This is a genomic window from Flavobacterium sp. 1 (assembly GCF_002797935.1).
Classification (GTDB): Bacteria; Bacteroidota; Bacteroidia; order Flavobacteriales; family Flavobacteriaceae; genus Flavobacterium.
Map to the genome: position 1 here is coordinate 807,400 of NZ_PGER01000001.1, position 57,671 is coordinate 865,070.

The window sequence follows — 57,671 nt, forward strand, 5'->3', positions numbered from 1 at the left end:
CACTTTTAATTTCAATCAGGATAATTTTATTTTTAGGGCTGTATCTTTTATTTACAATTTCAGAAATTCCAAGTGCGTCCAGCATTTTTTGAGGCACTTCAGTTTCTTCTGTATCGTAAACAGGAAACTGCATTTTGATTTTATTGGCTGCTTTTTCAATAAACAGTTCAATATTGTCACAATTGATAAAGGTTATATTGTCAAAAGTAGTTGTATCGAAAATGATTTTTGACGAAGCCAATGTAGCATGACCGCATAATGGAATTTCAATCTTTGGCGTAAAAAACCGGATGCTATACCTATTGTCCGTGATGTGTTTTACAAATGCAGTTTCAGAAAAACCAATTTCTGCTGCAATTTTCTGCATTGTGTCAATGTCTAAATTATTGTCAGGAAAACAAACCGCGGCAGGGTTTCCTTTAAATTTTTCGTTTGTAAAAGAGTCTACAAAATACGTTTTCATTTTTTATTTCTTTGAGTTTATGATTGGTTTATCCACCAAGCATTTGTTTTCGAGCAATTAGAATCGAATAATCCGCCTATTTGAGGTAAACAATAGTTACGATTTTTGGCTTTAGCTTCTTGAATAAAGCGTTCAGCTGGTTCAGTCCAAGAATGTTGAGCCAAGGCAAAACCAGCCCAATGCACAGGCATCATGTTTTTTACATTAGCATCAATGGAAGCTTGTAAGCTTTCTTCAGGATACATGTGGATTTGGTGCCAGTTTTCATTGTATTGGCCACACTCCATAAAGGCAAAATTAAATGGACCTAATCGTCTGCCAATTTCTTTGAAATGTTCACCATAACCGCTGTCACCACTAAACCAAATATTTTCTTTAGTAGTTTTTAATGCCCAGCCACCCCAAAGTGATTTGGCTCTATCGGTCAATCCTCTGCCCGAAAAATGTCGGGTGGGAGTGAAGGTGATTTGGATTCCGTCAAATGGAATTTCGTCCCACCAATCGAATTCGGTGATTGTGTTTTCGGGAATTCCCCAAGAAACCAAATGTCTTTTTACTCCCAGTGCTACATAAAATTGTTTGGTTTTGCTTTTGAGTTTCTGAATACTGTCATAATCCAAATGATCGTAATGATCGTGGGAAAGTAAGACCAAATCTATTTCTGGAAATTCATCTATGAGGTCTAAGGTGTTTTGGCTAAATCTTTGAACAGCAAAAGGGGCAATAGGTGCCGCATTGGAACCAAACATAGGGTCGGTCAGAATTGTTTTATTGTCTAACCGCATCAATATCGCCGAATGTCCATACCAAATGCTTCGCATCGATGGATAAGGTTCAAGAAATTGTTCTTTATTGAATGGAATAATGGATATGGGTTTTTGAGGTTCTCGAGCTTCTTTTTTACAAAATTGTTTGTATAACAGTTTTGGTAAGGTTTGAATGCTGATATTCATTTTGGTCACTTCTAAATTTTCGAAGATTTTCCCATTCCAATACTTTGATTTTGAATACTTTTCAATGTCGGATTTTTTCGCTTTTGCGCCAAATTGTTTTCTCATCTTATCTAAATTGACTCATTATTTTTTATTAAATATTTTTCGCTTTTTTTATTGCTGTCCGATAGGCCGATTTGTAATGCGCGTCCACAAAGGTGAATAATAATAATACATAAAGCGAAAAAGAAATTAATCTTTTGCGGACGCGTATTATAAATCCGCGTTATCGGGGTTAGAATCTTAAAAGTTGAACTACCTGCGTTGCAAATGGAGTAATTGCGTTATTGATTAAAATTGGCACTTGTTGTAAACGAGACCACGCCTATGCTTGGAGTCGCACTCGTAAAGGCGGTTGAGTAATTGCACAAAGTCTTATTTTGAATACCACCATTACTTTGAAACGCTTAAAACAAAGAGGCTATCAATCCTTGACAGATGTTTATATCGAACTTAATCCATCTCTTTGCAAACCGCTCTCGTTCCTAAAACGAGATGACCTGTGCGCTCGGTGGTGTGAGAGGCGCACTCCGTTCCGTTGGGAGCGGAGCCCTCTACTCGATTAGGCAACGTTATTTCTTTTTCAATGTGATATATCGTTTGTCAATTTCTATTAAAAGTGCACTAATGAATACTTCAATACTTTGCAGTAAATTTCCAATATACACTCCTTCATCAATTTCTATTTTAAAGTTTTTACCAAGTTTATGTAGAGTCAATCCTTGTACAGCATCTATTTTCTCTTTCGTTATTCCATCGTTGTGAGCAATTATATTTCTAATTTTTTTTTGTTCATTAATTGGTTTGAACAGCGATTCCGTTTTTTCAGTTTGGATTTCAAAAACTTTACTTAAATAGTTCCAATATTTATTTAAGTCGCCTTCATAATTGTTTAAATGCTTAATTTTAACTTTAAACTCAAACTCACTTTCTATTAGGTTGCAAATGGATTTTAACCTTGATTCGTAAAAAGAAAAGATGGATAAAACAGAAGAGTATCGTTGAATTCGTTGAATTTCATTTATTATAACTTCGTTAATATAATATTTTTGATAAACATATGACTCTTGATCACTTTCGGAAAGCGATTCAAGCCCTTTTTTAAAATCTTGAATCTGTTGGTTTAGATCAGCTTTTGATTTATTAAGTGATTTTTCTTGATTAAAATTTAAACTTTTAAATGCGTCAAAAGCAACAATATTATCAAATTCAAAATAATGTAACTGATCCCAATTAAAAGAATATACGTCGTTTAAGTTTAATTTCATCTTTTATGCTGGGTTTATAATGTTGCCTAACTATTGAATATGTGTGACTCTATCACATATATACACCCAAAATTGGGTACATGGACCTGATAAGTATCATCTCCGTTGATTTTGCTAAAATATGGAAAAATACTTATAAAATTTTAAAATGTGTTTTTATGTGCGGAATGTTTTTATGATTTGATGATGTTTGAACAGATGTTGCTTTGAAAGAAAAATTATTCTTATGAAAAGGGTTAGCCCTGATAGAAGCGGTATCCTTTTTGTCTCGTTTTTTTACGAGACAAAAAGATACAAGTGGATAGCAGGAATAAGCTCCAAATTATTTATTAAACTCTCCAATATGCCAAAGAATCCCAGACGGATCGTGAATAAAGCATTCTTTTCCCCAATCCATTTCGCGGATGGGAACTAATTTTACGTTTTCGTATTTGATGGATAAGTCCAAATCTAAAAGCGCAGTCCAAAATTGGCTGACATCTTCAACTTCCAAAAACAGCATGGTGTTGTCTACCCAATCCTTTACATAGGCATCCTGCAGATAAAACCCGATTCCCTCGGTTTCGAAATAGGAGAAATTGGGAGCTAAGACATTTTCCTTAAATCCTAAGTCTTGGTAAAAACGTCTAGAAATCCTAAAGTCTTTGGAACCTATGAATGGTCTGATTGATTTGGCTTTATGTTTCATGGTTGTATGAGTTGCCAAGAAGCTAAGTTCCTAAGTGAAAAAATGTATTGGGTGTAGTTGTTTTTTAACACATAGAAACATAGAATTTATAGTGTTTAAAAAGAGTTGGCTAGACGTTTTACTTTTCGCATAGTCAATCTATGTGAAAAATAGTGCTATTTCTATTCATTCTAATGGTTTGCTATTAAATCTATGTATCTATGTGTTTCATTTTTTATAGGTCTTATTATAATTAAAAGTAAATAAATAAAATCTCTATTTAAATACTATAATATCAGCAACTTAGAAACTTTTTCTCTCTTCATTTTCTTTAACTCTAAACACAACAATTTGTTCAATCAGCCAATAGGGAACGGGATGGTCAATTGGGAATTGAACCGAGCCTTTGCCCTGTTTGTAATTCGAAAGTTCATTAGCAAACTCCTTGTGTCCTGTTGGTGTTGCATAAAACCCGATATGTTTTTTATAGCCTGCAAAATATACTAATGGTTTTCCGTTTGTTTTGTATGCAGGCATTCCATAGGAAATACTTTCTACGGCTTCGGGTGCTTTTTTGATAATTGATGCGCGGACATTTTCCAAGAGCAATTGTATGTCTTTTGGGAATGTGGAGATGTATTCATCTACGGATTCATAATCGGTTTTCATTGTTTTGTCCTTTTTGGTTTTGCTATGCCAATGTTTCTCTTTTTTTGAAATAATAGGAAGTTTGCAATGCGTTTTTAAGCTCTACTAAAATACGAATAAAAAAGTGATTTTAGTAAAATCCAGAATTATTCTAAACTACGTTTTTGGACTGAAACTATAAATTTTATCTATTGAAAAAATAATTTATATAAGATAAAATTTGGTAAATTGGTCTAAGTTTTTAAAAATCATTACATTATGGAAAATAGTACAAGTCAGAATCCTAACGGAGAAAGCAAATGTCCGTTCTCTGGGGGGAATCCAAAACAAAGTGCCGGATCAGGCACAAGAAACAATGATTGGTGGCCCAATCAGTTGAAATTAAATGTTCTTCGTCAACATTCTTCATTGTCCAATCCGATGGGGGAGAAGTTCGACTATGCTGAGGCTTTCAAAAGCCTTGATCTGGATGCCGTAAAGAAAGATCTCTTCGCTTTAATGACGGATTCTCAAGATTGGTGGCCGGCTGATTATGGCCATTATGGACCATTATTTATCAGGATGGCTTGGCATAGTGCCGGTACTTATCGTATTGCTGACGGCCGCGGAGGAGCTGGAGCTGGAACACAGCGTTTTGCACCTCTTAACAGCTGGCCGGATAATGTGAATCTTGACAAGGCCCGTTTGCTGTTATGGCCTATCAAACAGAAATACGGCAATAAAATTTCATGGGCCGATTTGATGATTCTTACGGGTAACTGCGCGCTAGAATCGATGGGATTCAAGACTTTCGGTTTTGCTGGCGGCCGTGCCGATGTTTGGGAACCTAATGAAGATATTTATTGGGGATCCGAAGGAAAATGGCTGGATGATCAGCGGTACTCTGGTGATCGGGAATTGGAAAACCCTTTAGCCGCTGTTCAGATGGGATTAATTTATGTGAATCCGGAAGGACCAAACGGCAATCCAGACCCAGTAGCATCTGCGCGCGATATTCGTGAAACTTTTGGAAGAATGGCGATGAATGATGAAGAAACAGTTGCGCTTATTGCAGGCGGACATACCTTTGGCAAAACACACGGCGCTGCTGATCCAAACGAGTATGTAGGTGCAGAACCGGCTGCCGCGGGAATTGAAGAACAAGGTCTTGGCTGGAAAAACACATTCGGAAACGGACATGGTGAATACACTATTAGCAGTGGACTTGAAGGTGCTTGGACAACAACGCCCGCAAAATGGAGCCACAATTATTTAGAAAATTTATTCGGTTTTGAATGGGAGCTTGCAAAAAGTCCTGCTGGTGCTCACCAATGGAAACCAAAAGGAGGAGCTGGTGCTGGATCAGTGCCAGATGCTCATAATCCTTCAAAAAGCCATGCGCCAACTATGCTTACTGCAGATTTGGCTTTGAGATTTGATCCTATATACGAACCTATTGCAAGACATTTCCTTGAAAATCCTGATGCTTTTGCAGATGCTTTTGCACGTGCTTGGTTTAAGCTGACACATCGCGATATGGGACCAATCGAGCGTTATCTTGGACCAGAAGTTCCTAAAAAAGAACTGATTTGGCAAGATCCTATTCCAGCGGTTACTCATCTATTAATTGATTCTAAAGACATTACAGAACTAAAGGCTAAGATACTGGCATCTGGATTGTCTGTTTCCCAATTGGTATCAACAGCTTGGGCTTCGGCATCTACATTCCGTGGTTCTGATAAAAGAGGCGGTGCCAATGGTGCACGCGTTCGTCTCGCTCCGCAAAAGGATTGGAAAGTAAATAATCCTGCTCAGCTGTCGGCCGTATTATCGGTTTTAGAAGCTATTCAAATAGGATTCAATACTGCACAGTCCGGAGGAAAACAAGTATCGTTAGCAGATTTAATCGTTCTGGCTGGCGGCGTTGGAATTGAGAAAGCAGCACAGCAGGCTGGTCATAATGTGACCGTTCCTTTTTCTGCGGGAAGAGCGGATACTTCACAAGATAAAACAGATGTGGAATCTTTTGCTGTATTGGAGCCTGAAGCAGATGGTTTCCGAAATTATATGAAAGCGCAATACACTATTTCGGCAGAAGAAATGCTGATTGACAAAGCACAATTACTTACGCTGACTGCTCCGGAACTGACGGTGCTTGTTGGAGGTCTGCGTGTTCTTAATGCCAACTATGACCAGTCTAAGCATGGTGTATTTACAAACCGTCCAGAGACATTGACTAATGATTTCTTTGTAAATTTACTCGATTTTGGTACGACTTGGAAAGCTTCTTTAGATTCTCAAGACGTGTTTGAGGGACGTGACCGCAGAACTGGGGCGTTGAAATGGACAGGAACGCGTGTGGATTTAATCTTTGGTTCCAATTCAGAACTTCGTGCAATCGCTGAGGTCTATGGATGCGGGGATTCGAAAGAGCAGTTTGTAAACGATTTTGTATCCGCTTGGAGCAAAGTAATGAATTTGGACCGCTTTGATTTGAAATAATCTGAAAGGCGGATGTATAAATGAAAAAGGCGGTCTAGAAATAGGCCGCCTTTTTCATTTTATAAAATTAGAATTGTTTTTAAGCTATTTAAGCCGAAATTTTTTCTATTAAAATTTCAGAGTTAGATTGATCAAAATAAGTACAGGTCATTTCAATAATATCCACTCTCCATCGTGCAATACCACATTGTCCAGCATGATTGCAAAATGTTAAATAGTCGGTTTGACCGCCTTGGTGCATCACCAAAAATTCGATAAACCGCTCTTTATTAGCAGATGCAGCAATTGCTATCAAATTGTATTTTTCATCCGAAGTAACAGTGTAATTATTTATTCCATAATATTGAACATGGCCATCATTTACAAAGGTATCATATCCTTTTACTCCTAAAATGATTAAATCCTGTATGTAATTTGGAAAATCGGCACCGCTTTTTACTTTAGAATGAGCCTCTTTTATTTGTTCGATTGTAAACATATTTTGTTGGTTTTGAAATTAATTATAAACTTATAAAATTATCACTTTTAGGAAAAACGCTCAGCACATCCACAACAATCTGCGGAGTAGGAGCGGCCAGTTTTCTTAGTTTAGTATCCATCCAAGCGCCGTCCACGGTTATGACTGCACACAATATATCGTCTTTGTAAAACTCATGAATAATGGACCAGCGTGAAGCATCGGCTTTCATTTTTGCCATTTTTGTCTTCATGATGATAACGTCCGAAAGCTTGATTTCTTTTCTGAAAACACATTCTTCCCTAAATAATATTGGACCAATATATTCTGTTTGCATTACTCTCAATGTTAAGCCTAACTGTTCCAGCAGTTCAACGCGGTGCTGTGCGCCAAAATCATAATAAGCACTGTGGCGCAAGTGGAAATTAGGGTCTAAATCAGACCAGCGAAAGGATAATTGTTTGCTAAATGTAGCCATAGACAAGGAATTTATTATGTTTTACAGTTGGCTAAGATAGTAAGGATTTTCAACCTGCAGTTATAACATTCTGCCAAAAAATATTAATAAAATCACCTATGTTTGCTTTTAAATTTTGGTGATTTTAAATTTTAATTCTTATCTTCAATCTTAAATTGAGTAACCAATAAAAGCACGTATTTTGAATCTGCAGCACAATCATAATTTTGAGGATGACCAATTTATTTTTTGTCTTGAAGGCGTTCCCGATGTGGAAACAAACACGATTACTGATGTAATCAAAAATCTCGAAAAACTGGCACTTGAGCAAGGAATTGCGAGCATTTATAAAACCTGTGATACTATCGAAGGACTTGAAGAAAGCTTGAACACCCTGCTTTATGATGACCACAATTTTAAAGGCTATGAAATCATTTATTTAGTTATGCAGGGTAAAAGAAATACGATCTGCCTCAATGATTATTACTATAGTTTTGAAGAAATTGCCGAAATCTTTGAAGGGAAAATGAAAGGCAAAATTCTGCATTTTGCCAATACAAAAGTGCTTGATCTAAAAGATGAAGAAGCACAATATTTTTTGGATATCACAGGAGCACTAGCCATTTCGGGCTATGGTGTGGCTCATAAGAATATAAACAGCAGTTTATTGGATAAAGCATTTTTCAGTTTGTGCCAAGAGCTGGATGATGTTGTAGAAGTTGTAGAAGAATTGCATCAAAAGCATTATGCAATCTGTAAATTACTTGATTTTAGATTGTATTATTAATACCAATCAAGGGTTGAAATAAAGTGTTGTTATTCTTCTGATTAGACCTAACAGGTTTTAAAAACCTGTTAGGTCTCCGCTGAAAACCAAAAAGCTGTATAAAAAAAAACCTCATTTTAAATCCTTAAAGCGAAGCTGTTGCTAGTAGTTTTAAATGTTAGATTTTTTGGTAACAACTGCCAGATTGCTTATTATTTTCCATTCATTATCAGTGTCTAAAACCAATGAATTGTAAGACACAAATTGGTTCTCTGAACTTTCTAATCGAAGTTTAACCGAAGCAATTGTTTCACTCACATCAATGTTTTCAATTATCATTGTTCTGGGCAGTCCGCCAAAAATTCCGTCTCTGACATTGGCTAAATATTTTTCTTTGTCAATTACCGTTACTCCCGAAGTTCCCATAAATCCATTATTGGTTACCCGAAAATCTTTATGCAGTACTTTATCTAACAGTTTTGTGTCGCTGTTGTCTCCGCCTTTTACAAAATCGGTGATAGCTTGTTTTATTTTGGCAGTCATTTTTTTTAGTCTAAAATTTGATGAATAGATTATTATTCGAATTTGATAATCTGGAAATGTAAATTTATAGAAAAATTTCTTATAAAAACCAATGTCCTAGACCTGATTGCTTCGTCAGTTCACTTCGCTCGTGTGAAGTGGAAATAAATAATAGCAAAAACTGTAACTTATAAAATGCTGTTCTTTGCTAAATAAATCAGGAATAACACTAGTAATATTCCGTTTTATTCAATTAGCTCAGTATTTGTTTTTATTTTTTTAAATACACATTTCAAGGTGTATATTTGTTTCAGAAAATGTAATTTCGCACACAAAAATAAGCAACAAAATAGAATGTAATGAGCGAAAAATTTACTGTTGGCAGTTTATATGCGGGTATTGGCGGAATATGTCTTGGGTTTAAAAAATCAGGATTTGACATAAAATGGGCCAATGAATTTGATAAAAATGCCTGCATCACTTACAGAAATAATTTTGAGCATCAGCTTATCGAAGGCGACGTTTTGCAATTAGATATTGATGCTATTCCAAATATAGATATACTCACTGCTGGTTTTCCCTGCCAGCCATTTTCGGTAGCGGGCTATAGAAAAGGGTTTGATGACAATAGGGGGAACCACTTCTTTCGAATACTGGATTTTGTTGATACCATGAGGCCTAAAGTGGTATTTTTAGAGAATGTTAAAAACCTGACAACTCACGATCACGGCAAAACAATGAAAGTTATCGAACAATCATTAAGAGATAGAAATTATTCCTTTCAAGCCAAGGTTTTGAATACCAAAGACTATGGAAATATTCCTCATAACAGAGAAAGAATATTTATGGTTGCTTTTGATGAACAAGTATATCCTGATGCTGAAAAAGTTTTTGAATTTCCCCAAAAAGAGGAACTGACAAAGACAATAAAAGAGGTTATCAGTAAAGAAAAAGTCGATGATAATTTCTATTATTATGCAGATAAGTATATGTATAATATGCTCAAAGAAACCATGAAATCTGAAGATACCGTTTATCAATTCAGGCGTCAGTATGTAAGAGAAAATAAATCGAATGTGTGCCCAACCCTGACTGCCAATATGGGAACCGGCGGTCATAATGTACCGCTTATTAAAACTGAATTCGGTTTTAGAAAACTAACTCCACGAGAATGCCTGCGGTTTCAAGGATTCCCGGATACTTTCAAAATACCTGAAAAAACCGCAAATTCAAGCGTTTATAAACAAGCGGGGAATTCTGTGAGCGTACCCGTAATTCAGGCTGTATCAAAGAATATCTTGAAGGTTCTGAATGGTATCAAATAGTTTTCAATTCCTGAACTAGATCTTTTATATATCTCATATTACCACTTTGAATATAGTAGTTGCTGGCATCCATTTTGGTGTATAGGTTCAGCATTGCATTTTGAGGCAAAATATGGGTATTTGCTATTGTTGCTATTACATCGGAGTTGGTGCAATATCCGGCAATGTCAAAATACCAATTATTTGCAAAAAGCATATCTTCAATAGTTTTTCTATCAATTTCATTGCAAAAAATCAATCGTTCTGCTTTAAGAAGTCTTTTAATGTCGGGTTCAATTCTAACCAAAACGAAATAGTCATATTGCGCAGCAGCACCATTATTTAGCAAAATATTTGGAATGTATTGTGCCTGCGCATTCCAATCTTTTGTTTCAAGCAGCAGTAAATTCGACTGAGAAGCGGCTGATTTTACATTGATTTTTTTGCCTTGAATCTCTAAATCCGAATCGTCCCAAATGCCTTTTTTGTAAATGCCAAAGTCAGGTTCTTTTACATCTAAACCTTCTGATTTGAAATAATTATGCAGCACCACTTCGGCTAATTTCCCTTGGAATGCATTACAGAATTTTTCGCCTCCTTTTCGGTCATATTGCCCGCCAGTCCTGCAGTCTCTATGATGTCCTGTACCAAAACACATTTCATAGGCAAAGTCAATAACGGTTTGAATTGCTTCTTTAGTAATTAAAGTACCAGCAAATGGTTTTTTATTGCTAACGTAATAATTATTCGAACCAGCTAGGTTGTATAATTTCATATTTTGCTCATTTATTAATTGTTAGCACTATAAATGTAAACTTAATTTTTAAATTTTAAAAGTTTTGTATTGCAAATAATTAAATAATTGTATTCTATTTCTTCTTTATTTTCTAATCCATGATTTGGATAAACAAGTTTTTGCTCACAATTAAGCTTTATAACTAACAACTTTCAACTACTAACTGACAACTGGATCTCACAAACAACAAATACTTTTAGATTCAAATATTAATCCTTACTTTTGAACCTCATAAAAAAACAAATTATATGGCGACTATAACATTAGGAGGAAATCCAGTACACACTTCAGGTGAATTACCAAAAGTTGGTTCAAAATTGGCTGATTTTAAATTAGTTCAAAACGACTTATCAATAGCTGATTTAAGCACTTTTGCAGGCAAGAAATTAGTTTTAAATATTTTTCCAAGTATTGATACAGGAACTTGTGCTACTTCTGTTAGAAAATTTAACGAAAGTGCCAGCAATTTAGCCAATACCACTGTTTTGTGTATTTCAAGAGATTTGCCATTTGCACAAAAACGTTTTTGTGGTGCTGAAGGCCTTGAAAATGTTGTAAACTTATCTGATTTTCAAGATGGTGCTTTTGGGAAAAACAACGGTCTGGAAATTGTTGACGGACCATTAGCAGGATTGCATTCCCGCGTAATCATCGTTGCTGATGAAAACGGAGTGGTAACACATACAGAACAAGTTGCTGAAATTGCACATGAACCTAATTATGAAGCTGCCTTAGCAGCACTTTAAAAGTTTATATGGAATTTCAAAAAGACAACACTTTACTTACTGGCCGATTGAAAAGCGTGAAATACGCTTTTCTTGGAGCCGTAAAATTAATAACTACCGAGCACAGTATTATGGTTCAATTTTCTATTGGAATCTTAATGACGATTGCCGGTTTTTATTTTCATATTTCTACAACCGAATGGCTTTTTCAAACGATGGCTATCGGTTTAATTATGAGTATTGAAGGGCTGAATACCGCAGTCGAAAAAATTGCCGATTTTATTCATCCCAATTATCATGAGAGAATTGGTTTTATTAAAGATATTGCAGCTGGAGCCGTATTTTTTGCAGCATTGACAGCAATCGCAATTGGTCTTATTATTTATGTCCCAAAATTTTTATAGGCTCAATTAAATTTAAGAATGGCAAAAACGACAAAAAAAGAAGCTTTAGATAAAAAGAGTGAATCAGAATCTAAGGGCATAAAGTCATGGCAGTTCACCAAACAGCATCGTATTGTTTTGGGAGCTCTTCTGGTTTTATTTTCAGCAGCATTATTGGTTGCGTTTGTTTCCTTTTTCATTTATGGACAAATAGATCAAAGTGCTGTTTCTGAATTGACAGACCGAAAAGAAGCTGTTCAAAACTGGCTTGGAAAATTTGGTGCCTATGTTGCTGATTTGATTATCTATCGTGGTTTTGGCGTTGCTTCTTTTCTTTTTGTACGCTTATTTTTTCTTACCGGAATGTACTTAGTTTTAGATCTTTCAATCAAAAAGCTGAAAGGGACTTGGTTTTGGGACTTATTTGCCATTATTATTATATCCGTTTTGTTTGGATTTTTTGCCACTTCAGTACCTGAATTGGGCGGAACTGTCGGATATGAGCTGAATTTATTTTCACAAGATTATATTGGAAAAACGGGAACGCTGTTAGTTCTTGTTTTCGGTCTGATTATCTATTTGATTTTTAAAATAAAAGTGTCCCCTGAAAAGGTGCAGTCGTTTTTTGAAAGTACCAAAAAAGAAATCAATGAGGACATGGCTATCCGTCCGACAGAAGTTTCTTCAAATGATCCTAGTTATAATCTGGAAGAATTTGCTGTTGAAGAACCTGTTGAAGAAGAGGACGAAGAATTATTAGATAATATTCATTTAAAAACTACTACTTCACAATTTGAAATTAACAAAGAGGCATTAAAGCCTACGATTTCAAGTTCTTCGGAAATTAATTTAGAGCCAACGCTCAAGCCTCTTCCAATGGATATTCTGCCTAAAGCAGAACCGGTAAAAGAAGAAGCTTTTGTAATCGAAAAAGCCGTTGAAGAAGATATCATTGAAGATAATTTGGCCTCTCGTTTGGTTTCGGATTTTGGATTATTTGATCCTACTTTGGATTTGTCTAATTATAAATATCCAACCATCGATTTATTAAAAGAATATTCGACTGGTGGAATCACTATCAATCAGGCGGAACTGGAAGAAAATAAAAACCGAATTGTAGAAACGCTTCGTAATTATAAAATTGAAATTGCACAAATCAAGGCGACCGTTGGTCCATCGGTAACTTTATATGAAATTGTACCCGAAGCGGGAATTCGTATTTCTAAAATTAAGAGTTTGGAGGACGATATTGCCTTGTCACTTTCGGCATTAGGAATCCGTATTATTGCGCCAATTCCTGGAAAAGGAACTATCGGTATTGAGGTTCCGAACAAGAACCCAACGATGGTTTCGATGAAAAGCGTTATTGGTTCGGCCAAATTTCAAGAAGCAGAAATGGAATTGCCTATTGCTCTAGGAAAAACAATTTCGAATGAAACATTTGTAGTTGATTTGGCCAAAATGCCTCACTTATTGATGGCAGGTGCTACTGGACAAGGAAAATCTGTCGGTCTGAATGCTGTAATCACTTCACTGCTTTATAAAAAACATCCTGCCGAAATTAAATTTGTTATGGTTGACCCTAAAAAAGTCGAATTGACACTTTTTAATAAAATTGAAAGACATTATTTGGCTAAACTTCCAGATACTGACGATGCTATTATCACCGATAATGCAAAAGTGGTCAATACTTTGAATTCTCTTTGTGTGGAGATGGACAACCGTTATAATCTGCTGAAAGATGCGATGGTTCGAAATATCAAAGAATACAATGAAAAATTTAAGTCCCGAAAATTGAATCCAGAAAATGGACACCGATTTTTGCCATACATCGTTTTGGTGGTTGATGAGTTTGCCGATTTAATTATGACAGCCGGTAAAGAAGTTGAAATGCCTATTGCAAGGTTGGCACAATTGGCAAGAGCTATTGGTATTCATTTAATTATAGCTACGCAAAGACCGTCGGTAAACGTAATTACCGGTTTGATCAAAGCCAATTTTCCTGCGAGAATTGCTTTTAGAGTTTCCTCCAAAATTGATTCACGGACTATTCTTGATACGCAGGGAGCAGATCAGTTAATTGGCCGTGGAGATTTGCTGTATTCTAATGGGAATGATGTTGTAAGGGTGCAATGTGCCTTTGTAGATACACCAGAGGTTGAAAAAATTGTGGATTTTATAGGTTCGCAAAAAGCCTATGCAACTGCTTATTTACTGCCAGAATTTGTTGGGGAAGATGGTGGTCTTAATTTGGAAATGGATATATCTGAAAGAGATACTTTATTTAGAGAAGCCGCCGAAGTAATTGTAAATGCGCAACAAGGTTCGGCATCATTATTGCAGAGAAAACTGAAACTGGGCTATAACAGGGCTGGACGATTAATCGACCAATTAGAAGCGGCAGGTATTGTAGGTCCTTTTGAAGGCAGTAAAGCCAGAAGCGTGAACATTCAGGATATGACTGGGTTGGATCAGTTTTTTAATAATGAAAGCTAGATTATTGGACTTTTAAATTTTTTGATTGTTCGATTTTTAGAATAGGGTATAATATTAGAAGTTTAGCTTTTTTTTAATGCTTTTCGCTTTTTCACTTTTTACTTTTGCAACAAATTCCTCGTTACTCGAATCTGCGTGAGGGATAGAAGCTGGCTACCGAAGTAGCGCGTATAGCCCGACTCTATTTAGGGAAGGGGCAATGACCGCTATATAGATAAGCCCCTTTCCTAAATAGAGTCACGCCCACACGAGCAATAGCGAACTGACGAAGTAAATAATTAGTAATGAACTAAAATAATACTAAGCATACAAAATACAGAACAAATGAAACTACAAAATAAAATAGGAATGAAAGCAATTTTGGGACTTTTGACGGTTTTTTTCATAGGATTTTCAGCTCAAGCTCAAGATATTAAAGCAAAAGCTTTATTAGACAAGGTGACAGCCAAAGTAAAAAGTTACAATAATATCAGTATTGATTTTAAATATTCATTGAATAATGTTAAAGAGAATATTAATCAAGACAGCAAAGGAACTGTGGTTATGAAAGGAAATCAGTATGTTTTAAATTTTATGGGAATTACCAAACTTTTTGACGGCAAAAAGACCTATACGATTGTTCCTGAAGATGAAGAAATTACTGTTTCAACTCTGAATGAAAAAGATGAAACTGCTATCACTCCTTCAAAAATGCTGACTTTTTTTAATAAGGGCTATAAATTTTCGATGGATATAGTTCAAAATGTAAGCGGTAAAAAAATCCAGTATATTAAATTGGTTCCATCCAATCCTAAAGATCAGAGAAAAGAGATTTTGGTTGGGGTGGACTCTAAAACCAATAACATCTACACTATTATTGAAATTGGAAAAAAAGGCACAAAAACAACTTTGACTGTGAATTCTTTTAAAACAAATCAAGCATTGCCAAAAAATCAATTTACCTTTGCAGCGAGTAAATATCCCAATTATTACATCAATAAATTAGACTAATTATTTAGTGAAGATACTAGACAGATACTTATTAAAAACATTTCTTGGTACATTTGCTACGGTATTTGTTATCCTTTTCTTTGTATTCATATTACAAACGGTTTGGCTTTTTATTGCTGAATTGGCCGGTAAAGATCTGGACTTTGTAATGGTTGTTAAATTTTTGGCTTTTTCGATGCCTCGAATTGTGCCTTTGGTACTTCCTCTTTCCATATTACTGGCTTCGATAATGTCTTTTGGAAATTTATCCGAGCATTATGAGTTTGCTGCTATGAAATCTTCTGGGATTTCACTGCAGAGAGCTATGAGAAGCTTGGTAATTGCTATCGCAATATTGAGTTTTGTTGCTTTTTTATTTGCGAATAATGTGATTCCGTATGCCGAATTCAAGTTTATCAATTTCAGAAAGAATATTGCACAAGCCAAACCAGCTCTGGCAATCACCGAGGGACAGTTCAGCGATATTGGAATGTACAATATTAAGGTGAATAAAAAATCGGGCGAAAACGGTAATCATCTGACAGGAATTACTATTCATGAAAAATCTCAAAATGGTGATGGCAGTAAAACGGTAATCCGCGCCACAAACGGCGAATTAGTAAGTAATGAAAAAACAAATCTCCTTCAATTAGTTTTGAACGATGGGAACTATTACCAAGATATCGTTCCAAAAAAATATGAGGATAGAGAAAAATTGCCTTTTGCGAAAAGCTCGTTTAAAAAATACCGCATTAATATAGATTTATCTAAATTGAATAAAGTGGACACTAAAGATGAGTCTGTGTCTAATACTAATAATATGCTTAATGTTAGTGATTTAAAATACACATTGGATTCCCTGAATAAAAACAGAGAGACAGAAATTATCAATTTTGCAGAGAGCAGCAATAATAGGGCAGTAGCCTTAAATGATAATAAGGCTCCAGCGTTAAGCAAGAAAAAGCCGTTGACCAAAAATCTGTTATCGCTTTTTGATAATAAGAAAAAAGGTGAAATTTTGGCTGCTGCAAACAGTAATATTCAAAGCATATTGTATAGTATCGATGCTACTAAAGCCGATCTGGATCTAAAAAAGAAAAGTATAAACAGCCATATTTTATCATTATACGACAAGTTTGTTATTGTGTATGCCTGTTTTTTAATGTTTTTTATTGGAGCTCCATTGGGCGCGATTATCCGTAAAGGAGGTGTTGGTCTGCCAATTGTATTTGCAGTATTGATTTTTATATCCTTTCACTTTATCAATACTTTTGGTAAAAGAATTTCACAAGAAGACGGGTTAGCTCCTTTCTTTGGTTCTTGGATGTCTTCTATGATTTTGACTCCATTGGCAATTTTACTGACGTATCGTGCAACGAATGATATTGGCTTAATCAATTTAGACATCATACTGACGCCTATTCAAAAAGTGTTTCAAAAAGTGTTTCAAAAAATAATTCCATCTCAAAATAAAGAATAAATGTCTCCCACAAAAATACAGCTCAACACTATAGAAGAAGCCATCGAAGACATTCGCCAAGGCAAAATAATTATTGTAGTTGATGATGAAGACCGCGAAAATGAAGGTGATTTTTTGGCTGCTGCCGATAAAGTAACTCCCGAAATGATCAACTTTATGGCTACGCATGGCCGTGGCTTAATATGTGCTCCATTAACCGAAAGCCGCTGTAAAGAATTGGGGCTGCATGTAATGGTAAACAATAATACCGACCCTATGGAAACTGCTTTTACAGTTTCAGTGGATTTGAGAGGTAAAGGAGTAACAACTGGAATATCTGCTGCTGACAGGGCAAAAACGGTACTTTCATTAGTAGATCCAAGCACTAAGCCACATGATTTGGCACGTCCAGGGCATATTTTTCCATTAATTGCGAAGCAAGGAGGTGTTTTGAGAAGAACTGGACATACCGAAGCAGCTATTGATTTTGCACGATTGGCAGGCTTTAAGCCAGCAGGAGTGATTGTCGAAATCATGAATGAAGACGGTTCTATGGCCCGCTTGCCGCAATTGGCAAAAGTAGCTAAGAAATTCAATTTAAAATTGGTTTCTATAGAAGCGCTAGTTGCCTATAGAATGCAGCACGACAGTTTGATTATCAAAAAAGAAGATTTTGATATCAGTACCCGTTTTGGAACTTTTCGTTTGAGAGCTTATGAGCAAATTACAAACAAACAAATTCATATTGCATTAACAAAAGGGACTTGGAATCTTGGTGAATCTATATTAACCAGAATCCATTCTTCACAAGTTAATAATGATCTATTGGGAACATTGACTAATAATGTTGACCAACAGCTGGATGATATGTTCAAAATTATTAATGACAATGGTAAAGGCGCTGTCATATTCATCAATCAAGATATGTCGGCTGTAAATTTACTAAACCGCATTACTGAATTGAAGGCTCTCCAAGCTGATGGGACAATGAAAGCCCCTAAAGTAGTTATTGACACCAAAGATTATGGTATTGGGGCACAAATACTGCATGATATTGATATTTCTAAAATCCGCTTAGTTTCCAACACAGAGCAAAGCAAAAGAGTTGGAATGATAGGCTATGGTCTGGAAATTACAGAATATGTTAAGTACTAGTTTTGGTAATTAGTAACTAGTGACTAGTGATTAAAAGAATCCTTCGGAATTATATTCTGAGGGATTTTTTTATTATTTTGACTGCAAACAAGCAATTATAGCATTAACCAATGCCTATTCTAATCACTTTTACTAATGATTCATTTGTTACAAAAACTTTTTTGAAAAAACTTTTTTATGTAACATAAAGCAAATGAAACAATTAAAAAGTTCCTTAAAAAATAGCCGTAATTTTTCTAAAAATACACTTGCATAACCAAAAAAGGTTCTTATATTTGCACTCGCAATCAGGAAATGAGAGCGACATACTGGAGAAATGGCAGAGCGGTCGAATGCGGCAGTCTTGAAAACTGTTGACTGTAACAGGTCCGGGGGTTCGAATCCCTCTTTCTCCGCGAGCTGAAAAGCAAATGGTTACAAAACCCACTAAATTCAACGATTTAGTGGGTTTTTTCGTTTCTAGGATAATCAAATTATTCATTTAATCTCAAAGTTTTGGATCAGTAGCAAAAGTTGGGGATTATGCAAAAAGATTGGATAATCTGAATAAGAAGAAATCTATATTTCTCACTCCTCTAAACTGACTTCTAAAAGCTTTTATTTTTGCATTGAAAGATTCGGCAGAAGCATTTGTGCTTCTATTGTCAAAATAGTTTAAAATTGACTGGTAGTTAAAAGTTATAGTATTGAGCAGAATATTAAAGTTTTTAAAGCCTGATTCCTCTACATTTCTATACCAATGCGCCAGTTTGGTCATGGCAATGTGTTTGTCATTGTTGTTATTGTAAATCCCTCGAAGTTGTTGATTTAGATTATATGCTGTCTTTATATCGGGGTATAATTCAAATAACATTTGAGCCCTTTCTTTTTGATTTTCAGTCCATTTTTCGCGAGATTTATAGAGTAGATACCTGCTTCTGGCCAAAAGTTGTTTTAGAGAATCTCCATTAGGCAAGAGCTCTGGGATATATGTTTTATTCTCTCTTTTTGCCTGCAATATCAATTGATTCTCAAAATCCATAGCTTCCCATCGATGCTTGATTCTAATCTCTTGTAAAGCTTCCAATGCTAATTTTTGAACATGAAACCTATCGGTCACTTGTATTGCTTTTGGAAAGCATCTCTTAGAGATTAGTTTCATGGAATTAGCCATGTCAAGTGTTATCTCTTTGACACAGCTCCTCTTCTTATAATCAATCTTACTGATGTGTTCTATAACCTGATCAGCCTTGGTTCCAGCAACAATAGCAACTAATGAACCTTTTTTGCCTTTGAATTTCTTGTTGGTTACAATAGTATAAAGTTCACCCTGAGATAAAGCTACTTCGTCAATTGATAAATGAGTACCTATATTTTCAGGATAAACAATCCATTGATGTGCATGTTCTCGTGGATCCCAAGTATTAAAGGAACTCAAGTGCTTTTTGTATTGTCTTTGGAGCTTCTTTCCGTTCACTCCGAAAAAACCTCCAATGGTATGACAATCGGTAGCGCTGTTATCTATTAATTTCTTTTAAAAAAGCCGCAAACTCTTGAGTCATGCGGGTTCCTTTGGCAACTAAATTCCAATCTCTTTTAATAATTTCTCCTGTGGTTTTATTAGTCCAGCGACGTCTTTTGATATGCAAATACACAAACTTACCTCTTAGAGGAAAATCCTGAATAGTGATCTCATCCAAAAAGCCCTTTGATACCAGTTCAAATGTATTAAACTCTTGTGGAGGCTTAATTTTTTCCTCAAAATACAAGTGTAATATTTCTTCTGTATTAGTAGTAGAAACCACTTCAAAGTGGTCTACTAAAAAATCAGGCAGCATCAATTTTAAAAGGTCAATAGGAGTCATCTCAAATTATAAGATTACAAAGTTCTTATTTTATTTTAACATTTCCTCCCCAGGTTTTGTTCTTGATCCAAAGTTTTGGTGTCTTTCAAGGTGTCACTTAATTATAAAAAAATTAGTGACACCTATCATAGAAAACTACCAGTACAGCAAGGTGTACAATACATATTCAAATTATGTACATCTTGTCTGTAATTATTAGAAATTTTAAATTTAATAATAACGAAAAGGTTACCACTTATGAACACAACTGTATCCGTTCTCTTTTACATTAAGAGATCAAAAGCCAACAATCAAGGTATCTGCCCTATTTATGCAAGAGTAACCATCCAATCCAAACGATTTGAGTTTAGTAGTAATAAGTATGTAAATCCCGATAGATGGTCAGGAGAAGGCACTAGGGTCAAGGGTACTAATGAAGAAGCTAGAACAATAAATAATCATCTAGATTATTTGAAAAATCAAGTTTTAGAAGCAGAAAAAAGATTATTCAAAAAAGACATCAAAGTTACATCCGAAAGCTTAAAGAATGAACTGTCGGGTACTAATGAAACTAAACGAATGCTTATCCCAATCTTTCAAGACCACAATAACAAAATCAAAGAACTAGTTGGCAAAGAATACGCTCCAGGAACATTAGAACGCTATAAAACATCTTTAAGTCATACCGTAGAATTTTTACAGTGGAAATATAAAGTTTCGGATATTGATATTAATAAAATAGATCATGCTTTTGTAAGCGATTATGAATTTTGGTTGAGAAGTGTAAGGAACTGCGCCAATAATACAGCAGTAAAATACATCAAGAACTTCAATAAAATAATCAAAATCTGTCTGGCCAATGACTGGCTGGATAAAAATCCATTTGCAAACTACAAATCAAAAGTAAAAGAGGTTGAAAGAGTTTATTTATCTGAAGCAGAAATTCAAAACATTATCAACAAGGATTTAAAAACAGAAAGATTATCACTAGTGCGCGATATTTTCCTTTTTAGCTGTTTTACGGGTTTAGCATACATTGATGTCAAAAACTTAACAAAGTCGCATATAAGCCTTGGAATCGATGGGGAGAAATGGATATTTACTCATCGCCAGAAAACTGAGAGTGCTTCTAAAATCCCAATCCTTCCAGTTACTCAATTGATTATTGATAAATACGAATACCATCCACAAAGCAATAATCAGGATAAACTACTGCCCATTTTGAGTAATCAAAAGATGAATGCCTATTTAAAGGAAATAGCAGGCGTTTGCGGGATTGAAAAAGAATTAACCTTTCACATTGCTCGCCATACTTTTGCAACCACTGTAACACTTACAAATGGTGTTCCTATAGAAAGTGTAAGCAAAATGTTAGGGCATAAAAATTTAAGAACCACACAGCACTATGCTAAAGTGTTGGATAGAAAAGTTAGTGAGGATATGTCTTTATTAAAACATAAATTATCTATACAAGCTATTTCTAAAAGCTCATAAATTGATTATAGAATCATACAACACTAATTCCCGAATTCAATACTATGAATTCGGGAATTTAATACCTATAAATTAGTGAGATAAAACTATTTTCTTTTCAGTCGAAAAAAGTTAAAAATATAGTGCTGAATTTTAGTGCATTAAAAAACGAACTCACATTTTCATTTTTCTGAAATATCCCAAACCAACGCATGTTTATTTAATGTCTACCGCAAAGAGGCTTTAGTTTTTGTGCTACCAATTTTTCTATTATGTTTAAGAATTTTGTCTGTTTAAATTTTTTAAATTCAACTACTTTGATTGTTATCGCATAATTTTTAAATCTAGCATATTCAAATAGCTGTAAACCTTGCGTTGAGATTTTATCATAATAACCTAAGTGTTGGCAAATTCTTCCAGTAATGTTAGTCAGATTATTACATTTTGTAAATCCACCTTGTCTAATTCCAACATAAAAAACTTTGCTTTTTTTATTTTTATTATTTGTTGGAGGTACTGTTTTTAAATTTTTAACTCTATACTTGTTTAGTTCTAAATTCAAATTGTTTGCCAATTCTTCATTTTCAAGTTCAAACCAATATAAACAATGATTTTCTTTAATACAATTCAAATCATTAAAAATAGAAACTAATTCACCATCACTATTAACAAACTTGGTATAACCTTCATGATCCAATAACTGATTTGAATTAAATTGAAGCTTATGATAATATGAATCATTGTTTCTATTTTCATAAATATTTTGAGCTATTTCATTTAGAATAGAATCCATTTTTTCAATTTCATTTTCAATATCTAAATATTTCATAATTTAATACAGCCTTATTAATTACAACTAAATAAATTAGCTTAAATATTTTTTATTTGGATTGATTTTGGAAAGAAATTAAGATTTTCTATTGACTCTTCATGATCCATAAATAGCACATAATTTTCTTTTTCATTATCTTTAGAAGAAGGATATATTAATCCATCAATTTTCAACTGTGGATTAAATCTAATGTATTCTGTAACAATCTGTGTTGGAACATAATCTATAATAGCAATATTATCATGTATTGGTTTTGAGATGTCTTTTATAAAATCTTTTAAAAAATGTATAGTTTCTATTTGCCAATTGTTTTTAGAGTCAAATGCACTTGGGTAATCTGGTAATTTAGTTAAATCTACAAGTTTTATTTTTTTTTTGTAGTAAAATAAGCTGTTGTGTAATATGGTTCATCTTTATAATCAAAATTTACTACTTCACTAATACAAACATCTTTTATTGGGCTACAATAAAACATTGAAATCCCAGCTGGACTCATTCTATTGTTTTTTTTACAATTTTCAGTTGGATTTGATGCAATATTAATTCCTGTAATCTTTATTTCATTTTTATTTTTATGTTGCCTGCATCTAAAAAGTTTTTCAGTTGTTTTAACTTCCTTAAATAGATTAAAATGTAAAATAGAATGTTGGACTTTATCCAAAACTTCAATTGGGCTTCCTGTGTTAAATCCTGAAAATTGATTACTAAAATGAAAAACATATCTGGCTTTATTTTTTACAATACTTTTAAAATTATTCCATGTTTCATGGTAATATTCTGATTCAGAAGTATATTCATCTTTTAGGCAATATAATGTTTCATTACCAAGATATTTGATAATATCATCATACAATACAGAATCATCGATTTCTAATCCTAGATCATAAAGCATTTCATTAAAAGGCATGATATTTCCATCTAATCCATACTCAGCATCGTGATTTATATATCTTGAATTGTTTGGATCCTCATAATAGTAATCTATTCCAACTACGATTAATTTTAATACTTCTGAAAGCTCGACAACTTTTCTATTACACTCACAATAATCACATTTACCTTTTTTACCATTTTTAAGTATAAATTTTTTAATGTAATCTTCTTCAATATGATCTGAACAAACAAGTTCTTTTGTATCAAAATCATACAATCCATCTTGCTCTTCAAAATATCTTTTAGTTGCTCCCATTATTAATTACAAATAGGTTTGTCATTTAATTAAATCAATATAAAATAAGATTGTGGTTTTAATTTATTTTTGTTCTAACAAACGAAATATCAGTTTCAACATTTTTTGGAAAGAAATTGTCTATTCCAAACATTTGAGCAAAGAAATCTATTTGTCCTCTCTTAGTTATATTAATAACCATTTCCCAGTTATAAGGTGTAATAGAGATAGGTGAATTTGTTTTTTTAATCCAATCATTTAGTTTATTAATTTCTAATTTTGTTTCTATTAAATCAATAACCAGATCATCTGCTTTATCAATTAGTTTTGTGATAATGACATAAAATCTATTATCAATATTTTCCTCAATTATTTCTAAACTAAATCTTTCTAAAAAAGCTTCTAATTTCATAATATTTATACGTTTTTTTAAACCTTCTCAAACTTTATCTTTGCAAACACTGTATGAAGTGTTCATCTTATCATTTATATTATTTTTTCCAAAAACCAGTTAAACTATAGCCAATTCCAAATCCAAACCATGGCTTACCATCATAATTCCAATTATTAGAATCTTTTCCTGCCCCAAAATCCCAACCGTAAAATAATCCAAATTGAAAATTGTAAACACTTTTAACAAATCCAATTCCTGTAGAAACTACTCCTATATTTTGAGTTGCATCTGATGTGATAGGAGTTTTACCAAGAGTAGTATTACTTTTACTTAATGTTGTAGTACCTACATTAAAAAAAGGTCCAATTGTAATAGACCACACATTAAAATTATCTTTAAATCCAACTCCTCTTTGGTAATTTACTTTTTGCTTTCCAAACGTCCAACCTCCAAAGATACCAACATTTAAATCTGCTGTAAAATCTTCATTTATTTTAATGTCATTTTTTTCAAAATCAAATCTATATTTAATGGGAATTGTCAAAGGACCAAAAACTATTGAAGAATTTTTTAAATAAATTGTTTCCCTATTAGCCAACTGAAAAGTGTAATCTGTTTTTCTATCATATTTATTTATTAAATAATAGTCAACACTTGTACCATCATTTTTATAAACTTCAATAATAGTATCACAATGAGTCAAGTAATCCTCGTTTCCTAAAGTCTGTTTTTCATATTTATAAAGCATATACTTTTTATCACTATCAAGTTTTGTAATAGTTTTTGGAACGTTTCTAGTTGTTGTTCCATCACAATTATATGTGTTTGTGATGAATTTGATATTTGTATCTTTTAAAATTGTATTAGTCGGATTTAGCCAATAATTAACGTGGATAATTGAATTGTCCTTTTCATCTACATATATATTTGCCTTTGCATTTTCAATTGAGTTAACTTTGATTGTGACTTCTTTGTCAACTAGAGTTGTTGTATTTTCTGTAATGACTTCCTCAGAAATTATTGTTTTAGTAGTAGATTTACCATCAACGGTATGTTTAAATTCGGTTTCATTTATTATAGTTTGTCCTTTCTTAAGTTCTTGAGGACAACTTACTGTAACTTTTTTTGTGAGCTTCAAATTTTTTGGAAGCTTAACATTTTTTAACGTCTCATACGTTTGTCCATAACTACAGTAACAAATTAAAAGCAACAAAAAAGTAATACAATTTTTCATGATATATAGTTTTATTGGTTAATTACTAAATATGATTTTAAAATCACTCAACCTTTTCCCAACATAATTAATCATCCCAAATACAAAATCAACTTTCCATTAAGCCAATTGCTCAAATCCGTTGTAGTTGGTGTTATATGTTCGGCATTTTTATCTATAAATCACGTTTTGCTCTCGTTTTCATTATATCACTATTTATTTTGTCTGTATATGATAATGCGACATAACAACGCATTGTATTTTGATGCTGAATTGATAGTTGAATTTCTCCTTTGTCAGTTTTCCAAACAGAAAAATATTTACAATTGTCAAATTTAACTTTGAACATTTTGTCATTATCGTCTCGTGGTTGAGAATTAGAATCAAATTTTTCAACGACTTCTGAAGGATTGCCATATTTTTCAGTTAGCATATCTTTTAAATCAAAGTAATTTCCTGAAAGTGTTGACCAAGTATCCTTTTCAGGAAATATAACTGCTATTTTGTAAACCAAATCTTTTTGTTTCAATGTAGCAACTCCAACATTACAGTCTTTGTAACCTGCGAACTCTCCATTTAGTATTGCAGTTCCATCTTCTGTTCCCAAATTTGTAAAGCCGTCTTGAACCATTCTTGAAACATATTCTTTTAGTGTTCCGTCTATTGGCACGCCTTTAAAAACCAAATGTTCTGATGTTTGACTATAAGTGTAGTTACAAACTGTCAAATAAATCAAAAAAAATAAAGTAATTTTTGTCTTCATATTTTTAAAGTTTATATTTTCTTCGGTTTGCTCGAGGCGGATTCAACGTTCTCACGCTACAAGCAGTTTGGGACTAAATTAAGCCCTATTCTTGGATTTTCAAAATTATCCCAAATACAAAACCAGCTTTACATTAAGCCAATTGCCCAAATTCGTTGAGGTAGCTTGTAGACAACCATTGCTATTTAATTCTTACAAGTTTGCCATTTTTTCCTTCATAAATTTTATCATCGTTGGTATTTAAACTAAGATCTGCACCGCCAAACACTAACTTTATGTAACCAGTAGAAAATAGGGTATATTGGAGATTTGTATCCCCTAGTTCACTAAGGACATTATTTAAATTTAAATCTCTTAAACTATTAGGAAAACTATTATTTGTTAAATAGTATTTTTTTAGTTCACTTACTAAAATCCCCATTCTTTTACCGTCTTCTAGTCCATCATTATATGTGAACTTTTGTTCTGGAAATTTTACTTCGTCAATAATGCTTGATGTAAAATATCGAACTATAAAAAGATTATTGAATTTGTTTTTAAAAGTCATTGTTTCATTTCTAGTGAAGGTAAAATTTATTGAAGCGGCAATTCTTTTTACATCAGCTGAAGGAATCTGGAATTGAGCACTTAAGTCGGCTGAAATAGAATCGATGCTAATCCTTGTTTTGTTAAACGAACCGTCTAACTGTATAGCAACAAGACTAGTATTTGCCGCAGCATTATTTGATAATACGTAATTTTTCAGATTGTATGCAAATTGATCATTGCCAATATTTATTCTTGGTGTATTATTAATGTAATAGTTGATCTTGTCAATATAAGCTGGATCAAGTCTTGCGTCAACATAATAGCCTTTAAGATTTGTCGATTCATCGGCCAATCTATTTAAATAGGCTCTTACTTTTGCACTTATTTCAGCACTTGTACTAATTGTTATTGTGTCTAACTGAGCTTTTAATTCTGTAGTAGCTTTTGTCACTTTCTTTTTGTCAACTGTAAATTCATTAGAAAATATTTCATATCGACTCATTAGAATTAAGTTCTTGTATAAGTTCTTTGAATTGAAAAGTATCTTTTTCCTTTGAGCTATTGGTAGGTGAGTTGAATCCTTTAAGTATGATTTCAATTTTAAATAGTCGGAATCTGTTGACAGACTTGGCATTTTTTGTTCAACTCTAGCCAATCCAATACTTTTATAATAATCAAAGTCAATAGTGTCTAAAAAAGGGTAGTTATTATCTTGAAGTGAAAGATTAAATAAATCCAGGGTTTCCATTGTGTTTTTATCCCTTCTATATGAACCTAAACTGTAGTAATAGTCATCATTTTTTTTTGTTATTAAGGGATTGAGTATTGGAGTGCGGTAATAGTCTGGTGCTCCGACAAATTTCTTTTGTCCACAAACTTCATTCGCTTTAAAATCAATTCCGTAAATTGTCACTTTTTCTCCTCCAAAGAATTGTGCAAATGCAGTCGATGTCAATGTTAGAAGAAAGGCTATTAAAAAAACTGTTTTTCTCATTGTTGTTTATTTTAGTTGGTGAATATTTATATATTTTGTCACTCAGGGTTGTCTACAACTTGTAAAAAAACTTTCGCCAATCTATACCATTGTTTAGATAAATACACGAAATTTTGTTTTTGAATTTTCATGTAACATCAAAACATATAAAATAATTTTAATACAATATTACGGTCTTTAATATTTTAGATTAAATACTCATCAACATCGTTTTTTTCAATCATTTCCTATTTCTATTCCTCCAACTACCATTAGACCCCACACACCACAATAATTCCTATTATTCCATCCCATAAAGATAAAATGGCAATTTCAATGATAAAGCATGGTAAATGCTATTACTACCGAATTAACAACTTTTACTCCCACTTTGAAAAGCAATTGTCATAAAACCAAAAAAAGATGCTATAAAGCATCTTTTGGAAAGTATTGGATTAAGATCAAACCTTTTTTTTTTAATTTCTATCCCAAATTAACAAGTATTCACAATAAAATAAAAAAAGACACCATCACAGCATTTCCTTATTTTCTTTTCCTGCAACTCCCATTATAACCTCAATTCCTCAATCGCTCATAAAAACTTCCCTTTCCAGCAAAGCCCAAAAAACAAAATACAGTAAGCCCTATTATTTCTTACCATTGAGAATACTTAGTAGTCAGGTGTTTTATATCTCTTCAAAATATTCTTCCTTGGAGTTTATTCTATTTTGCTCATATAATTTCGAGTGATTAATTACATAACCTTTATATCCACAACTTTTCAAAATCAGTTTACTTATCAAGGTATATAGCTTAGCGCTTATATACAGCATATGGTTATCAATTTCTTCACTAGTTCTTTCAGTTTCATTGTTCATCAGAATGTTTCCATGTAGAAGATAATTGCGATAATCAATCGCTTTTTCTTCTGCTTCAGAGAGCTTTATTTTTAACTGATCAAATGGAGCTCTTAACTTTTCTGCATTAGTTAATCGATTAAAATTTACAGGTTTGTTAATTTCATTTATCCTTCTTCTCATTTTTATTTCAGCTTCTGGATGTATTTTTTTTGAGTGTTTATCTATGACAGTATTCATGTCGTGAATGATATCTCCAACCAGATCTTTATCGGTAATTAATTTTTCCTGTTTATTTTGTTTTATTATTATAATATTAGCAAACGATTCCAGTATAACAGAAAAAACACCTGGCATTGAAACTATAGATTTTAGGCTTGCCACTTCCATCAAAAAAATGATGGCTACTGAAAAATCCATATTGTAGCGGAGTTGGGTAATTAATTCTGAAATTACCGAACTGGGAATCACTTTTAATTTACCATAATAGTTATCTGCAATTTCTTTTTCTTTACTCTTGTACAGTTTTGAATATGGATTTGATGTTACTGGATGGAAAAATGTTTTTAGTGGATTCCTTGATAGGCTTCGGTAAATGAAGTTTTCTCCTGAGAATATATAATTTTCACCGCCTGGCATATACCCAATTAAAAAACCGATTCCTTTTTGAATAGCATAAGAATCCTCACTGAACTCTTCTAATGTTACTGAATCCAGATTTTCGATTATAAAGTAGCTATTCTCTTTGTCGTTATGTTGGGTTATATCATACCTTTTTTTCATGATTGTTAATCTTACACACTCAAAAGCCCAAGGAATTATTCCATCATGTTTTGCCTTTTCAAGTTTGTAATGAAAAATATTTGTACTTTTTGAGTCATCAAAAAAAAACATTTTAAAAAATGTGGAGTTATTGAGATCACCCTTATATATACCATCAATATCAAAAGTGTGTTGAGCTGGGATTTCAGCTAATCTAGAGTGTATAGGGTTTTTGAAATCAGTTGATTTAAGTGTAAATATTTCGTTGTTAAGCAGGATTTTTATTTTCTTGTCTGCACTATATGGAAAAACACCATCAAAGGAAAGCTGATAATCTTTTTTTGACTTCGTGATATATGCTTCCCCAAAGCCATCTTCTAAATTTACTTTGTATCGTTTAAAACTTTCAAACTGCTCAATTGTTTTTAACTCAGTTGCAAAATTTTTATTTTTCGATTCTTTCATAATTAGGCGAGTTTTTTTTCGAATTTACTGATAACTGAATACGATGAGGGCATGGATTGCAAATCCGCGATCGAGGTAAAGTTATGAAAGCAAAAGTAAAGAAATAGTTCAAAATAATTAATCAACTAGATACGCTTTAGAGATGGGAAAAGCCTCCAGTTGGAGGCTTTTTCATTATTATTTTTATGTTTTTGATTGATAAAATTCTATAATTGTAATCTTTTAAATATAAATGTTGATATTATTTAATGAATAATGTTAATTTTGATATTCACAAAAAATTTCTGACGTGCATATATCAAAAGTAACTCTCGTTAACTATCGAAATTTTGCAAAATCTAATTTTCATTTTAAAAAAGGAATTAATACTATAATAGGTGAAAATGGCTCTGGAAAAACTAATCTTTTTAGAGCAATAAGATTACTACTTGATGATAGTATTTATTCTTCTGCTTACAAACTTGATGATGGAGATTTTAATAGAAGTTTGCAATCATGGAAAGGACATTGGATTATAATTTCTATTGAGTTTGAAGAAATCTCGAAAGATGAAGCTATACAAGCTCTATTTGCACATGGTACAGCTGTTTTGCAAGAAGGGGAAGATGATAACAAAGCAACTTATAATTTATATTTCCGTCCTAAAGCTGATATTAGACTTAAACTTGCAGAACTGGCGGAAGGAGATTTAGTCGCTTTACAAAGTTTATTAGACGATATAGATATTAGGGAAAATTATGAAACTGTCTTTTTCGGCAAAAGTACTGTTGATTTTACTGATCCTGAAGTTTATAAAAACTTAGTTGGTGATTTTGAAAACGTTAGATTTCCTGTAACACTTGATTCCTCGTTATATGGTGTAAGAGTTCCTAATCAATTATCAGTCGCAAAAGAAATATCATTTACATTCATTCAGGCATTACGTGATGTTGTTAGTGATTTTCATAATAATAGAACAAACCCACTTTTAGCACTACTCAAAAATAAAAGTGGCGATATAGAAAAAAGCGAATTTGAGCCAATAAGTAAAATGGTAAAAGATCTCAATAATGGGGTTGAAACTTTAAAAGATGTTCAAATTATCAGAGATGATATTAAAAGTACTATAAGAGACGCTGTCGGAGAAACTTATTCACCTTCAAAACTATCTATTAAATCAAGTTTATCTGAAGAAGCTGATAAGCTATTGCAATCATTAAAATTATTTGTGGGTGAACCCGATGAAGATTATGAAGGAGGAATACATGAATTAAGTCTTGGTGGCGCTAACCTAATTTTTTAACTTTAAAATTATTGGAATATAAATATGGCAAGACAAAAGGAACATTTGCAAATTTTCTGATTATAGAAGAACCGGAAGCTCACATTCACACCCATATTCAAAAAACTTTGTTTGATAAGCTCGACTATAGTGATACTCAAATAATTTATTCAACACATTCAACCTATATATCTGAAGTTAGTGACGTTTCAAGTATTAATATTTTAGCCAAAAAGAGAAATTTCGCGGAAGTTTATCAACCCTCAACAGGTCTTTCAGTAAAAGAAATCACACAAATACAGCGTTATCTTGATGCAGTTAGAAGCAATTTACTTTTCGCTAAAGGGGTAATACTTGTGGAAGGCGATGCTGAAGAAATACTTATTCCTTTATTAGTGAAAAAAGTTTTAGGACTAAGTTTAGATGAACTGGGGATAAGTCTTATAAATATAGGAAGCACTGGATTTACAAATGTAGCTCAACTTTTCCACGATTTGAGAATTAGACGAAAATGCAGTATCATAACCGATTCCGATAAAGCTTTTATCGATACTACAATTTTAGACGGAGACGGAGATAAACTAAAGCAATTTAAAACTAAAGCTAAAAACTCCCAATTAGCTGGCGCAAATAGAAAAGTAATCTTAGATGAATTTGTTGATGAGAATGATTGGATTTCAGTTTTTTATGCTGAAAATACGTTTGAAGTCGATTTTATAACCGCAGGTAACGCACCTGACGTTGACAATCTTGTAAATATTATATATTCGCAAGCTGCAAAGCGTACTCAAGCCAGTGCAGATTTAGCTTCTGAGGATATAGCATTGTATGGCAAGAGGGTTTTAACAATGGCTACTAATGAAGGCAAAGGATGGTTTGCAATTATGCTCGGTGGATATATCACCGATCAAACTATAATTCCTGATTATATTCTTGATGCCATAATATTTGCCAAACAAACATTTTCAAGATCAATAATTGCAACTGTCATAGAATATCGTATAAAAGCAAATTCTGAAACAATTCCTGTAGCAGATTTTACTGAAGCGAGGAAAGAGCTACGTGACTATGTTGACGGAAAAATAGAAATAGATCGAATGATGGTACTTTTAGCCGCTATCATTCCTGATGATCAGATTATGGACTTCTTAGACTATATGTAATATGTTTATTTGGGAAAAAGACGAGCTTAATATAGAGCAAGAAAATGCTATTTACGAAAAGGATAATAATACCCTGCTTATTGCCTGTCCAGGCAGCGGTAAAACTCGTACGTTGACTTATAAAATTGCCTATGAATTATCTCGTTTAAAATCTGAAAAAGAATATATAATAGCAATTACATACACAAATGCAGCGGCAGACGAAATTAAGGACCGAGTAGAACTATTAGGCGTTGATACATCACGTTTATGGATAGGCACAATTCATGCTTTTTGTACTGAGTGGATATTGAGACCTTATTCACTTCATATTGAAGAATTAAAAAATGGGTTTAAAATTTTGAATTCACACGATGCTGAAGAATTGATTACTGAATTATGCCAAGCTGAAACAAATCCGCGAATCACCTACTATGACTGTCAATTTATTGCAACAACTACAGAATATAAAATTGCAAGTTTAGAAACGGGAAAGCATCAATCCATAGGAAATGTTTTAAACAAGTATTTAGCGATATTAATACAAAACAATCAGATTGATTACGAACAAATACTTTACTATTCCTATCTAATTTTAAAGGAACAACCGGTAATTTGCACAATTTTATCAAATATTTTCCCTTTCCTATTGGTAGATGAATTTCAGGACACTAAAGATATTCAGTACCATATTATACTTTCTATTATAAAAGCAGGTAAAGGGCATAGTAAACTTTTTATAGTTGGCGATCCAAACCAATCCATTTTTGATACTTTGGGCGGATATTCGATGCCAAAACACAGAATGGAACAACTAACTGCCCTACTTTTCGCAGAGTACCATCTTAAAAGTAATTATCGATCATCTGCGAAAATAATCACATACTTTGATCACTATAAAACTTTCCCCAATAGAATAGTAGCAAAAGGTAAATTATCAGATTTCGAGAGTGTTATTACGTTTAATGATGTAGTTAATCATACGCTTATTATCGATGAAATTACCAGATTGATACTTTACAATATTACAGAAAAAGGCATTTCACCAAATGAAATATGTATTGCTGCTCCACAGTGGATTCCGCTTGCCAGCCTTACAAGAAAACTAATGGTAAAATTACCAGACTACAGTTTTGATGGGCCTGGCATGGCTCCATTTGCAAGGGATATTGATAATTTTTGGTTTAAGTTATCAAGAATTATACTTACCGAGCCCTCACCACATATGTATATTCGTCGATTACGATGGGCAAAAGAAATTTTACATGACCTTTCTGCTGCTGGAGTAAATGTTGATCATATTACACAAAAGGAATTTTTAAAAAACTGTAACTCTATTGATATTCAAGAAGATGAAGGTGTAGCGTATTTGGTAAAATCTTTCAATAAAATAATGGAATTTTTAAAATTAAAAATTTCATTTTATCCTACACTTCAGGAACATTATGATTCTTTTTTTGAAAGCTCAGCAAAACGAATGCAAAAATTGATTGATGCTGGGAATGAATCGGTTAATACTATTTCCAATTTCAAAAAAGTCTTTAAACAAAGAGAAGGAATTAAAATATCTACAATTCACGGAGTAAAAGGAACCGAATATGATACTGTGATTGGCTTTGGGTTACTTCAAAGTTGGGTACCTCATTTTCAAGATTCTAACGGTTTAGTGAATTCAAAAAAAATGCTTTATGTATTGGCTTCGAGAGCTAGAAAACATCTTCATATAATATCTGAAACAGGCAGAAACATTAATAGACATAATCCTTCAGGTTTGCTGCCGACATCACATTTAAGAGAATATCAGTTTGATTATTCGCAAGTGTAGATAAAATGATAAAAAGAATAAGGCTTTCAAAACCTTGTGATAAAAGCTGATAAGGTAAAAAATGGAAATTGTTATTTAAACTAATATTTTAAAGTTCCCCAAAACCAAGATAATTAATTTATTAGAAGTTTCAATTTCTTCTAATAATGCAAAATGTTTAGTATCTCTTTTGATCCATAATTTTCTACTACATTTTGGTAAACTAATCACTAACGGCTGACGCTTGGCGCCGTTTTCTGTGTTGCGCTGTGGCAGAAAAATGGAGCTAAGCGTATGTTGTAAACTGTTTTATCGTCATATTTTATTCTGATCAGGAAATTAATTAATATTTCAAAATAAATCATAGATATCGTCTTTATATTCCGTTAAGGTTAATTCCATTTTGTCGACTTTGAGGAGTTTTCCTTTACCAGATTGTTCATCCATTAAATCTGAATTGAAAAGTGTATAGTTCCTCTTACCAGTGAAAGAACTTCGAAAGCAAACTCCATCATAGTTTTTCCTAATAATTTCTTCAACGATAAGCTGAGTGTCAAGGTAAATAGAATTGGTACCATTACCTATCGGCTTTGAAAATAATGAATTGATAGCGGAAATTAACTGCAATTCCTTTATCGTCGTATAGTTTTGTTTAAAATTCCAAATATTGGGATCGGTAAGGTCGAAAATCCGTAATGGACTTTTGGAATGAAATTCTCCAATTGATACCAAATCACCTTTCTGTGCACGCACTTCTAAAACGCTTGTATTAATGTCTTCGGCTAAATACAGGAATCCACAAAATGCCCTATTCGCTCTGCCTGAATTGATTGCATGTTTAGGTGCTACACCAATATCCTTTTTATCATAAGGAACATTAACAGCCCTACCATATTCACCTAGTGCTTCTTTGCAACCAATTCGAGACCTATAACCTGATATTTTAACTGTTTTGTTTTTAAGCATTAATTCAGCTTTATTGACTAACTCGGTTGCTGCTTGTAATTTATTTTTAAAATTATCTTCTGATGTTAAAGAATTTAATAATTTATGTTGCTCTTCATTAACTAAAGCCCAAGGACTAGCCCAATGATCATCAAGAATTAATGTCTTGAAATCGTTATTTTCAATTGAATAATACAATAATTCGTATTTATCATTTTGTTCTATTTTTTTCCAACTAAAGAATAATTCTTCTTGATAAATAGTATCTAAGTAGTTTCTTGTTCCATAACGACCATCCCAGTCAGCTTGGGGGTAGTAATATGCAACATAAGCCTCTAAATAAGGCTTGATATCATCTATTGTGTCTTGATTTAATCCAAATAAATTTTTGTTATCGCAAAAGTCACAATGTTCAATCTTTTGCCCCATTTTTATTATTTCCTCTTGAACTGCTTCATTATTTGAACATTTGTAACAGATATTAAATTCTTCTTCCATTATTTTTTTGATTTTTAACTAGGGAATTGTTTACAACGTCAGTCTGTGAAAAAACTCAAATTAACCTCTTGAGAATCTCATATTTGAGATTTCTCTTTGGTAGCCCTCCGAATACTTTCTAAATTTGAAGAGGTATTTTCAAAGCCTGACGTCTCAGCACTACAGCGTGTTTGGGACTAAATTAAGCCCATTCTTCGGATTTGCCAAATCTTCCCAAATACAAGACCAACTTTCCATTAAGCCAAATGCCCAAATCCGTTGTAGGAGTACCTGTTAGCCGTAATTCTTGTATCCTAATTTTTCTAGTTTTTGAATTGCTTTTGCGATGGTTTCGTCATTAAAAAGAACTCTGTATTTAGGTTTTAATATTATGTTCTCAAATGTTAAGTCTAATCGATCAATTTCAAACATTTTTAGTAAACCTGATTGGATGTTTTCGGCTCCATCTTTCATTAATTTTCTTGCAGTTCCTATTGCACCATATCTAAAAAGCATATCAGTTACAGTGATTTTATTGATTTTTGCACCCGCTTTTAATGATTCATCTAATGATTGTAATAGCTCATCAAGCAATTCCTTTTCGATTTTCTCAAATTCTTCTTCTTTAGATTCAGAATCTGTAGTAATAATGTTCGATAATTTTTGAATTTCATAGTTACCTACAATCGTTTCTAGAAATTTAAATCTCCCTAAAAATTGTTTAACTAGAGTTTCATCGTCACTTATAATTACATTTTCGTGGTTAAAAAATTCCGCAGAATTTGTCCAATTATATGATCCAAATATTACTTTTCTTTTGTCAAAAACTGCAAACTTATCGTGAAGAAATCTTCCAGAACTGGTAGATAGAATATTAATTAAGCCACTTTTATTTTGAATTTCTTTAAAACTCAGACGCTTATTTTCAAAATGGTCACTAATTATTATTTTAATTTTACACCCAGATTCTGCTTTGTCAATTAACTTTCCTAGAATTTCTTTGCTCGTAAACCAAGCCACACAAATTAATATTTCTTCCTTTGAAGATACAATTTGTTCAATAATTTTATTTCTAATGTCTTTGAAATGTGCTTGTGTCATAGAATTACGGCTAACTAGGTTTATACATCTCCATATTGAGTGGATTAGCGAAGGTTTTGCGTGTTTTTTTTATACAAAATCAAACTTACAAAATAGATTCAAGTATTCACTACCTTTTTCTTGCATTACTATTATCATAAAATAAAAAAGACACCTCATCAGAATCTTTCATTATTTCTTCCCTCTTTTCCTCCAACTTCCATTATAACCTCGACCCCTCAATCGCTCATAAAACTTCCCTCTTATGTAAAGCCCCACAAACCACAATAAAACAAAACCTATTATTTCATACCATTCCATCCCTCAAAGATAAAATGGCAATTACAGTAATAATGCAACTAGAATTCTAATACTCCCGAATTGACAAGTTTTAATCCAGAATTGACAAGTGCTTTACAAATTGCGATAAAAAAAGAGGACTACAAAATCCTCTTGAAAAACTAAAAATTTCTTTTATCATATCTTCTTAGACATTGAATAAGCTATGGTTCCGTTCGACAGTGGTTTCATTGTTCGCGTTGCGCACATAACGAAACCTTATTTGTTACCTGCCGTTTTAATATTGTGCAATTTTACATTTTCCACTGGTAATATCGTCTTGTACTGTCTTATATTTCACATTATCCTTTCGGATGCCATTTTGATATACAACGTTAATCCTTTCGTTTCTTCCAAATTTTGTACGTGTTACATTGATTTTGGTTTTATCCTCTTTTTTAGGTGATAAATTGAATGTAATATTTTTTTGAATACCCTCGTGCTCATATCGTACTTGTTTATTAGGTCCTGTTTGCATCATTCTAAATAATTTAAAAATTTCATCAGCTTTCTCGTTATAAAGAATTTTTCCAGTTTTAAAGTCAAATTTAGTCGTTCCGAATGAACCAATTATTTGGTCTGAAGTTACTTCGTCTGAAGCTGGGTCAAGATTTTCATATTCGTCAAGGATAAAGCGAGTTTCAACGCCAATCAAATTATAACGTTCAAGCATCAATTCATTCCTTATTGCAAAGTTTTCTCCAAATTTTTTTTTCTGAACACTTGGATAAATTATTGCCTCAAAATTTCTGTCTGATACAACTGGATAAAATAATTGCTCAGATGACAACAAAGCACTAAAAAGATAATCTCTTGGTTTGCTCCTATCTACTTCTAAACTATATGCATCAACAAAAAAGTCCTCCAATTGATAGTAAACCTCTTGAAGTTGATGCTGAATTTTGGGATTTTCAGTCTTATCCTTCATTATAATTAAGCTATTCACTTTTGCATTTGGTTTTAACTCATAATGTGAAAGCGTAATTACATCACCGTGTTTCGGTTTTATTTCCCAATATGCACCAGCTTCGCTCGTAGCACAATATAAAATTTGCTGATTTGGAATATTACAACGTCCAAATCCACAGTATTGTATTGGGGGTGCTAGTAGTTGAGAAATATCAGTTAAATAACTAAGTTCTTTTCCTTGTGCCTCTAATATTCTGTTGTTATTTGAAATTCTAACAAGTCTTTGTGGAGGTTCTTGAGTATTTCCACCAATTTTAAGGTTAAAGAACTTAGCTACGTCTTTTTTAAGGTTCTCAAATTCGTCATTAGTCAAATCCTGAACTTTATTGAAAAGAGAACGATAATAGTTTAGCTTCTCCACTATGTCCTTAGTTGGATGTAAATTTAGCTCTTCTTGATTTGTTTCATTATTTGCAATCTTGTCAATCATTCTGATGTTGGTCTAAAAATGGCAGGTAACTTGTAAATAAGAGCCACAAAGTGATTACAATCCATCCAAATTAGGTTGGTTTTTGCTAAATTATAATTTTTTACTATCACTCTATCAAACATACAAAACCATTTCAAATATACTTTACGGTTTTCCACATAGGCAATAAAAAAAGATGTCTAAGCATCTTTTATAAATCATTATCTTTTTCTGAACTATTTGTAGAATCTAGTTCGTCATAATATGTTTCAAAATCAAAATCTATATTAAATAGTTCTCTTGGATGTATTCGAAGACCTTTGGCAAGTTCTATAAGACTTGAAAGTTGACAATCAATTTTATTATTAGCAATATTACTAATCTTACCACTATGAATTTCACATTTAGCAGCAATCTTTGCATAAGCAGTTTTACCTTTTAAAGATTTTACCTTTTGTGCAATTAACTCTTTAATTTCTTTTGTCTTATTTTCATTCTTCATTACCATCTTTTAGTGCAATTTGACTAAAACTCAAAAAATATTCATTACCGAATTCGGTAATACGAATAAAATAATTATCTTTGCATTAAGATTACATTGAAAATTGTAATTTTGCGACTCTTCAAAAAACATTGAAGCATTCGCTTTGAATCTCGTATCAGAAAACTGGTAATTTTATAGGAACGAGAAGATAAGTACGATGCTCACGTCCTATGGCGTGGGCTCACTTATTGTTCCCCGGTATACCAGTACCTCTGATATGATAAGCTGAGTTCCATGCCTTTTTTTATGTCCATTCTTTAGGCAAAATTCAATTTCAATTCTTAGCATTGTTTCCTTTTTTAAAGTTTCGCATTACCATTAATTATTATTGAATTAGTTGGGAAAGGCACTGCCACCGTCTGGCTGCAACAGGCAACGGCAGTAAGCTTTTCCTATTTTAAAAACTCTTTTAAAGGAAATGCCTATGCAATAAAAAAAACAAAAAAATCTTTGTGCCTTAGCGTCTTCGCGGTGCAACAAAAAAATGGCCCTCTAACTCGTCGCCAAACTACCTAGAGGACCGCAGCTAATAAAACTAACATTTTACTAAACCAACCCAATATTATGAAAACTTTTTCATTTTCTAGGGATGTAAAAGCTTTTTGTTTCCTGTTTTTAATGGGAACTGTACTGTCTTTATCACCCATACAAGCCAAAAATAAACTACGGAAATCCCTTTCCATTAACCAACAGCAACAAATTCAAGGAACTGTAACCGATGGAATTAATCCTTTAGCGGGAGTAAGCATTTCTATAAAAGGAAAATCAAACGCCACCGTAACAGATTATAATGGTCAATATACCCTTTCTGCGGCACCAGAAGACATTTTAATTTTTTCCTACATAGGTTACAAAACTCAAATAGTTTCTGTACAAGGGCGAACTGCAGTCAACATTAGCCTGCAGGAAAATGAGACCAAACTCCAAGAGGTCAAAATCAATGCGGGATACTACTCAGTAAAGAACAGCGAACGAACAGGAAGCATTGCTCGCATTACTGCAAAATCCATCGAAAAACAGCCCGTAACAAATGTGCTGGCTGTTATGCAGGGAAGAATGGCTGGCGTAAATATTACCCAGACTACAGGAGTTCCCGGCGGTGGTTTCAATATTCAGATTAGAGGAAGAAACAGCCTCCGTACTGAAGGGAATGACCCCTTATACATCATAGACGGTCTGCCTTTTGCTTCCGAAAATGTTGGAAATACCAATCTGTCTGCTGGAATCTTGCCAAATGCTGGAATCAATCCGCTCAACGGCATTAATCCTTCCGACATAGAAAACATTGAAGTGCTGAAAGATGCCGATGCCACCGCCATTTATGGCTCAAGAGGCGCTAATGGAGTAGTACTCATTACCACCAAAAAAGGCAGATCAAACAAAACGGAAGTTACTATCAATGCCTACACTGGCGCAGGCAAGGTAACCCGAACGCTTGATTTAATGCATACTGATCAGTATTTAGAAATGCGGAGAGAAGCATTCGCTAATGATGGCGTTGCAGTCTATCCTTCTTATGCCTATGACTTAAATGGTACTTGGAATCAAAACCGTTATACGGACTGGCAGAAAGAACTCATAGGCGGTACAGCGTTAACACAAAATATTGAGGCGGGAGTTTCTGGGGGAAACAGCAAAACTCAATTTCTAATTCGGGCAACCCATTTCAGGGAGACTACAGTATTCCCTGGTGATTTCTCTTATGGAAAAACCGCCCTGCACTTCAGTATCAATCATGTATCCGAAAATAATAAATTCAGTATTAATTTTTCAGGAAATTATGTTGCCGACAAAAACGACTTATTAGGAACCGATTTGACACGCCAGGCAATTATTCTTTCTCCAAATGCACCTGAACTCTATACTCCTGATGGTACACTCAATTGGGAAAACGGAACTTGGAGCAATCCATTGCGGTTCTTGGAACAAAAATACTTGGCCAAGACAAACACACTTGTAGCAAATAGTGTATTGAGCTATAAAATACTCCCGAATTTAGAATTAAAAACAACACTGGGTTTTTCCGATACTCGTTTGGACGAATCCAAAGAAGCTCCTTCTACGATGTACAATCCATCTCTTGGATTAGACAGTTCAGCGTCTACGTATATGTCAAACTATGCAAAACAGCAGTCTTGGAATATCGAACCGCAGCTTTCTTGGCAAAAAGGAATAGGCGGCGGAACGATAAATATCTTGATAGGAACTACGTTTCAGCAGCGCACCAAAGACCAGCAGGCACTCTATGCCACTGGTTTTGCCAGCAATAGTTTAATCGATAACATTGCGGCCGCATCAAGCCTTTCTATTCTAAATAATAATAGCACGACTTATAGATACAATGCCATTTTTGGACGCATCAATTACAATTGGAGGCAAAAATATATTCTAAATGCAACAGGACGTCGTGACGGCTCAAGCCGTTTTGGTCCGGATAAGCGCTTTGCGAACTTTGGAGCATTGGGTGCTGCATGGCTTTTTAGCAAAGAAAATTTCATTGCCAATGCGGTTCCGTTTCTTAGTTTCGGAAAGTTAAGAGCCAGTTACGGTATAACAGGAAGTGACCAGATTGGGGATTACCAATACTTAAACACTTACAATACTTCGGGAGGAAATTACCAAGGAATAGCCACTTTACAGCCCATACGCCTGTATAATCCTGATTTCAGCTGGGAAACCAACAAAAAAAAGGAAATAGCAATCGAAATGGGGTTTATCAATGACCGCATTTTTACAACAGTCGCACGATACAGCAATAGATCTTCCAATCAGCTTGTTGGAACGCCATTGCCGGGCACTACTGGATTTACTTCTGTGCAGTCCAACTTGAATGCCGTTGTCGAAAACTCAGGTTGGGAATTTGAACTGCGGACAGTCAATTTTCAAAACATGCCTTTTAAATGGAGTACAACGGCAAACCTTACGATTCCAAAAAATAAACTTCTTGAGTTTCCAAATTTAGAAGGATCTACTTATGCCAGCCAATATGTAATCGGAGAATCGTTGGATATTCGAAAAGTATATCATTATACAGGTATAAACCCAACGACAGGGATTTATCAATTCGAAGATTACAATAAAAACGGAACTATTTCTGGTGCTGCTGATCGTCAGAAAATCGTGAGTATCAATCCAGAATTCTTTGGTGGCATCGAAAATAGTTTAACATATAAAAATTGGCAGTTCGATTTTCTTTTTCAATTTGTAAAACAAATAGGGGTCAATTACAATTCTGCAGCTCCGTTGCCGGGTACGCTGAGCAATCAGGATACTGAAATATTGAATCGCTGGCAAGAGCAGGGAGATACTGAGGGAGTACAGAAATATACAGCTGGTTCTAATGGAGCGGCATCTGCAGCTTTTAATAATTATCGAAGCAGTGATGCCGCTTATACCGATGCTTCATTTATCAGGCTGAAAAACCTGTCGTTAGCCTACACTATTCCGGAATCGTGGTCAAAATCTGCCCGATGCCGTATCTATCTGCAGGGACAAAACTTGCTCACATTTACGCACTTCAAGGGACTTGACCCCGAAAATCAATCGCTGGGAATCTTGCCCCCGCTGCAGGTATTAGCGATTGGCGTACAGCTTACCTTTTAAATTAAAAGAAACACAGTTTATTTTTTCACCGCAGTCACTCCCTCTGTCATTGCGAAGAATGAAGCAACCCGGAGAGGGCTGGGGTGAGGTTTTTAAACAACTAAACTTATAAAAAACAATAAAATGAAAAAACATCAAAATATAATTAAAAAGCAGGCAATTAGCTTCGGGCTAAAAATAATGCTCCTTGTTTCGTCAGTAATATTTGCAGACTGTGAAAGTTTTGTAGAAGTCGAGGTTCCAAACACGCAGTTAACAGGAGTTGCAGTTTTTAATGATTCCAAAACTGCGGAGGCAGCATTAATTGACATTTACAGCAAATTAAGAAATAGTGTTTTAGTTACTGGCGATTCAAATGGCATTTCAATTCTATTGGGTAATTATGCCGATGAAATCACCTATTACAGCAATGGTGCACTGCCGGAAGAGCCCTTTTATAGAAATAACCTATTGCCTTCAAGTGCAGCTGTTACAAGTATTTGGAACGACAGTTATAACTTAATTTATGCAGCAAATGCAGTTATTGAAGGAGTCGAAAAATCAGAAGGAATTTTGGAAGCTGACAAGAAGAAGCTGATAGCTGAAGCAGTTTTTATCAGATCCTACATTCACTTTTATTTATTAAATCTCTATGGTGAAATTCCATACATCACGACAACGGATTATCAGATTAATGCATCGGTTACAAAAATGACCTCTAATTTTCTATATCCAATACTGATATCCAATGTAGAGACCGCCGTAAAAGAGCTGCCAGCAGGCTATAGCAATAAAGAGCGTATCAGACCTAATAGTGATGTGGCAAAAGCTTTATTGGCAAAGCTAAATTTATATGCCAATAATTGGTCAGCTGCTCAAACCGCCGCCACTGAAATTATAAATAATACGGCAGCATACCGTTTAGCAAGTAACTTGGACGAAGCGTTTTTGAAAACGAGTTTGAGCACTCTTTGGCAGCTTATTCCACAAACTAAAGGCATGAATACTTTGGAAGCAAAAAGTTTCATATTTACATCAGGACCGCCTCCAAACAGGGCGTTGACTAACGATTTGGTAAATGCTTTTGAAATAGGGGATCAGCGCAAAACCCATTGGTTAGGCAGCATTACAAAAGGAAGCGAAACATGGTACTATCCTTTCAAGTACAAGCTAAACAACAATACTGCAAGTTCTATGGAGTATTCAATACTATTCCGTTTAGAAGAAATTTATTTGATTAAGGCGGAAGCTTATGCCAGATTGAACCAGCTCACAGCCTCTAAAGAAGATCTCAATAAAATAAGAAATAGATCAGGATTAATCAATACTACTGCCATAACACAGTCTGAAATCTTGAATGCTATACTTCATGAGCGGCAGGTAGAATTGTTTACCGAGCAGGGGCAGCGTTGGTTTGATCTCAAACGATTCGGAAAATTGGATATTGTTTTAAAGCCAATTAAACCGGGATGGAATACCGCTGACCAGCTGTGGCCGCTTCCCGAGAATGAGCTGTTGCTAAATAAAAACCTGTTGCCTCAAAATCCAGGATATTAAATAAAAACAATTATTCTAATGGCTTCAAGTCCCTCTCCTCTGGAGAGGGATTTAGGGTGAGGTTTTTAAAGAGTTTACAAAACAAAAAATAAATGACTATGATAAAAATTAAAATATTTCATTATTTTCTAATACTGCAGGCATTATTTTCGATAACTGCACAAGCACAAAAAAGAAAGCTGACTCCCGATGATTATAAATTATGGAGTACGCTCCGTACGGGAAAATTTACCGATAACGGCGACTGGACAACCTACACGATTTCACATACGGACGGCAAAGACACGCTCTATTTAAAAAGCACTCTCAATGATTTGAAATACAGCTTTCCTTTAGGGCATAACGAATCTTTTTCGGCAGATTCCAATTGGTTTGCATACATCAAACAAGATACCTTAAAATTGTTGAATCTGAAATCGGGCTATAAACGCAATTTTCCGAGCGTAACGCAAGGAACATTTACGGCTGAGAGCCAGTATCTTTTAATGGGCAATAAAAAAGCAGGAACTCTTTGCCTGCAGAATCTGGCGAAGCGGAAAAATCTGGATATTGAAAACGTCAAAGAATACAGCTTAAATCCTGACGGGACTCTCTTAGCTTTCATTTCCGCAGAAGATAAAATGAAATCAGTAAAGACAATTTCATTGACAGCCAATTTAAAAACAACGACGCTTGCATCAAACAATCAAAATTTGTACTCCGGTCTTACTTGGGACAAATACGGAAAAACACTTGCCTTTTTTGAAGAAACGCAGGAAAAAATATTGGAATCTTTCAATCACAAGGTTTTTTTCTGCAAAAACATAAATACCAAACCACAAATCATCATTCTTGACCCGCAGTTAACACCCGCTTTTGCAGAAACAAATTGGATTCCTTTCTCAAGATTATTGATTTCTGACGATAGTAAACAGCTGTTTTTCGATAGCAGCTCACGTCCAAAAGCCATAAAAGCAAAGAGCGCTGAATTGGTTGAGGTGCAAATATGGGATACAAATGATAAGCAGGTGCCGCCGCCAAAAAAAGAAATAAAGTCAGACGGCATTGAAAACACTTGGTCTGTATGGTGGCCGGAAACCAATACAATTATACCCGTTGTAGAAAAACAGTATCCCCATGTAGTGCTTACAGGTGACCAAAAGAATGCACTGGTTTACAATACCGATGGTTACTTGCCTCAATTCGAATATGTAGGGAAGTATATAGATATATATCTAAAAGATTTAAAAACGGGTACTAAGAAGCTGATAATAAAAAAAGCCGTTAATGATTTAGGGCATGTGTTGGTTTCACCCGCAGGGAAATACGTCTCTTATTTCAAAGACAGCAGCTGGTGGATATTCGATATAGCGAAAAACAAGAGTATTTGTGTAACTGCTGCACTGGACGTTCCATTTTATGATGTGGATTACGATCAGGCAGGCGCCAAGCCGGCTTACGGTAATCCTGGGTGGACTAACAATGACGAAAATCTTTTGCTTTATGATCAATTTGATATTTGGCTGATAGCTCCTGATGGAAAAACAAGGAAAAGAATAACCAATGGCAGGGATAAAAAAAAGACGTATCGCATTCATGAAGAACCGAAGATTATTTTTAGAAGCTCATTTGCAGGCAATATAGCAGTAAAGTATGATAATGAAAAGGGCGTAATTTTACATATTTTAGACACAGATACCCGAGAGGCTTCTTTTGCATTGTGGACAGAAAAATCAGGAATAGAAGAATTGATTAGGAAAGACAGTAAGTTATTTGGCATCCGAAAAGCAAAAAACAATAAATCCTATTTATTTCTGGAAAGCAGCTTTAATGTCTCTCCAAAATTGATATACTTATCAGAGACTGGCAGACAAAAAGTTATTGGGCAGGCCAACCAGCAGCAGAAAGAATTCTTTTGGGGAAAATCAGAATTGATAACCTATAAATCACAAGAGGGAAAACCGCTTAAAGCGGCTTTATATTATCCGGCAGATTACAGTCCGGAAAAAAAATACCCGATGATTGTGTACATCTATCAGAAAAAAGCGAATGAAGTCTATAATTACGTGAATCCGACATTACGTTTAAGTACTGGATTTAGTGTTACAAATTTTACTGCTGAAGGATATTTTGTTTTGCTTCCGGATTTTGCTTATCAGCTGAATGAAACAGGCAATTCTGCTTTAGAATGTGTAAAAGCAGTTACTGAGCAGGCATTGACAAACAAGAGCATTGATAGAAGTAATGTTGGTTAGGATAGGGCTTTGAGTACCCTTTCCATACTAGACAAATTTACTGAAAAATATTTTGTTTTAAGTGACTAAAATAGGTTATTATAGGTTTTTTACTACCGTTTTTGACCACCGCCTTTTGAAATTTGATTTAAATGATGAAATCTTTGCTCCAATCATTCCCGATTTAGCTGCAGCGAATTTTTAGAATGAACGAGAGATTAAATATTTTTTTAACTTAAATTTTAATATTATGGCAAAACAGAAAGGCATAATTAAATTGAACGGTACTATCGGAGATATTACGTTTTACAGATCAAAGGATGGGTATATTGCCCGTGAGAAAGGCGGGATTGATGCCAAGAGAATAGCCAATGATCCTGCGTTTCAGCGTACTCGTGAGAATGGGGCTGAATTTGGGAGAGCTGGCAAAGCAGGCAAAACACTGCGTTTGGCGCTGCGTACCTTACTGTTAAATTCTTCTGACAGCAGAATGGTCAGCCGACTTACCCAATTGATGATGAAAGTGATTCAGGCTGATGCGACCAATGAACGCGGACTTCGGAACGTTATTGACGGCGAGGCTGAATTGCTTAATGGTTTTGATTTTAATGTCACAGGTAAATTGGGAACTACATTATTTGCTCCATTTGCCACAGCAATTGACCGTGCCAGCGGTGAAATTACAGTCGATCTGGAACCCTTTATTCCCGCAAATATGATTGCCGCTCCAGCAGGGACTACCCATTTTAAAATCATATCGGGAGGAGCTGAAATTGATTTTGAAGCCGAAACGTTTGTTACCACCAATTCTGAAACGGCTATTTTACCCTGGGACAATACCCCAACAGCAGTGATCAGCCATTTGAATAATGTGACTCCCAACAGCACCAAGCCTTTATTTCTTGCTTTGGGTGCAGAGTTCTATCAGGGTGTGAACGGTAAAATGTATCCATTAAAGAATGGAGCATACAATCCTTTGGCCTTGGTTCAAGTAAGCGGATTGTAGGATGGTCTTAGTATTATCCAGAACTTACTTCCCTGACGGAACTAACGGAAAACTAGAATGGGAGGGCAGATTTGTCTGTTATACCATTGAATTGCCGCGGCTCAATAATACCAAACAGGTTTCCTGTATTCCGGAAGGGGAATATGTCTTAAGAAAGCGATACAGCAAGAAGTTTCGCTGGCATATTGAAGTAGTTGACGTGGAGAACAGAAATGCTATTTTGTTTCATCCTGCCAATAATGCCCAAAAAGAATTGAAGGGCTGTATTGCTCCCGTAATGAAGCTTTCAGGTTCCGGTCTGGGGCTTGAATCGCGACAAGCTTTTATTAAATTGAAAAGCTTAGTTTATAAAAGTCTGGAGCGAGAGGAAAAGGTTTTATTAATTGTTAAATCTTAAAAATCTAATTATGAATGTAATAAAAAGAGCGAAAGCTCCCGTGCCGAAATTTTTTAAAGTGCTTCGAAATATCGGATTGACATTAGCCACTATTGGAGGAACTATTGTGGCTGCGCCAATTGCTTTGCCCTTAACAGTTAGCTCAATTGGCGGGTATATGGCTGTGGCAGGCGGTGTATTGACTGCAGTCTGCCAACTTACAAGCCAAAACGATGATTTAAATGCCGTCCAGTAATCCTACATTAATTGGTACTGCCGGCGGCACTTTTTTGAGTGTATTACCGAATTTACATTCGGAGGATGTTTTAAGAACTGTTTTATTGGCAGCGATTGGAGCGATAGTCAGTTTTGTATTGTCGATGATACTTAAATTTGTCGTTAAGAAGCACAGGAAGTAGTTGTTTGAGCTGATGATTCAACGTTTTGATTAGAGGAAGCCCATACCGTAAAAGGAATGGGCTTTTTTTTTGTTTTTATTTATCAAGGGCATTTTACTTTTTTAGCTCACTTAATTTTTATTATAATTGGTGTTCGCTGAATCTTCGATTTATCTTGATGAAAAAAGTAACAAAAAAATCAAGCCTGAATATTTTTATAGAAGAAAATCATCGGACGGATTTTCCTTATCGCGACCCCAGCCACTCGTGTTTCACACTCGACTCCGGGGTCACTCCCTACGGCCAGCGCGCAAATCCTTATTGTTATTTTGTCTTTAAAAATAGGACGTTTTAATTAGTTTATTCTGTTTTTATTGAGGAGCATTTTACTTTTTTCCTTGATGAAAAAAGTAACAAAAAAATCAAGCCTAGAATATTTTTACACCAAAAATCATCGAACAGATTTCTCCTATCGCGACCCTAGCCGCTTCGCTAGGGGTCACTCCCGCCTGCCAGCGCGCAAATCCTTATCGTGATTTTAGGCGTAAAAATATAAGGGCGACGAAAGACGTTTTCATGAGTTTATTACAGGTGTTGATTTTTCTTGAACTTTGGAGATTGATTCGATACGGGCAAATATTGTGTGGAGATGCTATCGTTTGTCTTTGGTTTCTTTGTGGAAAGCGATGAGGTTTAGGGTGGAGCGCAATCGGGAGCGTACTCGGTTGCCGTAGGCTTCTTCGATTTCTGAGGCGGACAGGTTGGTGGTGATGTGGGTTTGGAGTTTTCTTGTGATGAACAGGTCGTAACGCGATAATAGGATTTCGGCCATGACGTTGCATTCGTTGCCGTAGTATTTGAGGTTGTTTTCTGTTCCCAAATCGTCAAAACAGATTGTTTTGGGAGCTATTTTACTGTATTTGTGGATTATTTCATAACCCTCTTTGATGAATTCGAAACTGATGTCCCGGCAGGGTTTTACAGTGAATTTGTTAGCAGAAGGGGTGAGGTGTTTCATTAGATTCATCAGCGATGTTTTGCCACAACCAACTGGACCTGACAGCATAATTCCTTTGTTGAGGTCGATGTGATATTCTAAGCACTTTTGTTCGTCTTTTAGAAAGTAAGCAATCAATTTATAAATAATTTGATGGTCACTTTCGATGATTTTAAATCTTTTGCCATATAGATCAATCCCTTTTCGCTCAATCCAAGCTATTACTTCTATATAATTTAATGTTGTATTCATAAATAAATTAGCTTTTATATCTGACAGCCACTGGCTGTCCTCTTAATATCAAATGTCTTTTAGAAAGTATGCGATTAGTTTAAGAATGATGGGATGATCTGTTTTATGCATTTTAAAAGGGTTTCTGTAACATTCAATGCCTTTTAGCTCAATCCAGGTAATCATTTCATCGTAGTTGTATTGTGATTTTGTTTTCATAATTTAGGGTTTAACCGCAAAGTGAGCAAAGGTTGAACGCAATGGCCGCCAAGAGTAAAGAAAATATTTCATGGTTACGGATTAAAAAAATTAGCGTAGTTTTTCACACCCTTGAATCCCCTTTAGGCGGAAAGGGATTTTGAGAATGCTTGGGGTTAGTTACAGTGGTTCTGAATAGTTTTTATCTTTGGGGGTGTTGAGGTGTTTTGCTCTGTTGGTTTTGGGTTTGCCAATGTTGAACTTGTCTGCGTTCAGCATCCAATTTTGCACGGCCGATTTCCAATCGATCATGGGGGTTTTGCCACCAACGAGCCATCCATTGCTGGAGAAATAGTTGAAAAATTTTTGCGCTTCCAGCTCCGGGAAATTATTTTCTTGGAAATGTTTTTTGATTTCATCAAATGCTGGTATGCATTTTTGTATTTTGTCTTTTTCATAATTGGAAAAAGCTACATGCATTTGGAAATGCGGGGATGGCTCTCCCAAGTTTATATCGTTTTCAATGTTTGTTTTGTTTATATTGTTTATAGAAGATACCAATGCTTGTTCAGTACTTGTTTCACTACTAGTTTTCTGCCTGTTCAGAGCCTGTTCATTTTTTTGCTGTTAACTGCTCTTTTTTGAATCGGTTTTGGATCTTCTGAGAGACTGATAAGTATTACCATACTACCCTTAAACGGATTGAATGATGGCATGTATTTTATATATTTTTTTTCATTTAATTCTCTCATGCATTTGTGATAGGTTGCCTTTGAACAAATTTTGCTGATATGCATTACTTCATCCCGGGTGATGCTTATTGGGTTTTTAAAACGGCTGACATTCCAAAACTGGAATAGTGCCATGTATAGACTGATATGGGTAGGGTTGAGGTTTGGGTCTTGGATTATACGGTCGAAGAAGCCTGTGAGGTGTTTGATGTAGTTCATTTTTAGTTTTTTTTTAAGGTTTTTCTTAAGTTATTGTGATGCAAAAATGTTGGGATTGTTTGGTTTATTTTCACAAGGGAGGTCACAAGTTGTGAGAAAAAAACTGTAAAGAGTAAAGAGTGAAGAGTGAAGAGTGAAGAGTGAAGAGTAAAGAGTGAAGAGTGAATAGTGAAGAGTGAAGAGTGAAGAGGGCGTTTTCATGAGTTTATTACTACTGTTTTTATTGACTTGGCTTGTGGAGCTGCTTGCGGAGTTCCTTCCTTCGTCAGGATGACAATACTGTGGGGAATGATTTTAGATTGTTAGATTTTTGGAATATTTTGTGAAGAGAATTTTTTGTTTATAAAGGATCGATTTATATTTCTAAACGGTATTGTTGTCCTCGCCGTTTTCGCGTTTCAAATCGCTGGGTGGGTAGCTGAATCGTTTTTTGAATGCTTTGTAGAAGTTGGTGTAGTCATTGTAGCCACTGATGAATGCGATTTCTTTTAGCGGGATGCTTGTCTGCAGGATTAGGAGGTGTGCTTTTTTTAGCCTTTCCCCAGTGTAAAACTGATAGATACTGGTGTGGAAAAAATGCCTGAAAGTGTCTTTCAACTTGAATTCGTTTACATTGAATATTTTTGATAATTCGCTGGTAGTAGGGAGCTGATTCTCTAAGTTTTGTAAAATGTATTCCCTAACATTTTGAATGAGTACTGTGTCTGACTGATGGTGTAATGCCATGTTTAAGTTAGCCGTTGTTTCCGGCATCATATCCTGCAGCACCGTTGTAATGGAATTGATGATAATATCATTGCTGTATAATAGCCTTGAAACGGTACAATAGGAGGGAACTAACTGCTGATTTGAAGTGATAAATATGAACTGCACAACAGCAGGTGCGTTAGGGTCTGATGCTGTTTCAGCTTTGACAGCATCCCAAAGCGGTATGGACTGTTTTGCTACTATTTGGCCGAAACTGAATTCTAAAAGTTTGTCTGCACTGTATTGCAAAAGTATAGGCACATGTCCGCTGAAGCTTTTTATCGCAAAGGTTTTGTCGAGAATAATTGTAAACTGGACCAGACCTTGGTAGGTATAATGCGGTTTTATATAACCGAGTGCTGCTATTAATAACTCCATTTTTTCGGCTGCACTATTCAGCAGATCTGCCAGCTCATCCAACTCCTTACTGTCTGTATCAGGCTGTAACCTCAATGTAAAGTTGCCAGCTGCCATTTCGAACAGCAGCTGGTATATGTTTTTTACTTGTTGTTGGATCTGGCTGTTCATCTAATTACAAATGGAGTTTTGTATGTATGGAGAAGAACAAAATTATATTATCTCATTTGTGAAAACTAATGGCGTGGTGTGTGATTCGGGAATTGAATAGTGGAATTATGGGCGAATTTTGCTTTCGTTAGATTATTGTATGATAAACTAAAATCTGTATAATATACTTGACCGGTTTATTGTAAAAATATTAGTTTATCGTTATGACTGTCTTAAGGTTAAAAATAGAAATTAAGTTTCGGCAATAAAAAAGTTTTATTGCCGAAACTTAATCATATTTGATTTACATTTTACTGAATATGTATAGTGAAGGACAAACAGAAAGAGAAGATTCTGGAGATAGAAAAAAAACACTTAAAATAGTAATTACTATTAGTAGTTATAAAGATGATACAATAATAGCTACTAAAGAATAAAATACACAAAATGTTCATTATTATGAACATAAACATTGTTTTTGTTCATAATAATGAACATTTAATAAGATGAACAGAAAAAACAAACCATTTTTCCTAAGCACCAGATGACACTAGAACAGATGGGAGAAAACATAAAGCTAGCTAGGAAAAGAAGAAAGCTGACTGCTGTTCAGGTAGCTGAAAGAGCAGATATTGTTAGAACTACTTTATACCAGATAGAAAAAGGTAATCCTAGTGTTGCTATTGGTGCTTATTTTAATGTACTAAGAGTATTAGGCCTTCAGGATGATTTTCTAAAACTCGCTGCAGATGATGAACTGGGAAGAAAACTCCAGGATCTTGAACGGTTAAAATAATAGTGTCAACATAACAAACTCTAATAATTAAAAAAGATAACCATTCATAATGTCCACCAACAAAACAGACATATACGTTTACGCACACTGGAAAGAAATGCCCGAACCAAAAATCATTGGCATTCTATCGGCACAACAAGCCAAAGCTAAAAAAGCATTCAGCTTTGAATACGATAAGGAATGGATTTTGTGGATGTACTCTTTAATATTATCAATTGGGATAATGTAGCATTATGATTGAATGATGCATTAAAATTGACTGTGTAAAATTTTGATGTCTGTCATTATAAAAAAAGATTTTCATAATTCATAAATATCCTCTTTGATTTATTTGTATTACGTTTTTAACACGTTATTAGCAATCAATCAATATAAAATGATTAAATTTGAACTAAGATAATAAAAGTAAAAAATGAATAAATTTCACATTTTAGTAATTGTATTATTTGGTTTCTTACTGATACCAAGTGGTGTTTTTGCATGTGAAAATAATTCGTCTAAACATTCTTCTAGAAAAGAAATTTCTTCAAAAACGTGTAATGAAGATTGTTGTAAAAATGACAGTCATTCTAAATCTAAAAATCACGAAGGTTGTGGTGGTAAATGCAATCATTCGAAATGCGGTTGTGCTTCTTCATGCAATTCATCTGTTTCGATTACTGAATGGGACATTAACACCAATCGTTTTAATTTCTCTTTAGCAAAACAAAATTTTCATAACTATGAAACCACTATTTCTTCTGGTTTCAATTCTTTATGGCTTATACCAAAAATAGGCTAAATTAAATTTTGACAGCCATAAGTGCGTCAAATCAAAAGCAATTCGTGCTTTAAAAATCATTTGTTTTATTGGTTAATTGCATTATTAAATTATAGTTTATTGCTATTGTTTTACTATTCAGTCAACTACTTAATTCAAAATTATTTAAACTTAAAACAAAACGAAAATTTACTAAATCGAGATTTCGATGAAGTCAATTTACTGTTTATTAAAATCAAAAAAATGAAAAATTTAATTATCGTATTAAGCGTATTCTTAACAGCAATTAATGTAGCATCAGGACAGAATGCTACAAAAGTGGAGGATCAAAAAATAATTTACGTTTGCCCTATGCATTCTGATGAGACAAATTTAAGTTCTGGTAAATGTCCAAAATGTGGAATGGATTTGGTAAAAACTACCGAAAAAATTGATACCCACGCCCTAAAAGGAAGTCAACCTATGACTAAAACGGTAACAAAATATGTTTGTCCTATGGACGGCACTACTTCTGATAAACCAGGTAAATGTTCAAAATGTGCAATGGAAATGGTAAAAACTACCGAAAAAACTGATACTTACGCTCTAAAAGGAAGCCAACCCATGAGCAAAACGGTGACAAAATATGTTTGCTCTACGGATGGCACAGTTTCTGACAAACCAGGTCAATGTTCTAAATGTGGAAAGGATTTGGTAAAAGTCACCGAAAAAATTGATTTGCACCCGCAAAAAGGGAGTCAGCCTACAAGTAAAGTTGTAACAAAATATGTTTGTCCAATGGATGGTTCCACTTCAGATGAACCGGGAAAATGCCCTAAATGCGGTATGGAAATGACCCAAAAAGAAGACCATAAACACTAAATCAATCTTTCAAAAACTTAAAATTAAAAAAATGAAAAATATAATTCTTTCGGCAGTAATAATGGTATTCGTATTGGTTTCTTGCAACCAAAAAAACAAACAAGAAGAAACAGTTAATTCAGCAACAAATGAACCTGAAACTACAACTGTAAAAGTCAATTCAAATTCTTTTTCCATTAAAGAAATTGTAACCAATTATTTGTCTTTAAAAAATGCTTTGACCAAAGACGATTCTAACGGTACTGCCGATGCAGGAAAAGCAATGGTGGAGACTTTGGGAAAAATTGATATGAAAAAATTATCCGGTGAACAGATGAAAACCTATATGGATATTGCCGATGATGTTAAAGAACACGCTGAACATATTGGGGATAATGCTGGGAATATAGCACACCAAAGAGAGCATTTTGTTTTGATGAGCAAAGACATCAACGATTTGATAAAAACTTTTGGAACAGAACAAAAACTGTATCAGGATTTTTGTCCAATGGCTGATGAAGGAAAAGGTGCTATTTGGATAAGCGAGGTGAAAGACATCAAAAACCCTTATTTTGGTTCAGAAATGCTTACTTGTGGTTCAGTGAGAAAAGAATTATAGGATGAAAAAAATCTTCAAAAAAATATTTTTTATTGGATTAATTATTTTTTGCTGATGCAGTTATATCAGCCTGCTCGAAACATAGCTTTGGAGCAGGATTTGACTGCAAATTTTACAAAAGTATATAATGTTCCTAAAAACGTTGAAGCTATATTGCGAACGTCTTGTTATGATTGCCACAGTAATAATACCAATTATCCTTGGTATTCCAATATTCAACCCGTTGGAATTTTTATGCAAAACCATATAAATGAAGGGAAAGAAAACTTGAATTTCAATGAATATGGAAATTATTCAAAACGCAAACAGAACAGCAAACTAAAAGCCATCAAGAAACAAATTAAATTGAATGAAATGCCTTTGGCTTCTTATACTTTAATCCATAAAAACGCAATACTTTCCAGTGGTCAAAAACAGGAAGTAATGAATTGGATTGAGAAAACCAGCGATAGTCTTTCATATAAATACTAAACATTATGGTAGAAAAATTAATATCATTTTCATTAAAAAACAGATTCGTAGTCTTGCTCGTTTCGGCCTGTTTATTTGCTTGGGGTGTTTATAGCGTACAGCAAAATCCCATAGATGCCATTCCTGATTTGTCCGAAAATCAAGTAATTGTATTTACGGAGTGGATGGGAAGAAGTCCTCAGGTTATCGAAGCGCAGGTAACTTATCCTTTGGTTTCAAATCTTCAGGGAATTCCAAAAGTCAAGAATATTCGTGGTGCTTCTATGTTTGGAATGAGCTTCGTATATATTGTCTTTGAAGACAATGTTGATATTTATTGGGCAAGAACAAGGGTTTTGGAAAGGCTGAATTATGCTCAGCGCCTTTTGCCCCAAAATGTGGTACCTACGCTTGGTCCTGATGGTACAGGTGTTGGTCACATATTTTGGTATCATTTAGATGGCAATGGTATGGACTTGGGTGAGCAAAGAGCCTTGCAGGATTGGTATGTGAAATTTGCGCTACAAACTGTTCCGGGGGTTGCAGAAGTGGCTTCTTTTGGAGGTTTTGAAAAGCAATACCAATTGGTTTTAGACCCTTTGAAAATGCAATATTATAAAGTCACTATGATGGAAGTGATGAATGCTGTTAAAGCTAATAATAATGATGTAGGAGGGCGGAAATTCGAAATGAGTGATATGTCATACATAATAAGGGGTTTGGGGTATATAAAAAACATAAAGGATGTAGAAGAAATTGCGATTAAAAATTACAATTCTATTCCGGTACGGGTAAAAGACATTGGTTCCATTCAAATGGGAGGTGATCTGCGTTTGGGTATTTTTGATGAAAACGGTACAGGAGAAGTAGTTGGCGGTATTGTAGTTATGCGATATGGAGAAAATGCAGATAATGTCATAAAAGCGGTCAAAGCCAAAATGAAAGAAGTAGAGAAAGGATTGCCCGAGGGCGTTACTTTTAAAACGTCTTATGATAGAAGCGAATTGATTGAAAAAGCAATAGAATCAGTCAAAGGAACACTATTCGAAGAAATGATTGCCGTTTCAATAGTCGTATTGCTTTTTCTTTTTCATTGGCGAAGTGCTTTGATTATTCTGATTCAAATACCAATATCTGTTGCAGTTGCTTTTATCTTTCTGCAGGCCTTTGGAATTTCTTCAAATATTATGTCGCTCACGGGAATTGCTTTAGCAATTGGTGTTTTGGTTGATGACGGAATTGTAATGGTGGAGAATGCGTATAGGACAATTTCGGAGAAACAGGAAGAAATGGATAATAACCAATACCCAACTTAAAATGAAAGATAAACTCAAAAATATATTCAAAAAAGAAAACGACCCGTTATCTTCCGATGAGAAACTGAAACTAATTGAATCCTCTTCAAAATTAGTTGGACCGGGTGTGTTTTATTCGACAATAATAGTAATTGCTTCATTTTTACCCGTATTCCTGCTTACGGGAATGGAGGGTAAATTGTTTAGTCCATTAGCTTGGACAAAATCTTTTATACTAATTGTGGATGCGTTTTTTGCGATTACACTTACGCCTGTGCTGATTAGTTTTTTACTCAAAGGCAAACTTCGAACAGAAAACAAAAATCCAATAAACAGAAAATTGGAAAGTATTTACACACCCATTTTGACGCTTTGTTTAAAATGGAGAAAAACAGTTTTGGCAGTCAATATTGTGGCGCTTTTAATTGGCGTATTGATGTTTACTCGTTTGGGATCCGAGTTTATGCCACCGCTCGATGAAGGTTCTGTCTTGTTTATGCCTGTAACATTGCCCGATGTGTCCAATTCTGAAGTGAAGCGAATTTTGCAGGTTCAGGACCGATTGATAAAATCAATTCCCGAAGTGGCTCACGTTTTAGGAAAAGCAGGCAGAGCGAATACGGCAACCGACAACAGCCCCATAAGTATGATAGAAACAATTATTTTATTAAAGCCTCATCAGGAATGGAGAGAAGGTAAAACGAAAGCGGATATTATAAATGATATCAACAATAAACTGCAAATACCAGGAGTAACTAATGGATTTACACAGCCTATTATAAACCGTATCAATATGCTTTCGACAGGTATTCGAACTGATGTTGGAATAAAAATTTACGGAGAAAATTTAGACACCATTAATGCTTTATCACAAAAAATAAAAATGGCATTAGATGGAACTTCGGGAGTAAAAGACTTGTACGCTGAACCTATTACGGGCGGAAAATACATTGATATTGAACCCAAAAGAGAAGTCATTGGCAGATACGGGCTTTCAATCGATGATATAAACAACGTAGTGGAAGCTTCAATTGGAGGAATGAAACTCACCACAACCATCGAGGGAAGACAGCGTTTTTCGGTAAACGCACGATATGCACAAGAATATCGAAGTAGTATTGAAGCCTTGAAAAAACTGCAAGTACAGACAATGGATTTTGGCCCAATTCCTTTGGAAACGGTTGCCGATGTAAAAATAAGCGATGGTCCGCCAATGATAAACAGCGAAAATGCAATGCTTCGCGGCAGTGTATTGTTTAATGTTCGTGACCGTGATTTAGGGAGTACGGTCAAAGAAGCACAGAAAAAACTGAATGAAATGATAACAAAAATGCCCAAAGGCTATTATGTGGAATGGAGTGGTCAATGGGAAAACCAAATCAGAGCCAATAAAACATTGGGCTTGATTCTACCCATCGTCGTGGTTATTATTTTCCTCATATTATATTTCACTTATCGTTCCATGAAAGAGGCTTTGATTACGATGATAACGGTTCCGTTTGCATTAATCGGCGGTGTTTTTATGGTGTATTTCTATGGAATAAATTTGTCGGTTGCCGTTGCCGTCGGTTTTATTGCCTTATTTGGTTTGGCAGTCGAAACGGCAATGCTGATTACCATTTATCTCAATGAGGCTATGAACAAAATGGCAGCAAAACACGGCAATAGCAAAGAAACCTTGACAGAAGAAATAGTAAGAGAGTATATCATTGAAGGTTCAGCCAAGCGATTGCGCCCAAAACTGATGACGGTTTCGGTTTCATTATTTGGTCTGATTCCTATTCTTTGGGCAACGGGAACAGGAGCTGATGTAATGCTCCCAATCACTGTTCCGCTTATAGGAGGAACAATTACTTCAACGATTTATGTATTATTAGTAACCCCTGTTGTTTTTGAAATGGTGAAACTTCACGAATTAAA

At 34.4% G+C, this 57,671-nt stretch carries 56 protein-coding genes and 1 tRNA gene (2 of these 57 only partly in view); 29 read left to right on the plus strand and 28 right to left on the minus strand.

Annotation, left to right across the window (positions count from 1 at the left end):
- The 5 genes from CLU83_RS03545 to CLU83_RS03570 form a co-directional block, all read right to left on the minus strand.
- Nucleotides 1-463, minus strand: the 5' portion of a protein-coding gene (locus tag CLU83_RS03545) for a PhzF family phenazine biosynthesis protein (protein ID WP_100430341.1). 335 nt of this gene lie to the left of the window's left edge; only the first 463 of its 798 coding nucleotides appear in the window; the start codon lies at nt 461-463; the stop codon falls past the left edge of the window.
- Between the two features lie 17 nt (nt 464-480).
- Nucleotides 481-1,521 (minus strand): MBL fold metallo-hydrolase, encoded by a 1,041-nt coding sequence (locus CLU83_RS03550; RefSeq protein ID WP_100430342.1) that lies wholly within the window; start codon nt 1,519-1,521, stop codon nt 481-483.
- A 506-nt stretch (nt 1,522-2,027) separates the two neighbouring features.
- Entirely contained in the window at nt 2,028-2,723 is a 696-nt protein-coding gene (locus CLU83_RS03560; protein ID WP_100430343.1) for a hypothetical protein, read from the minus strand.
- A 322-nt stretch (nt 2,724-3,045) separates the two neighbouring features.
- Entirely contained in the window at nt 3,046-3,411 is a 366-nt protein-coding gene (locus CLU83_RS03565) for a glyoxalase (protein ID WP_100433600.1), read from the minus strand.
- Nucleotides 3,412-3,693: 282 nt separating this feature from the next.
- Nucleotides 3,694-4,059 (minus strand): iron chaperone, encoded by a 366-nt coding sequence (locus CLU83_RS03570; RefSeq protein ID WP_100430344.1) that lies wholly within the window; start codon nt 4,057-4,059, stop codon nt 3,694-3,696.
- Between the two features lie 237 nt (nt 4,060-4,296).
- On the opposite strand from CLU83_RS03570, the gene katG reads away from it, so the two are divergent.
- Nucleotides 4,297-6,519: a catalase/peroxidase HPI gene (katG, locus tag CLU83_RS03575; RefSeq protein WP_100430345.1), complete on the plus strand. Its 2,223-nt coding sequence runs from the start codon at nt 4,297-4,299 to the stop codon at nt 6,517-6,519.
- A gap of 88 nt (nt 6,520-6,607) precedes the next feature.
- Here the strand turns inward: katG and CLU83_RS03580 are convergent, their stop codons facing one another.
- Together CLU83_RS03580 and CLU83_RS03585 are read right to left on the minus strand one after the other, a co-directional pair.
- The gene (locus tag CLU83_RS03580) at nt 6,608-6,997 is read right to left on the minus strand and encodes a DUF1398 domain-containing protein (protein ID WP_100430346.1); all 390 of its coding nucleotides are present in this window, start codon (nt 6,995-6,997) and stop codon (nt 6,608-6,610) included.
- Between the two features lie 22 nt (nt 6,998-7,019).
- Entirely contained in the window at nt 7,020-7,454 is a 435-nt protein-coding gene (locus CLU83_RS03585) for a thioesterase family protein (RefSeq protein ID WP_100430347.1), read from the minus strand.
- A 181-nt stretch (nt 7,455-7,635) separates the two neighbouring features.
- Here CLU83_RS03585 and CLU83_RS03590 point away from each other — a divergent pair, with 181 nt between their 5' ends.
- Complete coding sequence (locus CLU83_RS03590; protein ID WP_232726962.1) at nt 7,636-8,220, plus strand: DUF6642 family protein; 585 nt, start codon at nt 7,636-7,638, stop codon at nt 8,218-8,220.
- Nucleotides 8,221-8,370: 150 nt separating this feature from the next.
- On the opposite strand, the gene CLU83_RS03595 is transcribed toward CLU83_RS03590, so the two are convergent.
- Entirely contained in the window at nt 8,371-8,742 is a 372-nt protein-coding gene (locus CLU83_RS03595; protein ID WP_100430348.1) for a nuclear transport factor 2 family protein, read from the minus strand.
- 338 nt (nt 8,743-9,080) lie between these two features.
- Here CLU83_RS03595 and dcm point away from each other — a divergent pair, with 338 nt between their 5' ends.
- Nucleotides 9,081-10,046 carry a DNA (cytosine-5-)-methyltransferase gene (dcm, locus tag CLU83_RS03600; protein ID WP_100430349.1) on the plus strand — a complete coding sequence of 322 codons (966 nt, stop codon included), beginning with the start codon at nt 9,081-9,083 and terminating at the stop codon, nt 10,044-10,046.
- On the opposite strand, the gene CLU83_RS03605 is transcribed toward dcm, so the two are convergent.
- Nucleotides 10,039-10,800: a hypothetical protein gene (locus tag CLU83_RS03605; RefSeq protein WP_100430350.1), complete on the minus strand. Its 762-nt coding sequence runs from the start codon at nt 10,798-10,800 to the stop codon at nt 10,039-10,041. The two genes, dcm and CLU83_RS03605, sit on opposite strands and share 8 nt — an antisense overlap.
- Before the next feature lie 269 nt (nt 10,801-11,069).
- Between CLU83_RS03605 and tpx the strand changes: the two genes are divergently transcribed.
- The 7 genes from tpx (at nt 11,070) to CLU83_RS03640 (ending at nt 18,403) form a co-directional block, all read left to right on the plus strand.
- Nucleotides 11,070-11,567 carry a thiol peroxidase gene (gene tpx / locus CLU83_RS03610; protein WP_100430351.1) on the plus strand — a complete coding sequence of 166 codons (498 nt, stop codon included), beginning with the start codon at nt 11,070-11,072 and terminating at the stop codon, nt 11,565-11,567.
- Between the two features lie 8 nt (nt 11,568-11,575).
- The gene (locus CLU83_RS03615) at nt 11,576-11,950 is read left to right on the plus strand and encodes a diacylglycerol kinase family protein (protein WP_100430352.1); all 375 of its coding nucleotides are present in this window, start codon (nt 11,576-11,578) and stop codon (nt 11,948-11,950) included.
- A gap of 18 nt (nt 11,951-11,968) precedes the next feature.
- Nucleotides 11,969-14,425 carry a DNA translocase FtsK gene (locus CLU83_RS03620; RefSeq protein WP_100430353.1) on the plus strand — a complete coding sequence of 819 codons (2,457 nt, stop codon included), beginning with the start codon at nt 11,969-11,971 and terminating at the stop codon, nt 14,423-14,425.
- 348 nt (nt 14,426-14,773) lie between these two features.
- Entirely contained in the window at nt 14,774-15,415 is a 642-nt protein-coding gene (locus CLU83_RS03625) for an outer membrane lipoprotein carrier protein LolA (RefSeq protein ID WP_100433602.1), read from the plus strand.
- A gap of 7 nt (nt 15,416-15,422) precedes the next feature.
- A complete protein-coding gene (locus CLU83_RS03630) occupies nt 15,423-16,874 on the plus strand; it encodes an LptF/LptG family permease (RefSeq protein WP_100430354.1) in 1,452 nt (483 codons plus the stop codon).
- Entirely contained in the window at nt 16,875-18,008 is a 1,134-nt protein-coding gene (gene ribB, locus CLU83_RS03635) for a 3,4-dihydroxy-2-butanone-4-phosphate synthase (protein ID WP_100430355.1), read from the plus strand. It abuts the gene before it with no gap.
- A 310-nt stretch (nt 18,009-18,318) separates the two neighbouring features.
- Nucleotides 18,319-18,403: transfer RNA gene (locus CLU83_RS03640), tRNA-Ser, on the plus strand.
- Nucleotides 18,404-18,528: 125 nt separating this feature from the next.
- Here CLU83_RS03640 and CLU83_RS03645 read toward each other — a convergent pair.
- Together CLU83_RS03645 and CLU83_RS03650 are read right to left on the minus strand one after the other, a co-directional pair.
- Nucleotides 18,529-19,482, minus strand: coding sequence for a transposase (locus CLU83_RS03645; RefSeq protein WP_198512334.1), 954 nt, complete (start codon nt 19,480-19,482; stop codon nt 18,529-18,531).
- Between the two features lie 22 nt (nt 19,483-19,504).
- Nucleotides 19,505-19,852 carry a transposase gene (locus CLU83_RS03650; protein WP_100429739.1) on the minus strand — a complete coding sequence of 116 codons (348 nt, stop codon included), beginning with the start codon at nt 19,850-19,852 and terminating at the stop codon, nt 19,505-19,507.
- Between the two features lie 237 nt (nt 19,853-20,089).
- On the opposite strand from CLU83_RS03650, the gene CLU83_RS03655 reads away from it, so the two are divergent.
- A complete protein-coding gene (locus CLU83_RS03655; RefSeq protein WP_100430356.1) occupies nt 20,090-21,325 on the plus strand; it encodes a site-specific integrase in 1,236 nt (411 codons plus the stop codon).
- Between the two features lie 199 nt (nt 21,326-21,524).
- Here CLU83_RS03655 and CLU83_RS03660 read toward each other — a convergent pair whose 3' ends face one another.
- From CLU83_RS03660 to CLU83_RS03700, 8 genes are all read right to left on the minus strand, one after another.
- Complete coding sequence (locus CLU83_RS03660) at nt 21,525-22,133, minus strand: hypothetical protein (RefSeq protein WP_100430357.1); 609 nt, start codon at nt 22,131-22,133, stop codon at nt 21,525-21,527.
- A 41-nt stretch (nt 22,134-22,174) separates the two neighbouring features.
- Nucleotides 22,175-22,540 (minus strand): RES family NAD+ phosphorylase, encoded by a 366-nt coding sequence (locus CLU83_RS22775; protein WP_100430358.1) that lies wholly within the window; start codon nt 22,538-22,540, stop codon nt 22,175-22,177.
- Nucleotides 22,501-23,325: a HEPN-associated N-terminal domain-containing protein gene (locus tag CLU83_RS03670; RefSeq protein ID WP_100430359.1), complete on the minus strand. Its 825-nt coding sequence runs from the start codon at nt 23,323-23,325 to the stop codon at nt 22,501-22,503. The genes CLU83_RS22775 and CLU83_RS03670 overlap by 40 nt, the downstream gene beginning before the upstream one ends.
- 58 nt (nt 23,326-23,383) lie before the next feature.
- Nucleotides 23,384-23,716 (minus strand): hypothetical protein, encoded by a 333-nt coding sequence (locus tag CLU83_RS03675; protein WP_100430360.1) that lies wholly within the window; start codon nt 23,714-23,716, stop codon nt 23,384-23,386.
- A gap of 79 nt (nt 23,717-23,795) precedes the next feature.
- Complete coding sequence (locus CLU83_RS03680; protein WP_100430361.1) at nt 23,796-24,932, minus strand: hypothetical protein; 1,137 nt, start codon at nt 24,930-24,932, stop codon at nt 23,796-23,798.
- Nucleotides 24,933-25,086: 154 nt separating this feature from the next.
- Nucleotides 25,087-25,674 carry a hypothetical protein gene (locus CLU83_RS03685; RefSeq protein WP_100430362.1) on the minus strand — a complete coding sequence of 196 codons (588 nt, stop codon included), beginning with the start codon at nt 25,672-25,674 and terminating at the stop codon, nt 25,087-25,089.
- Between the two features lie 181 nt (nt 25,675-25,855).
- Entirely contained in the window at nt 25,856-27,196 is a 1,341-nt protein-coding gene (locus tag CLU83_RS03690; RefSeq protein WP_157801977.1) for a hypothetical protein, read from the minus strand.
- Between the two features lie 665 nt (nt 27,197-27,861).
- Entirely contained in the window at nt 27,862-29,259 is a 1,398-nt protein-coding gene (locus CLU83_RS03700; protein WP_100430365.1) for a hypothetical protein, read from the minus strand.
- Nucleotides 29,260-29,548: 289 nt separating this feature from the next.
- On the opposite strand from CLU83_RS03700, the gene CLU83_RS22220 reads away from it, so the two are divergent.
- The 3 genes from CLU83_RS22220 to CLU83_RS03710 are packed head-to-tail and all read left to right on the plus strand — an operon-like array spanning nt 29,549 to nt 33,487.
- The gene (locus tag CLU83_RS22220; protein WP_198512238.1) at nt 29,549-30,541 is read left to right on the plus strand and encodes an AAA family ATPase; all 993 of its coding nucleotides are present in this window, start codon (nt 29,549-29,551) and stop codon (nt 30,539-30,541) included.
- An 11-nt stretch (nt 30,542-30,552) separates the two neighbouring features.
- Nucleotides 30,553-31,683, plus strand: a complete 1,131-nt coding sequence (locus CLU83_RS22225; RefSeq protein ID WP_198512239.1) for an ATP-dependent endonuclease — start codon at nt 30,553-30,555, stop codon at nt 31,681-31,683.
- 1 nt (nt 31,684) lies between these two features.
- Entirely contained in the window at nt 31,685-33,487 is a 1,803-nt protein-coding gene (locus tag CLU83_RS03710) for a UvrD-helicase domain-containing protein (RefSeq protein ID WP_100430366.1), read from the plus strand.
- 330 nt (nt 33,488-33,817) lie between these two features.
- Here the strand turns inward: CLU83_RS03710 and CLU83_RS03715 are convergent, their stop codons facing one another.
- The 4 genes from CLU83_RS03715 to CLU83_RS03730 form a co-directional block, all read right to left on the minus strand.
- A complete protein-coding gene (locus CLU83_RS03715; protein WP_100430367.1) occupies nt 33,818-34,909 on the minus strand; it encodes an RES family NAD+ phosphorylase in 1,092 nt (363 codons plus the stop codon).
- A gap of 273 nt (nt 34,910-35,182) precedes the next feature.
- Nucleotides 35,183-35,989 carry a phospholipase D-like domain-containing protein gene (locus CLU83_RS03720; RefSeq protein WP_100430368.1) on the minus strand — a complete coding sequence of 269 codons (807 nt, stop codon included), beginning with the start codon at nt 35,987-35,989 and terminating at the stop codon, nt 35,183-35,185.
- Nucleotides 35,990-36,545: 556 nt separating this feature from the next.
- Complete coding sequence (locus tag CLU83_RS03725) at nt 36,546-37,706, minus strand: hypothetical protein (RefSeq protein ID WP_100430369.1); 1,161 nt, start codon at nt 37,704-37,706, stop codon at nt 36,546-36,548.
- A 190-nt stretch (nt 37,707-37,896) separates the two neighbouring features.
- Entirely contained in the window at nt 37,897-38,187 is a 291-nt protein-coding gene (locus tag CLU83_RS03730; protein WP_157801978.1) for a hypothetical protein, read from the minus strand.
- Nucleotides 38,188-38,793: 606 nt separating this feature from the next.
- On the opposite strand from CLU83_RS03730, the gene CLU83_RS03735 reads away from it, so the two are divergent.
- The 7 genes from CLU83_RS03735 (at nt 38,794) to CLU83_RS03765 (ending at nt 47,382) form a co-directional block, all read left to right on the plus strand.
- Complete coding sequence (locus CLU83_RS03735; protein ID WP_100430371.1) at nt 38,794-41,832, plus strand: SusC/RagA family TonB-linked outer membrane protein; 3,039 nt, start codon at nt 38,794-38,796, stop codon at nt 41,830-41,832.
- Nucleotides 41,833-41,955: 123 nt separating this feature from the next.
- The gene (locus tag CLU83_RS03740) at nt 41,956-43,368 is read left to right on the plus strand and encodes a RagB/SusD family nutrient uptake outer membrane protein (RefSeq protein ID WP_100430372.1); all 1,413 of its coding nucleotides are present in this window, start codon (nt 41,956-41,958) and stop codon (nt 43,366-43,368) included.
- Between the two features lie 98 nt (nt 43,369-43,466).
- Entirely contained in the window at nt 43,467-45,602 is a 2,136-nt protein-coding gene (locus CLU83_RS03745; protein WP_157801979.1) for a S9 family peptidase, read from the plus strand.
- Nucleotides 45,603-45,831: 229 nt separating this feature from the next.
- Nucleotides 45,832-46,587, plus strand: a complete 756-nt coding sequence (locus tag CLU83_RS03750) for a hypothetical protein (protein WP_100430374.1) — start codon at nt 45,832-45,834, stop codon at nt 46,585-46,587.
- A 1-nt stretch (nt 46,588) separates the two neighbouring features.
- The gene (locus CLU83_RS03755; RefSeq protein WP_100430375.1) at nt 46,589-46,984 is read left to right on the plus strand and encodes a DUF5675 family protein; all 396 of its coding nucleotides are present in this window, start codon (nt 46,589-46,591) and stop codon (nt 46,982-46,984) included.
- 10 nt (nt 46,985-46,994) lie between these two features.
- On the plus strand, nt 46,995-47,219 hold the full coding sequence (locus CLU83_RS03760) for a hypothetical protein (protein ID WP_100433603.1): 225 nt from the start codon (nt 46,995-46,997) through the stop codon (nt 47,217-47,219).
- Nucleotides 47,206-47,382 carry a hypothetical protein gene (locus tag CLU83_RS03765; RefSeq protein WP_198512240.1) on the plus strand — a complete coding sequence of 59 codons (177 nt, stop codon included), beginning with the start codon at nt 47,206-47,208 and terminating at the stop codon, nt 47,380-47,382. Before CLU83_RS03760 ends, CLU83_RS03765 begins: the two co-directional genes overlap by 14 nt.
- A 631-nt stretch (nt 47,383-48,013) precedes the next feature.
- On the opposite strand, the gene CLU83_RS03770 is transcribed toward CLU83_RS03765, so the two are convergent.
- The 5 genes from CLU83_RS03770 to CLU83_RS03780 form a co-directional block, all read right to left on the minus strand.
- Nucleotides 48,014-48,610, minus strand: coding sequence for an ATPase (locus CLU83_RS03770; RefSeq protein WP_100430376.1), 597 nt, complete (start codon nt 48,608-48,610; stop codon nt 48,014-48,016).
- A 48-nt stretch (nt 48,611-48,658) separates the two neighbouring features.
- Nucleotides 48,659-48,808 (minus strand): hypothetical protein, encoded by a 150-nt coding sequence (locus CLU83_RS22010; protein ID WP_157801981.1) that lies wholly within the window; start codon nt 48,806-48,808, stop codon nt 48,659-48,661.
- 159 nt (nt 48,809-48,967) lie between these two features.
- The gene (locus CLU83_RS22365) at nt 48,968-49,294 is read right to left on the minus strand and encodes a hypothetical protein (protein ID WP_232726964.1); all 327 of its coding nucleotides are present in this window, start codon (nt 49,292-49,294) and stop codon (nt 48,968-48,970) included.
- A 95-nt stretch (nt 49,295-49,389) separates the two neighbouring features.
- A complete protein-coding gene (locus tag CLU83_RS22370) occupies nt 49,390-49,737 on the minus strand; it encodes a hypothetical protein (protein ID WP_232726966.1) in 348 nt (115 codons plus the stop codon).
- A gap of 363 nt (nt 49,738-50,100) precedes the next feature.
- On the minus strand, nt 50,101-51,012 hold the full coding sequence (locus CLU83_RS03780; RefSeq protein WP_100430377.1) for an AraC family transcriptional regulator: 912 nt from the start codon (nt 51,010-51,012) through the stop codon (nt 50,101-50,103).
- Nucleotides 51,013-51,535: 523 nt separating this feature from the next.
- On the opposite strand from CLU83_RS03780, the gene CLU83_RS03785 reads away from it, so the two are divergent.
- The 8 genes from CLU83_RS03785 to CLU83_RS22645 form a co-directional block, all read left to right on the plus strand.
- Nucleotides 51,536-51,787, plus strand: coding sequence for a helix-turn-helix domain-containing protein (locus tag CLU83_RS03785; protein WP_100430378.1), 252 nt, complete (start codon nt 51,536-51,538; stop codon nt 51,785-51,787).
- A gap of 49 nt (nt 51,788-51,836) precedes the next feature.
- Nucleotides 51,837-52,016: a hypothetical protein gene (locus CLU83_RS03790; RefSeq protein ID WP_198512241.1), complete on the plus strand. Its 180-nt coding sequence runs from the start codon at nt 51,837-51,839 to the stop codon at nt 52,014-52,016.
- 183 nt (nt 52,017-52,199) lie between these two features.
- Nucleotides 52,200-52,568 (plus strand): hypothetical protein, encoded by a 369-nt coding sequence (locus tag CLU83_RS03795; protein ID WP_100430379.1) that lies wholly within the window; start codon nt 52,200-52,202, stop codon nt 52,566-52,568.
- A 222-nt stretch (nt 52,569-52,790) separates the two neighbouring features.
- Nucleotides 52,791-53,408 (plus strand): heavy metal-binding domain-containing protein, encoded by a 618-nt coding sequence (locus CLU83_RS03800; RefSeq protein ID WP_157801982.1) that lies wholly within the window; start codon nt 52,791-52,793, stop codon nt 53,406-53,408.
- Nucleotides 53,409-53,439: 31 nt separating this feature from the next.
- Nucleotides 53,440-54,006 carry a DUF3347 domain-containing protein gene (locus CLU83_RS03805; RefSeq protein ID WP_100430381.1) on the plus strand — a complete coding sequence of 189 codons (567 nt, stop codon included), beginning with the start codon at nt 53,440-53,442 and terminating at the stop codon, nt 54,004-54,006.
- A 54-nt stretch (nt 54,007-54,060) separates the two neighbouring features.
- Complete coding sequence (locus CLU83_RS03810; protein WP_100430382.1) at nt 54,061-54,477, plus strand: heme-binding domain-containing protein; 417 nt, start codon at nt 54,061-54,063, stop codon at nt 54,475-54,477.
- A gap of 5 nt (nt 54,478-54,482) precedes the next feature.
- A complete protein-coding gene (locus tag CLU83_RS22640; protein ID WP_100430383.1) occupies nt 54,483-55,772 on the plus strand; it encodes an efflux RND transporter permease subunit in 1,290 nt (429 codons plus the stop codon).
- A 1-nt stretch (nt 55,773) separates the two neighbouring features.
- Nucleotides 55,774-57,671 carry the 5' portion of an efflux RND transporter permease subunit gene (locus CLU83_RS22645; RefSeq protein ID WP_100430384.1) on the plus strand. The gene runs 40 nt beyond the window's last position, so the window shows 1,898 of its 1,938 coding nt (coding positions 1-1,898); the start codon lies at nt 55,774-55,776; its stop codon lies beyond the right edge, outside the window.

What these genes read in the sequence shown, in the direction of transcription:
- CLU83_RS03550 (WP_100430342.1), bottom strand. Translation starts at nt 1,521, where the DNA reads ATGAGAAAACAATTTGGCGCAAAAGCGAAAAAATCCGACATTGAAAAG.
- CLU83_RS03560 (WP_100430343.1), bottom strand. Translation starts at nt 2,723, where the DNA reads ATGAAATTAAACTTAAACGACGTATATTCTTTTAATTGGGATCAGTTA.
- CLU83_RS03565 (WP_100433600.1), bottom strand. Translation starts at nt 3,411, where the DNA reads ATGAAACATAAAGCCAAATCAATCAGACCATTCATAGGTTCCAAAGAC.
- CLU83_RS03570 (WP_100430344.1), bottom strand. Translation starts at nt 4,059, where the DNA reads ATGAAAACCGATTATGAATCCGTAGATGAATACATCTCCACATTCCCA.
- katG (WP_100430345.1), top strand. Translation starts at nt 4,297, where the DNA reads ATGGAAAATAGTACAAGTCAGAATCCTAACGGAGAAAGCAAATGTCCG.
- CLU83_RS03580 (WP_100430346.1), bottom strand. Translation starts at nt 6,997, where the DNA reads ATGTTTACAATCGAACAAATAAAAGAGGCTCATTCTAAAGTAAAAAGC.
- CLU83_RS03585 (WP_100430347.1), bottom strand. Translation starts at nt 7,454, where the DNA reads ATGGCTACATTTAGCAAACAATTATCCTTTCGCTGGTCTGATTTAGAC.
- CLU83_RS03595 (WP_100430348.1), bottom strand. Translation starts at nt 8,742, where the DNA reads ATGACTGCCAAAATAAAACAAGCTATCACCGATTTTGTAAAAGGCGGA.
- dcm (WP_100430349.1), top strand. Translation starts at nt 9,081, where the DNA reads ATGAGCGAAAAATTTACTGTTGGCAGTTTATATGCGGGTATTGGCGGA.
- CLU83_RS03605 (WP_100430350.1), bottom strand. Translation starts at nt 10,800, where the DNA reads ATGAAATTATACAACCTAGCTGGTTCGAATAATTATTACGTTAGCAAT.
- tpx (WP_100430351.1), top strand. Translation starts at nt 11,070, where the DNA reads ATGGCGACTATAACATTAGGAGGAAATCCAGTACACACTTCAGGTGAA.
- CLU83_RS03615 (WP_100430352.1), top strand. Translation starts at nt 11,576, where the DNA reads ATGGAATTTCAAAAAGACAACACTTTACTTACTGGCCGATTGAAAAGC.
- CLU83_RS03620 (WP_100430353.1), top strand. Translation starts at nt 11,969, where the DNA reads ATGGCAAAAACGACAAAAAAAGAAGCTTTAGATAAAAAGAGTGAATCA.
- CLU83_RS03625 (WP_100433602.1), top strand. Translation starts at nt 14,774, where the DNA reads ATGAAAGCAATTTTGGGACTTTTGACGGTTTTTTTCATAGGATTTTCA.
- ribB (WP_100430355.1), top strand. Translation starts at nt 16,875, where the DNA reads ATGTCTCCCACAAAAATACAGCTCAACACTATAGAAGAAGCCATCGAA.
- CLU83_RS03650 (WP_100429739.1), bottom strand. Translation starts at nt 19,852, where the DNA reads ATGACTCCTATTGACCTTTTAAAATTGATGCTGCCTGATTTTTTAGTA.
- CLU83_RS03655 (WP_100430356.1), top strand. Translation starts at nt 20,090, where the DNA reads ATGAACACAACTGTATCCGTTCTCTTTTACATTAAGAGATCAAAAGCC.
- CLU83_RS03660 (WP_100430357.1), bottom strand. Translation starts at nt 22,133, where the DNA reads ATGAAATATTTAGATATTGAAAATGAAATTGAAAAAATGGATTCTATT.
- CLU83_RS03670 (WP_100430359.1), bottom strand. Translation starts at nt 23,325, where the DNA reads ATGGGAGCAACTAAAAGATATTTTGAAGAGCAAGATGGATTGTATGAT.
- CLU83_RS03675 (WP_100430360.1), bottom strand. Translation starts at nt 23,716, where the DNA reads ATGAAATTAGAAGCTTTTTTAGAAAGATTTAGTTTAGAAATAATTGAG.
- CLU83_RS03680 (WP_100430361.1), bottom strand. Translation starts at nt 24,932, where the DNA reads ATGAAAAATTGTATTACTTTTTTGTTGCTTTTAATTTGTTACTGTAGT.
- CLU83_RS03685 (WP_100430362.1), bottom strand. Translation starts at nt 25,674, where the DNA reads ATGAAGACAAAAATTACTTTATTTTTTTTGATTTATTTGACAGTTTGT.
- CLU83_RS03690 (WP_157801977.1), bottom strand. Translation starts at nt 27,196, where the DNA reads ATGAGAAAAACAGTTTTTTTAATAGCCTTTCTTCTAACATTGACATCG.
- CLU83_RS03700 (WP_100430365.1), bottom strand. Translation starts at nt 29,259, where the DNA reads ATGAAAGAATCGAAAAATAAAAATTTTGCAACTGAGTTAAAAACAATT.
- CLU83_RS03710 (WP_100430366.1), top strand. Translation starts at nt 31,685, where the DNA reads ATGTTTATTTGGGAAAAAGACGAGCTTAATATAGAGCAAGAAAATGCT.
- CLU83_RS03715 (WP_100430367.1), bottom strand. Translation starts at nt 34,909, where the DNA reads ATGGAAGAAGAATTTAATATCTGTTACAAATGTTCAAATAATGAAGCA.
- CLU83_RS03720 (WP_100430368.1), bottom strand. Translation starts at nt 35,989, where the DNA reads ATGACACAAGCACATTTCAAAGACATTAGAAATAAAATTATTGAACAA.
- CLU83_RS03725 (WP_100430369.1), bottom strand. Translation starts at nt 37,706, where the DNA reads ATGATTGACAAGATTGCAAATAATGAAACAAATCAAGAAGAGCTAAAT.
- CLU83_RS03730 (WP_157801978.1), bottom strand. Translation starts at nt 38,187, where the DNA reads ATGAAGAATGAAAATAAGACAAAAGAAATTAAAGAGTTAATTGCACAA.
- CLU83_RS03735 (WP_100430371.1), top strand. Translation starts at nt 38,794, where the DNA reads ATGAAAACTTTTTCATTTTCTAGGGATGTAAAAGCTTTTTGTTTCCTG.
- CLU83_RS03740 (WP_100430372.1), top strand. Translation starts at nt 41,956, where the DNA reads ATGAAAAAACATCAAAATATAATTAAAAAGCAGGCAATTAGCTTCGGG.
- CLU83_RS03745 (WP_157801979.1), top strand. Translation starts at nt 43,467, where the DNA reads ATGATAAAAATTAAAATATTTCATTATTTTCTAATACTGCAGGCATTA.
- CLU83_RS03750 (WP_100430374.1), top strand. Translation starts at nt 45,832, where the DNA reads ATGGCAAAACAGAAAGGCATAATTAAATTGAACGGTACTATCGGAGAT.
- CLU83_RS03755 (WP_100430375.1), top strand. Translation starts at nt 46,589, where the DNA reads ATGGTCTTAGTATTATCCAGAACTTACTTCCCTGACGGAACTAACGGA.
- CLU83_RS03760 (WP_100433603.1), top strand. Translation starts at nt 46,995, where the DNA reads ATGAATGTAATAAAAAGAGCGAAAGCTCCCGTGCCGAAATTTTTTAAA.
- CLU83_RS03765 (WP_198512240.1), top strand. Translation starts at nt 47,206, where the DNA reads ATGCCGTCCAGTAATCCTACATTAATTGGTACTGCCGGCGGCACTTTT.
- CLU83_RS03770 (WP_100430376.1), bottom strand. Translation starts at nt 48,610, where the DNA reads ATGAATACAACATTAAATTATATAGAAGTAATAGCTTGGATTGAGCGA.
- CLU83_RS22010 (WP_157801981.1), bottom strand. Translation starts at nt 48,808, where the DNA reads ATGAAAACAAAATCACAATACAACTACGATGAAATGATTACCTGGATT.
- CLU83_RS22370 (WP_232726966.1), bottom strand. Translation starts at nt 49,737, where the DNA reads ATGAACTACATCAAACACCTCACAGGCTTCTTCGACCGTATAATCCAA.
- CLU83_RS03780 (WP_100430377.1), bottom strand. Translation starts at nt 51,012, where the DNA reads ATGAACAGCCAGATCCAACAACAAGTAAAAAACATATACCAGCTGCTG.
- CLU83_RS03785 (WP_100430378.1), top strand. Translation starts at nt 51,536, where the DNA reads ATGACACTAGAACAGATGGGAGAAAACATAAAGCTAGCTAGGAAAAGA.
- CLU83_RS03790 (WP_198512241.1), top strand. Translation starts at nt 51,837, where the DNA reads ATGTCCACCAACAAAACAGACATATACGTTTACGCACACTGGAAAGAA.
- CLU83_RS03795 (WP_100430379.1), top strand. Translation starts at nt 52,200, where the DNA reads ATGAATAAATTTCACATTTTAGTAATTGTATTATTTGGTTTCTTACTG.
- CLU83_RS03800 (WP_157801982.1), top strand. Translation starts at nt 52,791, where the DNA reads ATGAAAAATTTAATTATCGTATTAAGCGTATTCTTAACAGCAATTAAT.
- CLU83_RS03805 (WP_100430381.1), top strand. Translation starts at nt 53,440, where the DNA reads ATGAAAAATATAATTCTTTCGGCAGTAATAATGGTATTCGTATTGGTT.
- CLU83_RS03810 (WP_100430382.1), top strand. Translation starts at nt 54,061, where the DNA reads ATGCAGTTATATCAGCCTGCTCGAAACATAGCTTTGGAGCAGGATTTG.
- CLU83_RS22640 (WP_100430383.1), top strand. Translation starts at nt 54,483, where the DNA reads ATGGTAGAAAAATTAATATCATTTTCATTAAAAAACAGATTCGTAGTC.